General features: G+C 66.3%; 48 protein-coding genes and 1 tRNA gene (1 of these 49 only partly in view). 35 read left to right on the forward strand and 14 right to left on the reverse strand.

Annotated features, from left to right (window positions below; translation table 11 throughout):
- Window positions 1–154: 154 nt before the first annotated feature.
- Window positions 155–703, reverse strand: coding sequence for a Spy/CpxP family protein refolding chaperone (locus AC56LK_RS21880; RefSeq protein ID WP_497186584.1), 549 nt, complete (start codon window positions 701–703; stop codon window positions 155–157).
- Between the two features lie 203 nt (window positions 704–906).
- On the opposite strand from AC56LK_RS21880, the gene AC56LK_RS21885 reads away from it, so the two are divergent.
- The 5 genes from AC56LK_RS21885 (at window position 907) to AC56LK_RS21905 (ending at window position 8437) form a co-directional block, all read left to right on the forward strand.
- A complete protein-coding gene (locus AC56LK_RS21885) occupies window positions 907–1635 on the forward strand; it encodes a response regulator (RefSeq protein WP_497186585.1) in 729 nt (242 codons plus the stop codon).
- Window positions 1632–2993 carry an ATP-binding protein gene (locus tag AC56LK_RS21890; RefSeq protein WP_497186586.1) on the forward strand — a complete coding sequence of 454 codons (1362 nt, stop codon included), beginning with the start codon at window positions 1632–1634 and terminating at the stop codon, window positions 2991–2993. Before AC56LK_RS21885 ends, AC56LK_RS21890 begins: the two co-directional genes overlap by 4 nt.
- A 117-nt stretch (window positions 2994–3110) precedes the next feature.
- Entirely contained in the window at window positions 3111–4301 is a 1191-nt protein-coding gene (locus tag AC56LK_RS21895) for an efflux RND transporter periplasmic adaptor subunit (RefSeq protein WP_497186587.1), read from the forward strand.
- On the forward strand, window positions 4298–7390 hold the full coding sequence (locus AC56LK_RS21900; protein ID WP_497186588.1) for an efflux RND transporter permease subunit: 3093 nt from the start codon (window positions 4298–4300) through the stop codon (window positions 7388–7390). Before AC56LK_RS21895 ends, AC56LK_RS21900 begins: the two co-directional genes overlap by 4 nt.
- 135 nt (window positions 7391–7525) lie before the next feature.
- Window positions 7526–8437, forward strand: coding sequence for a hypothetical protein (locus AC56LK_RS21905; RefSeq protein WP_497186589.1), 912 nt, complete (start codon window positions 7526–7528; stop codon window positions 8435–8437).
- A 1-nt stretch (window position 8438) separates the two neighbouring features.
- On the opposite strand, the gene AC56LK_RS21910 is transcribed toward AC56LK_RS21905, so the two are convergent.
- Both AC56LK_RS21910 and AC56LK_RS21915 read right to left on the reverse strand, forming a co-directional pair.
- A complete protein-coding gene (locus AC56LK_RS21910; protein WP_497186590.1) occupies window positions 8439–9317 on the reverse strand; it encodes an RNA polymerase sigma-70 factor in 879 nt (292 codons plus the stop codon).
- A gap of 20 nt (window positions 9318–9337) precedes the next feature.
- Window positions 9338–9793, reverse strand: a complete 456-nt coding sequence (locus tag AC56LK_RS21915) for a carboxymuconolactone decarboxylase family protein (protein ID WP_497186591.1) — start codon at window positions 9791–9793, stop codon at window positions 9338–9340.
- Window positions 9794–10041: 248 nt separating this feature from the next.
- Between AC56LK_RS21915 and AC56LK_RS21920 the strand changes: the two genes are divergently transcribed.
- On the forward strand, window positions 10042–11745 hold the full coding sequence (locus AC56LK_RS21920) for a tyrosinase family protein (protein WP_497186592.1): 1704 nt from the start codon (window positions 10042–10044) through the stop codon (window positions 11743–11745).
- Between the two features lie 62 nt (window positions 11746–11807).
- On the opposite strand, the gene hemB is transcribed toward AC56LK_RS21920, so the two are convergent.
- Window positions 11808–12821 (reverse strand): porphobilinogen synthase, encoded by a 1014-nt coding sequence (gene hemB, locus AC56LK_RS21925; protein WP_497186593.1) that lies wholly within the window; start codon window positions 12819–12821, stop codon window positions 11808–11810.
- A 26-nt stretch (window positions 12822–12847) separates the two neighbouring features.
- Window positions 12848–13570: a ribosome biogenesis GTP-binding protein YihA/YsxC gene (yihA, locus tag AC56LK_RS21930; RefSeq protein ID WP_497186594.1), complete on the reverse strand. Its 723-nt coding sequence runs from the start codon at window positions 13568–13570 to the stop codon at window positions 12848–12850.
- A gap of 160 nt (window positions 13571–13730) precedes the next feature.
- Between yihA and AC56LK_RS21935 the strand changes: the two genes are divergently transcribed.
- The 6 genes from AC56LK_RS21935 to AC56LK_RS21960 all read left to right on the forward strand — a co-directional run bounded on the left by AC56LK_RS21935 (window position 13731) and on the right by AC56LK_RS21960 (window position 19915).
- On the forward strand, window positions 13731–14390 hold the full coding sequence (locus tag AC56LK_RS21935) for a c-type cytochrome (protein WP_497186595.1): 660 nt from the start codon (window positions 13731–13733) through the stop codon (window positions 14388–14390).
- Window positions 14391–14493: 103 nt separating this feature from the next.
- Window positions 14494–16599, forward strand: a complete 2106-nt coding sequence (locus AC56LK_RS21940) for a cytochrome c biogenesis protein ResB (RefSeq protein WP_497186596.1) — start codon at window positions 14494–14496, stop codon at window positions 16597–16599.
- A 21-nt stretch (window positions 16600–16620) separates the two neighbouring features.
- On the forward strand, window positions 16621–17787 hold the full coding sequence (gene ccsB / locus AC56LK_RS21945; RefSeq protein ID WP_497186597.1) for a c-type cytochrome biogenesis protein CcsB: 1167 nt from the start codon (window positions 16621–16623) through the stop codon (window positions 17785–17787).
- Between the two features lie 77 nt (window positions 17788–17864).
- Window positions 17865–18833 carry a protein-methionine-sulfoxide reductase catalytic subunit MsrP gene (gene msrP / locus AC56LK_RS21950; RefSeq protein ID WP_497186598.1) on the forward strand — a complete coding sequence of 323 codons (969 nt, stop codon included), beginning with the start codon at window positions 17865–17867 and terminating at the stop codon, window positions 18831–18833.
- 2 nt (window positions 18834–18835) lie between these two features.
- Complete coding sequence (msrQ, locus tag AC56LK_RS21955) at window positions 18836–19462, forward strand: protein-methionine-sulfoxide reductase heme-binding subunit MsrQ (RefSeq protein WP_497186599.1); 627 nt, start codon at window positions 18836–18838, stop codon at window positions 19460–19462.
- A gap of 30 nt (window positions 19463–19492) precedes the next feature.
- Window positions 19493–19915: a VOC family protein gene (locus AC56LK_RS21960; RefSeq protein ID WP_497186600.1), complete on the forward strand. Its 423-nt coding sequence runs from the start codon at window positions 19493–19495 to the stop codon at window positions 19913–19915.
- Between the two features lies 1 nt (window position 19916).
- On the opposite strand, the gene lysA is transcribed toward AC56LK_RS21960, so the two are convergent.
- Together lysA and lptM are read right to left on the reverse strand one after the other, a co-directional pair.
- Window positions 19917–21194, reverse strand: coding sequence for a diaminopimelate decarboxylase (gene lysA / locus AC56LK_RS21965; RefSeq protein ID WP_497186601.1), 1278 nt, complete (start codon window positions 21192–21194; stop codon window positions 19917–19919).
- Window positions 21195–21205: 11 nt separating this feature from the next.
- Complete coding sequence (lptM, locus tag AC56LK_RS21970; RefSeq protein WP_497186602.1) at window positions 21206–21409, reverse strand: LPS translocon maturation chaperone LptM; 204 nt, start codon at window positions 21407–21409, stop codon at window positions 21206–21208.
- A gap of 41 nt (window positions 21410–21450) precedes the next feature.
- Between lptM and cyaY the strand changes: the two genes are divergently transcribed.
- The gene (gene cyaY, locus AC56LK_RS21975; RefSeq protein WP_436107884.1) at window positions 21451–21780 is read left to right on the forward strand and encodes an iron donor protein CyaY; all 330 of its coding nucleotides are present in this window, start codon (window positions 21451–21453) and stop codon (window positions 21778–21780) included.
- A gap of 62 nt (window positions 21781–21842) precedes the next feature.
- Here the strand turns inward: cyaY and AC56LK_RS21980 are convergent, their stop codons facing one another.
- Window positions 21843–24176, reverse strand: coding sequence for a penicillin-binding protein 1A (locus AC56LK_RS21980; protein ID WP_497186603.1), 2334 nt, complete (start codon window positions 24174–24176; stop codon window positions 21843–21845).
- 343 nt (window positions 24177–24519) lie between these two features.
- Between AC56LK_RS21980 and AC56LK_RS21985 the strand changes: the two genes are divergently transcribed.
- The 8 genes from AC56LK_RS21985 to AC56LK_RS22020 all read left to right on the forward strand — a co-directional run bounded on the left by AC56LK_RS21985 (window position 24520) and on the right by AC56LK_RS22020 (window position 34628).
- Window positions 24520–25584, forward strand: coding sequence for a pilus assembly protein PilM (locus tag AC56LK_RS21985; protein ID WP_497186604.1), 1065 nt, complete (start codon window positions 24520–24522; stop codon window positions 25582–25584).
- The gene (locus tag AC56LK_RS21990; protein WP_497186605.1) at window positions 25584–26192 is read left to right on the forward strand and encodes a PilN domain-containing protein; all 609 of its coding nucleotides are present in this window, start codon (window positions 25584–25586) and stop codon (window positions 26190–26192) included. The genes AC56LK_RS21985 and AC56LK_RS21990 overlap by 1 nt, the downstream gene beginning before the upstream one ends.
- A complete protein-coding gene (locus AC56LK_RS21995; RefSeq protein WP_497186606.1) occupies window positions 26189–26854 on the forward strand; it encodes a type IV pilus inner membrane component PilO in 666 nt (221 codons plus the stop codon). The genes AC56LK_RS21990 and AC56LK_RS21995 overlap by 4 nt, the downstream gene beginning before the upstream one ends.
- 8 nt (window positions 26855–26862) lie before the next feature.
- Window positions 26863–27399, forward strand: a complete 537-nt coding sequence (locus AC56LK_RS22000; RefSeq protein WP_497186607.1) for a pilus assembly protein PilP — start codon at window positions 26863–26865, stop codon at window positions 27397–27399.
- 8 nt (window positions 27400–27407) lie between these two features.
- Window positions 27408–29588 carry a type IV pilus secretin PilQ gene (locus tag AC56LK_RS22005; protein ID WP_497186608.1) on the forward strand — a complete coding sequence of 727 codons (2181 nt, stop codon included), beginning with the start codon at window positions 27408–27410 and terminating at the stop codon, window positions 29586–29588.
- 40 nt (window positions 29589–29628) lie between these two features.
- Complete coding sequence (locus AC56LK_RS22010; RefSeq protein ID WP_497186609.1) at window positions 29629–31734, forward strand: Ig-like domain-containing protein; 2106 nt, start codon at window positions 29629–29631, stop codon at window positions 31732–31734.
- A gap of 123 nt (window positions 31735–31857) precedes the next feature.
- Complete coding sequence (gene aroKB / locus AC56LK_RS22015) at window positions 31858–33489, forward strand: bifunctional shikimate kinase/3-dehydroquinate synthase AroKB (protein WP_497186648.1); 1632 nt, start codon at window positions 31858–31860, stop codon at window positions 33487–33489.
- A 5-nt stretch (window positions 33490–33494) separates the two neighbouring features.
- Window positions 33495–34628 carry a deoxyguanosinetriphosphate triphosphohydrolase gene (locus AC56LK_RS22020; RefSeq protein WP_497186610.1) on the forward strand — a complete coding sequence of 378 codons (1134 nt, stop codon included), beginning with the start codon at window positions 33495–33497 and terminating at the stop codon, window positions 34626–34628.
- Here AC56LK_RS22020 and mutY read toward each other — a convergent pair whose 3' ends face one another.
- The 3 genes from mutY to mutM are packed head-to-tail and all read right to left on the reverse strand — an operon-like array spanning window position 34629 to window position 38511.
- Complete coding sequence (gene mutY, locus AC56LK_RS22025) at window positions 34629–35732, reverse strand: A/G-specific adenine glycosylase (protein ID WP_497186611.1); 1104 nt, start codon at window positions 35730–35732, stop codon at window positions 34629–34631.
- A complete protein-coding gene (locus AC56LK_RS22030) occupies window positions 35729–37636 on the reverse strand; it encodes a dynamin family protein (RefSeq protein ID WP_497186612.1) in 1908 nt (635 codons plus the stop codon). The genes mutY and AC56LK_RS22030 overlap by 4 nt, the downstream gene beginning before the upstream one ends.
- 41 nt (window positions 37637–37677) lie before the next feature.
- Complete coding sequence (mutM, locus tag AC56LK_RS22035) at window positions 37678–38511, reverse strand: bifunctional DNA-formamidopyrimidine glycosylase/DNA-(apurinic or apyrimidinic site) lyase (protein ID WP_497186613.1); 834 nt, start codon at window positions 38509–38511, stop codon at window positions 37678–37680.
- A gap of 111 nt (window positions 38512–38622) precedes the next feature.
- On the opposite strand from mutM, the gene AC56LK_RS22040 reads away from it, so the two are divergent.
- The 7 genes from AC56LK_RS22040 to pth all read left to right on the forward strand — a co-directional run bounded on the left by AC56LK_RS22040 (window position 38623) and on the right by pth (window position 44773).
- Window positions 38623–40437 (forward strand): tetratricopeptide repeat protein, encoded by a 1815-nt coding sequence (locus AC56LK_RS22040; protein ID WP_497186614.1) that lies wholly within the window; start codon window positions 38623–38625, stop codon window positions 40435–40437.
- A 31-nt stretch (window positions 40438–40468) separates the two neighbouring features.
- On the forward strand, window positions 40469–41074 hold the full coding sequence (locus AC56LK_RS22045; protein WP_497186615.1) for an outer membrane lipoprotein LolB: 606 nt from the start codon (window positions 40469–40471) through the stop codon (window positions 41072–41074).
- 20 nt (window positions 41075–41094) lie between these two features.
- Window positions 41095–41994 carry a 4-(cytidine 5'-diphospho)-2-C-methyl-D-erythritol kinase gene (ispE, locus tag AC56LK_RS22050; protein WP_497186616.1) on the forward strand — a complete coding sequence of 300 codons (900 nt, stop codon included), beginning with the start codon at window positions 41095–41097 and terminating at the stop codon, window positions 41992–41994.
- A gap of 67 nt (window positions 41995–42061) precedes the next feature.
- A tRNA-Gln gene (locus AC56LK_RS22055) sits at window positions 42062–42138 on the forward strand.
- A 142-nt stretch (window positions 42139–42280) separates the two neighbouring features.
- Window positions 42281–43231, forward strand: a complete 951-nt coding sequence (locus AC56LK_RS22060; protein ID WP_497186617.1) for a ribose-phosphate pyrophosphokinase — start codon at window positions 42281–42283, stop codon at window positions 43229–43231.
- 194 nt (window positions 43232–43425) lie between these two features.
- The gene (locus AC56LK_RS22065; protein WP_436107868.1) at window positions 43426–44013 is read left to right on the forward strand and encodes a 50S ribosomal protein L25/general stress protein Ctc; all 588 of its coding nucleotides are present in this window, start codon (window positions 43426–43428) and stop codon (window positions 44011–44013) included.
- A gap of 175 nt (window positions 44014–44188) precedes the next feature.
- The gene (gene pth / locus AC56LK_RS22070) at window positions 44189–44773 is read left to right on the forward strand and encodes an aminoacyl-tRNA hydrolase (RefSeq protein WP_497186618.1); all 585 of its coding nucleotides are present in this window, start codon (window positions 44189–44191) and stop codon (window positions 44771–44773) included.
- Between the two features lie 20 nt (window positions 44774–44793).
- Here the strand turns inward: pth and AC56LK_RS22075 are convergent, their stop codons facing one another.
- Window positions 44794–46635, reverse strand: coding sequence for a DUF3857 domain-containing transglutaminase family protein (locus AC56LK_RS22075; protein ID WP_497186619.1), 1842 nt, complete (start codon window positions 46633–46635; stop codon window positions 44794–44796).
- A 98-nt stretch (window positions 46636–46733) separates the two neighbouring features.
- Between AC56LK_RS22075 and AC56LK_RS22080 the strand changes: the two genes are divergently transcribed.
- Complete coding sequence (locus AC56LK_RS22080) at window positions 46734–47828, forward strand: patatin-like phospholipase family protein (protein ID WP_497186620.1); 1095 nt, start codon at window positions 46734–46736, stop codon at window positions 47826–47828.
- Window positions 47829–47882: 54 nt separating this feature from the next.
- On the opposite strand, the gene AC56LK_RS22085 is transcribed toward AC56LK_RS22080, so the two are convergent.
- Window positions 47883–48554, reverse strand: coding sequence for a PEP-CTERM sorting domain-containing protein (locus tag AC56LK_RS22085; RefSeq protein ID WP_497186621.1), 672 nt, complete (start codon window positions 48552–48554; stop codon window positions 47883–47885).
- A gap of 258 nt (window positions 48555–48812) precedes the next feature.
- Here AC56LK_RS22085 and ychF point away from each other — a divergent pair, with 258 nt between their 5' ends.
- The 4 genes from ychF to AC56LK_RS22105 all read left to right on the forward strand — a co-directional run bounded on the left by ychF (window position 48813) and on the right by AC56LK_RS22105 (window position 53091).
- A complete protein-coding gene (gene ychF, locus AC56LK_RS22090; RefSeq protein WP_436107862.1) occupies window positions 48813–49904 on the forward strand; it encodes a redox-regulated ATPase YchF in 1092 nt (363 codons plus the stop codon).
- A 172-nt stretch (window positions 49905–50076) separates the two neighbouring features.
- On the forward strand, window positions 50077–50982 hold the full coding sequence (gene bla, locus AC56LK_RS22095) for a subclass B3 metallo-beta-lactamase (RefSeq protein WP_497186622.1): 906 nt from the start codon (window positions 50077–50079) through the stop codon (window positions 50980–50982).
- 34 nt (window positions 50983–51016) lie between these two features.
- Window positions 51017–51862 (forward strand): MOSC domain-containing protein, encoded by an 846-nt coding sequence (locus tag AC56LK_RS22100; protein ID WP_497186623.1) that lies wholly within the window; start codon window positions 51017–51019, stop codon window positions 51860–51862.
- A 110-nt stretch (window positions 51863–51972) separates the two neighbouring features.
- Entirely contained in the window at window positions 51973–53091 is a 1119-nt protein-coding gene (locus tag AC56LK_RS22105) for a GGDEF domain-containing protein (protein WP_497186624.1), read from the forward strand.
- A 1-nt stretch (window position 53092) separates the two neighbouring features.
- Here the strand turns inward: AC56LK_RS22105 and AC56LK_RS22110 are convergent, their stop codons facing one another.
- The gene (locus AC56LK_RS22110) at window positions 53093–55072 is read right to left on the reverse strand and encodes a cation:proton antiporter domain-containing protein (protein ID WP_497186625.1); all 1980 of its coding nucleotides are present in this window, start codon (window positions 55070–55072) and stop codon (window positions 53093–53095) included.
- An 88-nt stretch (window positions 55073–55160) separates the two neighbouring features.
- Here AC56LK_RS22110 and AC56LK_RS22115 point away from each other — a divergent pair, with 88 nt between their 5' ends.
- Together AC56LK_RS22115 and AC56LK_RS22120 are read left to right on the forward strand one after the other, a co-directional pair.
- Window positions 55161–56183, forward strand: a complete 1023-nt coding sequence (locus tag AC56LK_RS22115; RefSeq protein WP_497186626.1) for a KpsF/GutQ family sugar-phosphate isomerase — start codon at window positions 55161–55163, stop codon at window positions 56181–56183.
- A protein-coding gene (locus AC56LK_RS22120; RefSeq protein ID WP_497186627.1) for a KdsC family phosphatase crosses the window boundary here: on the forward strand, window positions 56183–56598 show its 5' portion. It continues 127 nt past the right edge of the window; the window shows 416 of its 543 coding nt (coding positions 1–416); the start codon lies at window positions 56183–56185; the stop codon falls past the right edge of the window. The genes AC56LK_RS22115 and AC56LK_RS22120 overlap by 1 nt, the downstream gene beginning before the upstream one ends.

Genomic DNA, 56598 nt, shown 5'->3' on the forward strand with positions numbered 1-56598 from the left:
CCTGCACGAGGAAATGGAGCGCGTCATCAAACATGGTGACGCAGGTTAACAGCCTCAGCTACCGTTTACAACACCCCGAAAGAAAAATGCCGCTCAGTCTTAACTGAACGGCATTACGCCCGCGGGCGTCCGTTGTCGTTCAGGCGTCGAGCGTTCAGCCCTGCATCATGCCGTGGCCACGGTGATGACGGCCGCCGCGGCGCTGCTGCTGCTCGTCGAAGACCTTGCGCTGTTCCGGGCTCAAGGCCGCGTACAGGCTGTTCAGGGCCGACAGGCGGGCTTCCATGCGGGCGGTGCGCTGCTTCTGCATCGCGATGCGGCGCTCCAGGCGCTGCGGCGCGGTCAGGGCGGCGCGCTGCTCCTTGCTCAGGCGCTGGCCGGCATGCTCACCCTTGTGCGGCGGGGTCATGCTGGCAACGAAAGCCTGCCACACCGGCTGCTGGGCCGGGGTCAGCTTCAGCGCTTCCTGCAGCCGGGCCTGGCGGGCGGCGCGGCGCTCGGCCATCTTCGCCTGGCGTTGTTCAGGCGACAGGGCACGGAACTCGGCGTGCTTGGCCTGGCGCTCTTCCTTGGTGATGGCGTGGCCGTGGCGGCCTTCCGGCGCGCCGGTCTGGGCTTGCACGCCGAGCGAGGCGCCGGCGATACCAAAGGCAGCCAGCGCAGTCACGATATTCTTGACGATGTTTTTGCGGACGGTGTTCATTGTGTTTTCCTTGGTGAGAGTCTGGTAGGTGTGCACTTTGCATCCGGACTGCTCGCTGCACGGTTCCCATCATCGACCCAAACTGTAACCGAGGAATTTCCCCTGTCCGATACTTTGTATCAATATGTTTCGGGCCTATCGGCATATACAAGCCGATACAAAACCGCTGTCCATGCTTCGCTTAGATGCGGATAATTGCGGTTATGGACAATCCCTCTACGATCTTGATCGTCGACGACGACCGCGATATCCGCACCCTGCTCGCCGACTACCTGGAATCGAACGGCTACCGCACCATGTCGGCCGCCGATGGCACCGGCATGTGGAAGGCGCTCGACGATGCGCGCCCCGACCTCATCGTGCTCGACCTGAACATGCCGGGCGACGATGGCCTGACCCTGTGCCGCAAGCTGCGTGCCACCTCCAGCCTGCCGGTCATCATGCTGACCGCCCGCAACGAGCCGCTCGACCGCATCCTCGGCCTCGAGATGGGCGCCGACGACTACCTGCCGAAACCCTTCGAGCCGCGCGAACTGCTGGCGCGCATCCGCAGCGTGCTGCGCCGCTCGCACGCGATGCCGTCCAATGCCCCGTCCGAGAACGTGCAGCAGATGCGCTTCTCCGGCTGGACCCTCGACCTCACCGCGCGCCACCTGCTCAATCCCCAGGGCGTGGTCATCATGCTGTCGGGCGCCGAGTTCCGTCTGCTGCGCGTGTTCCTGGAGCACCCGAACCGCGTGCTCAACCGTGACCAGCTGCTCAACCTCACCCAGGGCCGCGACGCCGACCCCTTCGACCGCTCGATCGACATCCAGATCAGCCGCCTGCGCCAGAAGCTGGGCGAAGACGCGCGCATGCCGCAGATCATCAAGACCGTGCGCAACGGCGGCTACGTGCTGGCCGGCCAGGTAACGGTGGAGCCGCCCGCGTGAAAGCCTTCCTCGGATCGATGACGGGGCGCGTATTCATCACACTGTTGCTCGGTATCTTGATCTCGGCAGCCCTGACCCAGCTGGCCGCCGACCTCGAGCGCCAGCGCGTGGTCCAGCAGCAGCGCGACCAGCACGTGCTCGAGCGCGCCGAACAACTGGTGATGGCCACCGAAATCGTGCCGACCTCGGCGCGTTCGGTCTACCTGTCGGTGGCCAACCGCCCCGGTTTGCGCCTGGAAGTCGGGGCGCCCGAACCGCTGGCCGGCGTGCCGACCGGCTTTGCCCGCGCGCTGGCGGCGCGCCTTGGCGACGGCTACAGCATCACCTCTGCGGCCAGCCGCCCGGCCTCGTGCGACATGCCGCACCAGTTGCCGGTGCTGTATGGCCTGCTGAGCGTGCAGTGGCGCGGCGCCTGCGAGATGCTCAACGTGCGCCTGCGTGACGGCGAGGAACTGCGCCTGTCGGTCCTGCCGCCGCGTACCGCCATCACCGGTCCCGAGACCGACTACCGCACCACCATCGCCCTGTTCCTGCTCAGCATTGCCGCGCTCGCCTACGTGGTGGCGCGCATGACCACCCGCCCGCTCAAGGTGCTGGCGCGGGCCGCCCAGGACCTGGGCCAGGACATCAACCGCGCGCCGCTCGCATTGACCGGCGCCAGCGAGATCCGCCAGGCCAGTGCCGCCTTCAATGCGATGCAGGCGCGGATCCGCCAGTACATTTTCCAGCGTACCCAGATGCTGGCGGCGATCACGCATGACCTGCAGACGCCGCTGACCCGCATGCGCCTGCGCCTCGAAAAGGTGCCGGATGCGGAATTGCAGGAACGCCTGATCGGCGACCTGTCGGCCATGCAGGAAATGGTGCGCGAAGGCCTGGTGCTGGCGCGCAGCATGGACACCACCGAGAACATGCAGATGCTCGACCTCGACTCGCTGCTCGAGGCCGTGTGCGCCGATGCCGTCGACGCCGGCCAGCAGGTGGCGCTGAAGGGGCAGGCCGGCATTGCCCTGCTGGGCCGGCCGATGGACCTGCGCCGCTGCCTCGGCAACCTGATCGACAACGCGGTGAAGTACGGCCGCGATGCACGCGTTTGCGTCGAGCGGATCAACGGCGCGGCGCGGGTGCGCATCCGCGACAGCGGCCCCGGCATCCCGGCGGGCGAACTGGTGCGGGTGTTCGACCCGTTCTACCGGGTCGAAACCTCGCGCTCGCGCGAGTCGGGCGGTACCGGCCTCGGCCTGACCATCGCCCGCAACATCGCCGAACAGCATGGCGGCAGCATCGCGCTGGCCAACCACCCGGAAGGCGGCCTGGAAGTGACGCTGGTGCTGCCGGAGTACTACCCGAACAAATAAGCACAGCAAAACTTGGCGGATACACAATCCTGATACATGGCCGTGCGAGAATGCAGCGCGGCGCAGGCCGCTTAACACAAGGGAAAGAGCCGCAGGGAATGGCGGCAAGGGACGAACATGAAAAAGAAGAACGCGGGATTCATCGTGGGTGTCGTGGCGTTGGCCGTCGCCGGCGCCTGGTACCTGAACAAGGGTGACGGCGCCCACGCCGACAATGGCCAGGGCGGCAAAGGCCCGGGCGGCAAGGGCGGCATGCCGCCGACCACCGTCAACGTGATCGCACCCCAGCGCCAGGACGTCGGCGTCGAGCTGTCCGCGAACGGCACCGTGACCCCGGTGCGCACCGTCGACCTGCATCCGCAGACCACCGCCACCATCCGCCAGGTGCACATCCGCGAAGGCCAGTTCGTCAAGGAAGGCCAGCTCATGTTCTCGCTGGACGACCGCGCCGACCGCGCCAACGTCGCCCGTGCCGAAGCGCAAGTGGCGCAGAACCGCGCCACCCTGGCCGACCTCGAGCGCCAGTACAAGCGCAGCCAGGAACTGTCTTCCCAGGGTTTCCTGTCGCAGAGCGCGGTCGACTCCCTCAAGAGCCAGGTCGACGCAGCCCGTGCGCAGGTAGCGAGCAATGCCGCGGCATCGCGCGCCAGCCGGGTCAGCGCCAGCTACACCAGCATCCGCGCCCCGATGTCGGGCCGCGTCGGCGCCATCGACATCCATCCGGGCGCCCTGGTGCAGCCGGCCACGTCGCTCACCACCATCACCCAGCTGGATCCGATCGACGTCTCGTTCAACATGCCGGAATCCGCGCTCGGCGCACTGCTGTCGGCGCAGCGCGCCGGCAAGGTGGCGGTGCAGGCCTCGACCGGCGGCGAGGCCAAGCCGGTCAGCGGCGAGCTGAAGTTCGTCGACAACGCGGTCGACCCTAGCGCCGGCACCATCCGCGTGAAAGCCCAGTTCGCCAATCCGGAGTCCAGCCTGTGGCCGGGCCAGTACGTGACGACCCGCGTCACCGTCCAGACCATCCGCGACGCCGTCGTGATCCCGCAGAACGCGATCATCACCAGCACCCAGGGCACCTTCGTCTACGTGGTGGGCGAGGGCAGCGAAGCAAAACAGGTCAAGGTGGCGCGCCTGCACGGCTTCGGCGAGTATGCTGCCGTGACCGGCCTGCAAGGGACCGAGAAGGTCATTACCGAGGGCAAGCAGAACCTGCGTCCGGGTGGCAAGGTACGTCCGGCCAGCGCCCCGGTTGCCGGTGCCAAACCACAAACCGCGGCGCCCGCCCAGAAGGGTGACAAGGCATGAACCTGTCGGAACTGTGTATCCGCCGTCCCGTGATGGTGGTCCTGCTGTCGATCAGCCTGGTCCTGGTCGGCGTGCTGGCCTACATGCACATCCCGGTCGCGGCGCTGCCGAGCTATAACACGCCGGTCATCAACGTCAACGCCAACCTCGCGGGCGCCAGCCCGGAGAACATGGCCTCGTCGGTCGCGCTGCCGCTGGAAAAGCAGTTCGCGACCATCGCCGGCATCAAGATGATCAGCTCGACCAGCACCCAGGGCAACACCTCGCTGACGCTCGAGTTCGACGAATCGATCGACGTCAACCAGGCCGCCGTCGACGTGCAGGCCGCGCTGCTGCAGGCCCAGCGCCAGCTGCCGCAGGAAATGACCGATTTGCCGTCCTATCGCAAGATCAACCCGGCCGACGCCCCGATCCTGTTCATGCACATGACCTCGCCGTCGATGGACTTGTCGGAGCTGAACGACTACGCGGAAAACCTGGTCTCGCCGGCGATCTCGACCCTGCCCGGCATCGCCCAGGTGACGGTCAACGGCGGCAAGCGCTTCGCGGTGCGGGTGCGCGCCCAGCATGACCTGATGAGCGCACGCAATATCTCGATGTCCGAACTGGCCACCGCGCTGCGCTCGGCCAATTCGATCACCCCGCTCGGCATCCTGGACGGCCCGACCCAGACCCTGACCATCCAGGGCGGCGGCCAGCTGATGCGCGCGGCCGACTTCGCCGGCCTGATCGTCGCCACCCGCGAGGGCCTGCCGGTTCGCCTGCGCGACATCGCCCAGGTCGAGGACAGCTACCAGTCGGTCAAGGCCATGGGCAGCCTGAACGGCGAACGCTCGATCGTGCTGATGGTGCAGCGCCAGCCGAACGCGAACACCGTGCAGGTGGTCGACTCGGTGCGCGAGCTGATGCCGCGCTTCGAGACCCAGCTGCCGCAGTCGATCAAGATCCACCTGGTCAACGACCGCTCGGATTCGATCCGCGAAGCGATCCACGACGTCAACCTGACCCTGGCCGGCACCGTCGTGCTGGTCATCCTGGTGATCTTCCTGTTCCTGCACCGCCTGACCGCGACCTTCATCCCGGCCGTTACCGTGCCGATCTCGCTGCTGGGCGCGCTCTCGCTGCTCTACGCCTTCGGCTACAGCCTCGACAACATTTCCCTGCTCGGCATCACGCTGGCGGTCGGCCTGGTGGTCGACGACGCCATCGTGGTGCTGGAAAACATCGTGCGCCACATGGAGATGGGCAAGAAGCCGATGCAGGCGGCCCTGGTCGGCTCGCGCGAGATGGGCTTCACCATCATCTCGATCTCGATCTCGCTGGTGGCCGTGTTCATCCCGATCTTCTTCATGCCGGGCGTGATCGGCCTGCTGTTCCGCGAATTCGCGGTGATCGTCGGCCTGGCGGTGCTGGTCTCGGCCGTGGTCTCGCTGACCCTGGTGCCGATGCTGTGCTCGCGCCTGATCAAGCATGGCGGCCACGTCGACCCGAAAGAAATGTCCTGGATCGGCCGCCGCTTCGAAGCCATGTTCACCAACGTGCGCGACGGCTACGGCCGCAGCCTGGACATGGCGCTGCGCCACCGCTTCCTGGTGCTGATGCTGGCGCTCGGCACCTTCGTGCTGACCGCCGTGCTCTACATGACCATGCCGAAGGGCTTCTTCCCGGAAGAAGACATCGGCCAGCTGCGCGTGACCGTCGAAGCCTCGGAAGACACCTCCTCGCTGGCACTGCAGAAGCTGCAGGCCCAGGTGGTGGACATCGTGCGCGCCAACCCCCACGTGAAGGACGTGACCTCGTTCACCGGCGGCGGCAATACCGGCCGCATGTTCCTGGTGCTGAAGCCGCGCGGCGAGCGTCCGCCGATGCCGCAGGTGGTCGACGCGTTGCGCAAGGCCACGCGCCAGGTCGCCGGCGTGCAGGTCTTCCTGTCGCCGGTGCAGAACCTGCAGCTGGGCGGCCGCCAGTCCAAGAGCCGCTACCAGTACACGCTGCAGAGCGTGTCGGGCGGCGAGATCGGCGGCTGGGCCGACCAGTTCATGGAACGCATGCGTCTAGATGCGCGCTTCCGCGACGTCACCAGCGACTCGCAGAACAAGGCGCTGCAGGCCACCATCGACATCGACCGCGACAAGGCGGCGCTGCTGGGCGTCGAGATGGCCGATATCCGCACCGTGCTGTACGCCTCCTTCGGCGAGCGCCAGGTCTCGACCATCTACTCGACCGCGGCCAGCTACTACGTGATCCTGGAAGCCGCGGCCAGCGACCGCTACTACGACGAAGCGCTGTCGCGGGTCTCGGTGCGTTCCAAGAACGGCGAGCTGGTGAAACTGTCGAGCTTTGCCACCGTCAAGCGCACGGTCGGCCCGCTGGCGGTCAACCACCAGGGCCAGCTGCAGGCGATCACCCTGTCCTTCAACCTGGCGCCGGGCGTGCCGCTGGGCGACGCCACCACGGCGATCGAACAGATGGGACGCGAGATGAAGCTGCCGGCCTCGATCATCACCAACTACGGCGGCGACGCGGCGGTGTTCAAGGACACCCAGTCGAGCCAGCTCATCCTGATCATCACCGCCATCGGCGTGATCTATGTGCTGCTGGGTGTGTTGTACGAGAGCTATATTCACCCGCTCACCATCCTGGCCGGCCTGCCGTCGGCGGCGGTGGGGGCGCTGCTGACCCTGTGGCTGTTCGACATGGACCTGACCCTGATCGCCATGATCGGTATCCTGATGCTGATCGGTATCGTCAAGAAGAACGCGATCATGATGATCGACTTCGCCCTCGACGCCCAGCGCAACCAGGGCATGAAGCCCCAGGAGGCGATCCGCGAGGCCTGCATCCTGCGCTTCCGCCCGATCCTGATGACGACCCTGGCGGCAATGATGGGCGCGCTGCCGATCGCGCTGGGCATTGGCGCCGGCGCCGAGCTGCGCCAGCCGCTCGGCCTGGCGGTGGTGGGCGGCCTGATCTTCTCGCAGGTCATCACCCTGTACATCACCCCGGTGATCTATCTCTACCTCGACAAGTACAGCGGCACCGGCCCGATGACGGACCGGCAACTGTCCAAGCTCGAGGCGGCACACTGACGGGAAGGGCAGGCGGACTACTCCGCCTGCCGGTTTCCGGCAACGCTAAGCTTCCCCTAAGCTGCGCCACTGCCATAAAACGGTTAGACTGCGGCTCTCGTGCAGCCTTATTGACAGCCAGGAACCCGTTCGACCTTGCGTGACCATTCCCACATCTACGAAGAGCACAGCGACGTGTGCGCCCACTGCGGCCAGCCACTGCCGATGCGGGGCCGCCCGGCGCTCACCTACGGCCGCCAGGGACCGAACCATCCGGCGCTGATCGGCACGGTCCTGCTGCACGTACTGCTGGTCGTGATCTGGTTGTTCCAGCCTGACAAGGATGCGAAGCAGGCCAAGCCGGCCTCGGGCGACGAGGGCAAGGTGGTCTACGTCGCGCCAATGCAACAAAAACCGGCGGAGGCGCCACGCGCGCAGGCGCCCAGGCCCTTGCCGCTGCCGTCCATCCCGGTGCCGCTCCAGGAGCGGATCGAGATTGCACGCTTGCCGGACACCATCACCACGCCGCCGGAAGAGCCGGTCAAGGAAAGCAAACCGCCGCAGAAGTTCGACGAGCAAAAGCCCGTCGACATGCAGGACTTCATCAATGCGCGCCGCCGCCAGCGCGGCGCGGCAACCGGCAGCGAACAGCCGGCGTCTGAGGAAAGCGACGCGGCGAAGGGCATGCGCAATGCGCTGGCCAACGTCGCCGCCATCAACGGCCGCGGCCGCGAAGACCGCAACGAGAGCGGCGGCGTGTTCTCGATCTCGAACAAGACCTTCCACAGCATGGACCTGAAGTTCCGCGGCTGGAACCCGAACTTCCAGCGCCGCTGGCTGACGCAGGTGACGGTGGAGCAGGGCAGCGAGCCGGACGTCGAGATTGCCGTGGTCAAGAAGATGATCGAGCTGATCCGCCGCGAAAAGACCGGCGACTTCGAGTGGGACTCGCACCGGCTCGGGCGCATCGTCAAGCTGAGCGCCAGGCCGCAGGACACGGACGCCCTGATGACTTTCCTGTTCAAGGAAATGTTCCCGGAGTACAAACCGCCGCCGCAATGGCGCTGATTCAGTTCCCCAGGTCCACGGCGCCGAGTTTGTCGGGATTGCGCATCGCGTAGATGGCGACGATGCGCTCGCCATCGGTCACGAAGGCCTGGGCCGATTCGAGCCGGCCGTCGATGTAGCGCAGCAGGCCGGGTTCGCCATTCACCAGTGCCATGCGGTAGGCCAGGCGCGGCGCATTGCGCAGGTAGACCGCCTTGTACAGGTTGGCGATGCGCTGGGCGCCGCGTACGATCTTCATGAACGACGCGACCTTGCCGCCGCCGTCGGCCACGATGGCGACGTCCTCGGCCAGCAAGTCCCTGAGCGCCGCCCCGTCGCCCCGGCTGGCGGCCAGCAGGAAGCGTTCGAGCAGGCTGCGGTGCACGTCCTTGCGCACCTGGAAGCGCGGCGTGTCGCGGCGCACCCGCTCGCTGGCGCGGTGCACCAGCTGCCGGCAGGCGGCCTCGCTCTTGCCGAGCACCGCCGCCAGCTCGCCGTAGTCCTGGTCGAAGGCCTGGCGCAGCAAAAAAGCCGCACGTTCCTCGGGCGCCAGCCGTTCCAGCACCCACATCAGCGCCACCGACAGCTCGCTGGCCAGTTCGGCCGCGTCCTCCGGGGTGCGCTCGTCCACGCCGACCAGCGGTTCGGGCAGCCATTCGCCGATGTAGTGTTCGCGCTGGACCTTGGCCGCACGCAGGCGGTCGATCGACAGGCGGGTCACCACGGACACCAGCCATGCTTCGTCCGAGCGCAGCGGGCCGCGGCCCGGATCGCTCCAGCGCAGCCAGGCGTCCTGGACCACGTCTTCCGCATCGGCGCGGATGCCGAGCATGCGGTAGGCGACCGAGAACAGGCGCGGGCGCAAGGCCGAGAAGCGCTGGACTTCGTCCTGCTGAGCCATCGTCGCTGCTCCGGCCGGGTTCAGGGGAAGGCCGCGCGGGCCACCGGCTGGCGGAATCCGATCGCCATCCGGTTCCAGGCATTCATCAGGGCCGTTGCAAAGCCGAGGTCGGCAATCTCCCGTTCGGAAAACAATTCCTTCAAGGGCAGGAAGACCGCGTCGGGCACCTCGCCGTGTTCCAGGCGGGTCGCCGCTTCGGCCCAGGCCAGGGCGGCGCGCTCGCGCGCGCTGAAGAAATCCGTTTCGCGCCAGGTCGCCAGGCTATTGATGCGCTGGAAGTCTTCGCCCCCCGAGACGAGGTCGCGGGCATGCTTGTCGACGCAGAAGGCGCAGCCGTTGACCTGCGAAACGCGCAGGAAGACCAGGTGCACCAGTGGCTTGCCGAGCGGCGAAGCGTCGAGGGCGGTTCCCGCCGCGCCCAGGGCCTGGTAGACGGTGGGGGAAAGGGAGTAATAGGGGAGGCGGAGCGCGGACATGGTGTTTCCTTTTTCAAAAAGTGGCTTAGTCCCTCTTAGACGAGCCAGCCCGGTGTTCTGTGACAGCTTTGCACCCCGGAAACGCGTTCAATCTGGCGCAATAGCGCGGCACTCAGTACTGTTGTGTTTGCCCATATGACAAGCGAACTGAAGCGCTTAGGCTGGTTTTACGCCTACCGATCCGGCTAGGCCAGCCATGTCCGGGGAAGGCCTCCGGGCATCGTTCACACTCTACCGGAGAGCACGTCATGATCGACAAGCCATACGAGGTGTGCAACCAGTCGCGCCGCGCCACGCTGAAAGCGGCCAGCCTCGCCGTCTGCACCACCATGCTGCCACTGGGTGGCCTGGCCCGTGCCAACGCGCCGGCGCCGCGCTACCGCCGCTACAACGCGTCGGGCCCGCATGGTGCGCGCATGCTGAAAAGCTATGCCAAGGCCGTGCGCGCCATGCTGGCCCTGCCGCCCGAGGATCCGCGCAACTGGTACCGCCAGGCCATCATCCACACGCTGGACTGCCCGCACGGCAACTGGTGGTTCCTGCCCTGGCACCGCGCCTACCTCGGCTGGTTCGAACAGATCTGCCGCGACCTGAGCGGCGATCCGCAATTCGCCCTGCCGTACTGGGACTGGACTGCGGAGCAGAAAGTCCCGAACGGCATGTTCGACGACGTGCTCGACCCCAACCATGCGGCCTACACGGCGACCGCCGGCGATTTCCAGCGCGCCCTGGGCGGCGTGCTCGAAGGCGCCGGCTACTGGTCCTTGCCCGGCGGGAGCTTCAATCCCCGTTCGCAGCTCAGCCAGCTGCTGACGCGCCGCATCCGCTTCGAGCAGGACGTGATGTTCGACATGGTGACCGATCCGCGTGGCCGCATGTTCTTCGACCAGCCGGGCGCGCGCGGCATGCGGCGCGAGCAGCCGGGCTTCTCGCTGGCCACGGCCGACGCCTGCTCCCTGGCCACGATCCAGGCCGCTCTGGCGGCGCCCGACTTCCCCACCTTCGGCAGCCCGAAGACCGCGAATCACAGCACTTCGGCCGGTTTCGGTATCCTGGAAGCCCGGCCCCACAATTCGATCCACCGCTGCGTGGGTTCGCGCAACTGCAATTTCGTCGAGACGCGCGGCTTCATGGCCAGCATGCTGTCGCCGGTGGACCCGATCTTCTTCCTCCACCACGGCAACATCGACCGCCTGTGGGAGGTCTGGACCCGCCGCCAGATGCGCCTCGGCCTGCCGCACCTGCCGGCCGGTGCCGAGCTGCGCACCGACTTGCCCGACGCAGAGAAATCGGCGGCGGAACGCGCGACCGATTACTACCGCTGGGCACGCCAAAACTTCCTGTTCTTCGTCGACAAGGAAGGCAAGCCCGTGACCAAGACCCGGACCGATGACTACGCCGCGATGAGCGCCTTCGACTACGGCTACGAGCAGGGTTCCGGCGACGACGCCGTGCCGGCGGCCGTGGCCGTCCCGCGCGGGAAAGCGATGCGCGGGCAGGTCGTCGAGGGTAGCGTGCTCAGGCGGCGGGTCGACAGGGCGAAACCGGCCAGCGCGCAAGTGCGCCTGCCCGGCACCATGGTCGATGCGGCCAGGACGGGCAGCCAGGTGCTGGTGGCCAACGTCACCCTGAACTTCCCCCAGATGTCGCACGACGCCTACATGGTGATCCTCAACGGGCCGGACGACCTGTCGCACGTGGACGCGTCCAGCCCCCACTACCTGGCAACCATCATGATGTTCGGCCACCGCGGCACCCACGGCGCCCTGACCTATACCTTGCCGCTAAGCGACAAGCTGCGCCAATCGATGCCGGCGGACGGCAGCATCCAGTTGCGCATCGTGCCGATGTGTACGCCGGATTGCCATGAGGACGGCCATGACCATCAGCATCACGATACGGCCCATGGCGAGGCGGTCGAGCTGCTGGCGGTGAACGTCCAGGCTTACTGACGGGGCAACAAAAAACCGCGCTGAGTGTGAACTGAGCGCGGTTCTTCGTGAGAGGCAGATACTCAGCCCTGCGCCTTCAGCTTGCGCGCCACGTCCAGCGCGAAATAGGTCAGCACGCCGTCGGCGCCCGCCCGCTTGAAAGCCATCATCGATTCCATCATGACCTTGTCATGGTCCAGCCAGCCGTTCTGCGCCGCCGCCTTGATCATCGCGTACTCGCCGCTGACCTGGTAGGCGAAGGTCGGCACCTTGAACTCGTCCTTCACGCGGCGCACCACGTCCAGGTAGGGCATGCCCGGCTTGACCATCACCATGTCGGCGCCTTCGGCCAGGTCGAGCGCCACTTCGCGCAGGGCTTCGTCGCTGTTGGCCGGATCCATCTGGTAGGTGTTCTTGTCGGCCTTGCCCAGGTTGGCGGCCGAGCCGACCGCGTCGCGGAACGGCCCATAGAAGCTCGATGCGTACTTGGCCGAGTAGGCCATGATGCGGGTGTGGATGTGGCCGTTCGCTTCCAGGGCGTTGCGGATCGCGCCGATCCGGCCGTCCATCATGTCCGAGGGCGCCACCACGTCGACGCCGGCCTCGGCCTGCGCCAGGGCCTGGCGGATCAGCATCTCGATGGTCTTCTCGTTGACGATGTAGCCGTTCTCGTCCGGCAGGCCGTCCTGGCCGTGGGTCGTGTAGGGATCGAGCGCCACGTCGGTCATGATGCCCAGTTCCGGGAACTGGCGCTTCAGTTCGCGCACGGCGCGCGGCACCAGGCCTTCCGGGTTGGTCGCCTCGATGCCGTCATGGGTCTTGAGCGCCGGATCGCAGACCGGGAACAGGGCCAGCATCGGGATGCCCAGGGCCACGCATTCCTCGGCCACTTTCAGCAGCAGGTCCACCGACACCCGCTCCACGCCCGGCATCGAGGCCACCTGCTGGCGCTGGTTCTCGCCCTCGAGGATAAAGACCGGATAGATCAGGTCCGAGGCGGTCACGACATTCTCGCGCATCAGGGCGCGCGAGAACGGATCGCGGCGCATGCGGCGCATGCGGGCGGCAGGGTAGGTGGCGGGGGTGATGATGGTCATGGTCGTCCAGTGGTGAGTCTGAAGGATTATTCCGAATCAGGAGCGGCAGCCGAATCCTCGTCGGTGCCGCCGGCTTCCGGCGCTTCGCCATCCAGCCCCAGCAGCTCGAGGATCTTGGCGTCCGCCTCCTCGATGCCGATGCGCTTGAGCGCCGAGAACAGCTGCACCGTGAAGGGGAAGCCTTCGCCTTCCTCGTCGACGTAGCTGTCGAGGATTTGGCGCGCCTGGCGCAAGGCGTTGGTCTTTTCGTTCTGGTTGAGCTTGTCCGCCTTGGTCAGGATGCAGTGGATCGGCTTGCCGGTAGGGGCGAACCATTCGAGCATCTGGATGTCGAGGTCGGTGAAGGGACGGCGCGAATCCATGATCAGGACCAGCGCGGCCAGCTGCTCGCGGCGCTGGACGTAGTCGCCCAGCAGCTTCTGCCAGTGCAGCTTGGCATTGCCGGACACTTCGGCGTAGCCGTAGCCCGGCAGGTCGACCAGCAGCGCTTCGATCTCGTCGACCCGGACCGCGTCCTTGCGGTGCTGGCCCACGTGGGCGCCGCCGATCGAGAAGTAATTGATGTGCTGGGTGCGGCCGGGCGTCTTCGACGCGAAGGCCAGGCCCTTCTGGTTGGTGAGGATGTTGATCGCCGTGGATTTGCCCGCATTCGAGCGGCCGGCGAAGGCGATTTCGGGCACTTGCGTGCCAGGGAGATCGCGCACCTGATTAACGGTCGTGAAGAACCGGGCCTGCCAAAGTCTGGACATAAGGGAAGGTGTAAATGACAACGAAATGGCGATGAGGAAACAAAGCTATTGTACAATAAGGGGTTGAACCATGCTCCGCTCCGGGGGAGTACCAAGAAGGCTGCTGCACTGTTTCACTGTAAATCCAAAATTCTGTTTTTGACTTTTTCAGGGTGCTTGAATGAATCGTTTGACGTTTCCGCTTTTGAAGTCCTTGTTGGTTGCAAGCCTGGTCCTGTGCAATAGTGCCTCCGCGGCTACGCCAACCGCCGTCGCCAAGGCCGACCCGGCCAAGGGCGGAACCCTCTACGATGCGGGCGACGCCGCGCGCGGCCTGCCTGCCTGCATGTCCTGCCATGGCGCCGCCGGCAACTCGACCATCGTCGCCAACCCGAAACTCTCGGGCCAGATCGCCGACTACACCCACAAGCAGCTGGTCGACTTCACCACTCCGAACCGCCAGAACCCGGTCATGACGACCTACGCCAAGATGCTGACCGAGGACGAGAAGCGCCATATCGCCGCCTACCTCGCCACCCAGAAGGCCAAGCCGGGCGCCGCCAAGAACAAGGACACCGTCGAACTGGGCCGCAAGATCTACCGCGGCGGCATTGCCGAGAAGGGCGTCGCCGCCTGCGCCAGCTGCCACGGCGCCACCGCTGGCGGCATCCCGGCCCAATACCCGCGCCTGTCGGGCCAGCACCAGGACTACACCTATGCCCAGCTGGACGCCTTCAAGAACGGCACCCGCAAGAACAGCGTCCAGATGACCACGCTCGCGCAGCGCATGTCGCCGGAAGAAATGAAGGCGGTGTCCGACTATATCGCGGGCCTGAAGTAAGCAGCGCCAGGAACGTAAAAACAAAGGGCGGCGGCGCTGAGCTGGCTGCCCTTTTTGCTGTATGCTCGGCCGATTTGCTGGCGCTTTACGGAAGTAGTGGAACATGCGTACCACCGGAATTGAACTGAACACCCGCCGTCGCGGGTTCGCCGAAGCGGTCGAGCTGGTGTCCTCGATGCGCTTCGCCATCAGCCTGCTGACGATCGTCGCCATCGCCTCGGTCATCGGTACCGTCCTCAAGCAGAACGAGCCGATGCCGAACTATGTGAACCAGTTCGGGCCGTTCTGGTTCGAGGTGTTCGCCAGGCTCGGCCTGTACAGCGTGTATTCGAGCTGGTGGTTCCTGCTGATCCTGGTGGTCCTGATCGTGTCCACCGCCCTGTGCGTGGTGCGCAATGCGCCGAAGATGGTGCGCGACATGCGCAGCTGGCGCGAGCACGTGCGCGAGGATTCCCTGCGCAACTTCCACCACAAAGCCGAGTGGACCGCGCCGCTGGTCCGCACCACCCTGGCTGCCCAGACCGCCGAACGCCTGCGCCATGCCGGCTACGCCGTCAAGCTGGTCGAGAAGGACGGCGGCATGCTGGTGGCGGCGAAGAAGGGCGCCGGCAACAAGTTCGGCTACATCTTCGCGCACAGCGCCATCATCGTGATCCTGTTGGGCGGCATGCTCGACTCGGAACTGCCGGTCAAGTTCCAGCAGTGGTTCCTCGGCAAGACGCCCTTCGGCGGCAGCGGCGTGATCGCCGACATCCCGGCCCAGCACCGCCTGGGCACATCGAATCCCAGCTTCCGCGGCAATACCCTGATCGCCGAAGGCCAGACCAGCAACACGGCGCTGCTGCCCCAGGCCGCGGGTGTGCTGGTGCAGGAACTTCCGTTCTCGATCAAGCTGGAAAAGTTCCACATCGATTTCTACTCGACCGGCATGCCCAAGCTGTTTGCCAGCGACGTGCTGGTGCGCGACAGCGAGACCGGCAAGACCTTCCCGGCCACGATCAAGGTCAACCATCCGCTGATCTACAAGGGCATCGCCGTCTACCAGTCGAGCTTCGACGATGGCGGCAGCAAGCTCAAGCTCACCGGCTTCCCGATGAGCGGCACGGCCGACAAGGCCTTCCAGATCGAGGGCACGGTCGGCTCGGCCACCGAGCTGAAGCAGGGCGGCGAGACCTGGTCGGTCGAATGGTCGGGCTTCCGTCCCTTCAATGTCGAGAACATCGCGGCAGGTGCAGGCTCAACTACGGACGCCCGCGCGGTGGCGAAAAACACCTCGTTCAACGAGCAGTTCGCCAGCACCCTGGGCAAGGCCTCCGGCTCGGCGGCGAAAAACGATGGCGCCAAGGACCTCAAGAACGTCGGCCCGAGCGTGCAGTACAAGCTGCGCGACAAGACCGGCCAGGCGCGCGAGTTCATGAACTACATGCAGCCGCTGACCCTCGAGGGCGCCCAGGTCTACCTGGCCGGCGTGCGCAGCAATCCTTCGGAAAACTTCAGCTTCCTGCGCATTCCGGCCGACAGCGAGTACAGCGTGCGCACCTGGATGCGCCTGCGCGCCGCGCTGGCCGACCCGGCACTGCGCAGCGAGGCGGCCAGGCGCTACGCGGCGCGGGCGCTGGGGCCGGAACAGCTTGCGCAGGGCGGGCTGGCTGGCCAGCTGGAAGAATCCGCCGGCCGCACGCTGGCGATCTTCTCCGGCGAGGGCGGCCGCGGCGGCTTCATCGGCGTGTCCCAGTTCCTGGAAAAAATTCCCCAGGCGGAGCAGGAAAAGGCCGCCACCATCTTCATGAAGATGCTCAACGGCGCCCTGTGGGAACTGTGGCAGGCGGCCAATGCGCGCGCCGGCCTGGCGCCGGTCGAGCCGAGCGAGGCCAACGGCCGCTTCCTGCAGCTGGCCACCAATGCCCTGTCCGACAGCGTGTTCTACGGCGCCCCGGTCTACCTGCAGCTGGAAGAGTTTGTCGAGGTCAAGGCCTCCGTGCTGCAGATGACGCGCTCGCCGGGCAAGAGCATCGTCTACTTCGGCTGCCTGCTGCTGGTGGCGGGCGTGTTCGCAATGTTTTATATTCGTGAACGGCGCATCTGGGTGTGGGTGCGCGATACTGAAGATGGCGCCCATGCCCTGATGGCCATGAGCACCCAGCGCAAGACCCTCGACTTCGAGCGCGAATTCGACGATTTGAAAGAAAAACTGCCGCAGCCGGCCTGACGCCGCGGCAAGGAGACCATGATGGAACTGTCGCAAACACAAGCCGGCCAGACCAAGGCCTATGTCCAGCAGCCGGGCTTTTTCCGCAGCCTGAACGCGATCGACTGGCTGTACGGCGCCGGCCTGCTCGCCGCGGCGCTGTTCGCGCTGAACCGCTACGCCCACCACATGGACATCTATGAACAGGTGATCCTGGTGCTCACCGCGCCGACCTTCGCGCTGCTGGGCTGGCACTGGAAGCCGATGCGCTGGCTGCTGCCTCTGGTCGCGGTACTGTCGCTGTGGGCGATTTCGCTGTACGGCGGGGCCATCGATGCCGCCAACCAGAAATTCTTCCTGAAATACATGCTGTCGAGCCAGTCCGCCATCCTGTGGATGAGCGCACTGTTCGTGTTCTCGACCGTGTTCTACTGGCTGGGCCTGGTCAGCCGCTCGGAATTCGGCGGCTCGATCGGCAGCAAGCTGTGCTGGGCGGGCGTGGTGCTGGGCTCCGTCGGCATGATGGTGCGCTGGTACGAGTCCTATTTGCTGGGGCCGGACGTGGGCCACATCCCGGTGTCGAACCTGTATGAAGTCTTCATCCTGTTCGCCCTCATCACGGCGCTGTTCTACCTCTATTATGAGCAGCGCTACGCCACCCGCCAGCTCGGGCCCTTCGTGCTCCTGATCATCGCCGCGGCCGTCGCCTTCCTGCTGTGGTACACGGTGTCGCGCGACGCCGCCCAGATCCAGCCGCTGGTGCCGGCCCTGCAGAGCTGGTGGATGAAGATCCACGTGCCGGCCAACTTCATCGGCTACGGCACCTTCGCCCTGGCCGCGATGGTCGGCACCGCCTACCTGCTGAAATCCCACGGCATCCTGGCCGACCGCCTGCCGGCGCTGGAAGTGCTGGACGACGTGATGTACAAGTCGATCTCGGTCGGCTTCGCCTTCTTCACGGTCGCCACCATCCTGGGCGCGCTGTGGGCGGCCGAAGCCTGGGGCGGCTACTGGTCCTGGGACCCGAAGGAGACCTGGGCCCTGATCGTCTGGCTCAACTACGCGGCCTGGCTGCACATGCGCCTCATGTCGGGCCTGCGCGGCCGCGTGGCGGCCTGGTGGTCGGTGGTGGGCCTCTTGGTGACCACCTTCGCCTTCCTGGGCGTGAACATGTTCCTGTCGGGGCTGCATTCCTACGGCGAACTGTGATCGTCCCGGCGCGTCTAACGCAGCCTTAAGGGAAAGTGGTGTAATGTAAAACCTCACACACTCCGTGAGGTTTTGTCATGCTGATCAAGAAACCCGGCGAGGGCGGGCTCATCCTTCCCTCCGAGATCACGCCGCGCGAGGTCTACGAAGGCCGGCGCCAATTCATCGCCCGCATCGCCGCCACTGCCGCGGTGGGCACGGGCATCTGGGAGATGGCGAATCGCGAAGCCTTCGCGCAAGGCGCGAAGCTCGCCGCCACCCGCAACGCGGCCCTGTCCACGCAAGAACAGCAGACCTCCTTCAAGGACGCCAGCTCCTACAACAATTACTACGAATTCGGCACCGACAAGGGCGACCCGGTCGAGAACGCGCACACCCTGCGTACCCGGCCATGGACGGTGACGATCGAGGGCGAGGTGAAGAAGCCGCTCACGCTCGACATCGACCGCATCACCAGGCTGGCGCCGCTGGAAGAACGCATCTACCGCCTGCGCTGCGTCGAAGGCTGGTCGATGGTGATCCCCTGGGTCGGGTATTCGCTGTCGAACCTGCTGAAGCAGGTCGAGCCCACCGCCAATGCGAAATACGTCGAATTCGTCACCCTGGCCGACAACAAGCAGATGCCGGGCCTGCGCAGCCCGGTGCTCGACTGGCCCTATGTCGAGGGCCTGCGCATGGACGAGGCCATGCATCCGCTCACCCTGCTCACGGTCGGCATGTACGGCCAGGTGCTGCCGAACCAGAACGGTGCGCCGGTGCGTTTGATCGTGCCCTGGAAGTACGGCTTCAAGTCGGCCAAGTCAATTGTCAAAATCCGGCTGGTGAGCCGTCAGCCGCGTACTGCCTGGAACGATTCGGCGCCAAACGAATACGGCTTTTATTCGAACGTGAACCCGAACGTGGACCACCCGCGCTGGTCGCAGGCCAGCGAGCGCCGCATCGGCGAGGACGGCTTTTTCAAGGCCAAGCGCAAGACCCTGATGTTCAACGGCTACGACCAGGTTGCCTCGCTGTACAGCGGCATGGACCTCAAAAAATTCTTTTGACGATGGCTGTGACTCCTACGCCGAAACAGCTCACGGCCATCAAAGTCGCCGTGTTCGTGCTGGCCCTGCTGCCTTTCCTGCGCATGGCCTGGCTGGTGGCGCAGCAGGTTCCGGTCGAGCCGCTCGAGTTCCTCACGCGCGGCACCGGCGACTGGACCCTGTACTTCCTGTGCATCACGCTGGCGGTGACGCCGCTGCGGCGCCTGAGCGGCTGGAACTGGGTGATCAAGCTGCGCAGCATGCTGGGGCTGTTCGCCTTCTTCTACGCGCTGCTGCACTTCACCTGCTTCTTCTGGTTCGACCATTTCTTCGACATCGCCGCGATGCTGAAGGACGTGGTGAAGCGGCCCTTCATCACGGTCGGCTTCATCGCCTTCGTCCTGCTCATCCCACTGGCGGCGACCAGCACCAATGCGATGGTGAGGCGCCTGGGCGGCAAGCGCTGGCAGTGGCTGCACCGGCTGATCTACCTGATCGCGCCGCTGGGCATCCTGCATTTCTGGTGGATGAAGGCGGGGAAGAACGATTTCCAGGAGCCGATCATTGTCGGATTGATCGTGGCGCTGCTGCTGGGATTGCGGGCATACTGGAAGCTTGCAAAAGGGAAGGCGCAGGCCGCACGGGCCTGACGCGACCTGTTTTTTCTGGGAGTGCTTTGCATGAAAGCTCGGATCACGGTCATCACCCTCGGCGTCGCCGACCTTGAGCGCGCGCTGGCCTTCTACCGGGACGGCCTCGGACTGGCAACGGAAGGGATCATCGGCGCCGAATTCGACCATGGCGCCGTCGCCCTCTTCGACCTGCAGGCCGGCCTCAAGCTGGCACTCTGGCCGCGCGCCAGCCTCGCACACGACACCGGCCTGCCGCAAGGGGTGCTCAATCCCACTGACAAGTCGCTCGGCCATAACGTCGTCTCGAAGGAGGAGGTCGACGCCGTCATGGCGCAGGCGCGGCAAGCCGGGGCAAGGATCGTGAAGCCTGCCGCCGACACCTTCTGGGGCGGCTATGCAGGCTATTTCCAGGACCCGGACGGCCACCTGTGGGAGATCGTGTGGAATCCCCAGCTGCTGCCAGCGGTGTGACTTACTTCAGCATCGATTCCAGCCCAAACAGCTCGGCCGGATTCTCGCGCTGGCGGATCACGTGGACCTTGTCGCCGTCGACGACCACCTCGGCCGCGCGGCCGCGGGTGTTGTAGTTCGAGGCCATGGTCATGCCATAGGCGCCGGCCGTCATGATCGCCAGCAGGTCGCCCGGTTCGACCGCCAGCTCGCGTTCGCGCGCCAGCCAGTCGCCCGACTCGCACACCGGACCCACCACGTCGTAGGTCAGCTTGTCGCCTTCGCGCGGCGCCACCGGCTGCACGCCCATCCATGCCTGGTACAGGGTCGGGCGCATCAGGTCGTTCATGGCCGCGTCGACGATGGCGAAGTTCTTTTCCGCGCCCGGCTTGAGGTACTCGATTTTCGTGAGCAGCACGCCGGTATCGGCCACGATCGAGCGGCCCGGCTCGAAGATCACCTTGACCGGCTTGCCCTCGTACTTCTCGGCGCGCCATGCATCGATGCGGGCGAACAGGCGGCCCAGGTAGTCGCCCACCGGCACCGGCGGCTTGTCGCCTTCGGCGCCGTAGTTCACGCCCAGGCCGCCGCCGATGTCGAGGTGGTGCAGCACGATACCCTCGCTCGCCAGGGTGTCGATCAGTTCGATCAGCTTGTCCAGCGCTTCCAGCAGCGGCGCATCGTCCAGCAGCTGTGAACCGATGTGGCAGTCGATGCCGACCACGTCCAGGTTCGGCAGCGCGGCGGCGGTGCGGTAGGTGTCGAGCGCGTCGTCGAAGGCCACGCCGAACTTGTTGGCCTTCAGGCCGGTGGCGATGTAGGGGTGGGTCTTGGCATCCACGTTCGGGTTCACGCGCAGCGACACCGGCGCGCGCTTGCCCATGCTGCCGGCCACCTCGTCGAGGCGGTGCAGCTCGGGGATCGACTCCACGTTGAAGCACAGGATGTTCTTTTCCAGCGCCAGCCGCATCTCGTCGACGGTCTTGCCGACGCCCGAGAAGATGGTCTTGCGCGGGTCGCCGCCGGAGGCGATGACGCGCAGCAGTTCGCCGCCCGAGACGATGTCGAAGCCCGCGCCCTGGCGCGCCAGCAGGTCGAGGATGGCCAGGTTCGAATTGGCCTTCATCGCGTAGCACACCAGTGCGTCGTGGCCGCGGCAGGCGTCGGCGTAGGCGCCGAAGTTTTCCAGCAGCGCGGTTTTCGAATAGACGTAGGTCGGCGTGCCGAATTGTTCGGCGATGGCGGACAGGGCGACGCTGTCGGCGTGCAGGACGCCGTTCTGGTACTGGAAGTGCGACATGAAAGAATGCTTTATTTGGTGGGGGCCGGGGTGGAGGCGTTATTGGAAGGAACGGGCTGTGCGGGCTGCGGATTCGCTGCGGCGGTAGCTGCAGCTGATGGTGCAGATGCCGGCTTGGCAGGCGGATTCGGCATGTAGAGCGGACCCGTCTGGCCACAGCCGGCCAGGGCGGCAAGCACGGCCGCGCTGGAAAGAAGTGCGATGGTGGACTTCACGATTAGAATGGTGGTTTGATTAGCAGACTTTGGAGTGTAGCATGACCGAATCCGAATTTTTGGCGCTGGCCGAAAGCACCCTGGACCGCATCGAGGCCTGCCTCGACAAGCTGAACGACGACGACGTGGTCGACGTCGAGTGCAAGCGCAGCGGCAACGTGCTGGAGGTGGAGTTCCTCGACAACGCGTCGAAGATCATCATCAACAGCCAGGCCCCGCTGCAGGAAATGTGGGTGGCGGCGCGCTCGGGCGGTTTCCACTACAAGCGCGTGGGCGACGAGTGGCGCAATACGCGCGACGATACCGAGCTGTTTGCCTCGCTGTCGCAGTACGTCACGGAGCAGGGCGGGGCGCCGGTGGCGCTGGGCTGATTTGTGCGGCAGGAACAAAAATGGCAGCCCGTGGGCTGCCATTTTTTACGCCTGGTCAATAATCAGAAGAGCTCGTTCCTGACCGCGTCGCGCTGCTTCTGCTCGGCCGGGGCCGGCGGCGGGCCGACGTCCAGCGCCGCCACCCCCGTGCCCGGCGGCGTCTCGGCATAGTAGTACTCGCCGTTGGCCAGCACCAGGCCGGACGGCACTTCGCGCTCGACCATTTCCTCGCCCTTGAGCGCCTTGCCCATGTAGCCGATCCAGATCGGCAGGGCCAGGCCGCCGCCGGTCTCGCGGTTGCCGAGGTTCTTCGGCTGGTCGTAGCCGATCCAGGCGATGCCCACCAGCTTCGGGTGGTAGCCGGCGAACCAGGCGTCGACCGAGTCGTTGGTGGTGCCGGTCTTGCCGGCCAGGTCGCTGCGCTTGAGCGACATCGCCTTGGCCGCGGTACCGTAGCGGACCACGTCCTTCAGCATGCTGTCGACCAGGAAGGCGTTGCGCGCGTCGATCACGCGGTTCGCTTCGACGCCGGCGCGCTCGGGGCGCGCTTCCGACAGGACCTTGCCGTCGCTGTCGGTCACCTTCGAGATGATGTAGGGGCTGATGCGGTAGCCGCCGTTCGCGAACACGGCATAGGCGCCGGCCATCTGCAGCGGCGTGGTCGAGCCGGCGCCCAGCGCCAGGGTCAGGTAGGCCGGGTTGCGGTCCGGGTCGAAGCCGAAGCGGGTCGCGAATTCCTGGCCGTAGCGCGCGCCGATCTTGTTCAGGATGCGGATCGAGACCATGTTCTTCGACTGGGTCAGGCCGCGCCGCATGGTCATCGGGCCTTCGTACTTGTTGTCGTAGTTCTTCGGCTCCCAGGCCTGGCCGCCGGTCTGGCCGGCGTCGAAGGAGATCGGGGCGTCGTTGACCACGGTCGCCGGCGACAGCCCGCGCTCGAGCGAGGCCGAATAGATGAAGGGCTTGAACGAGGAACCCGGCTGGCGCCAGGCCTGGGTGACGTGGTTGAACTTGTTGCGGTTGAAGTCGAAGCCGCCCACCAGCGCGCGGATCGCGCCGTCCTCGGTGCTGGCCGCCACGAAGGCCGATTCCACTTCCGGCATCTGGGTGATGACCCACTTCGATTCGTCGTCCTGCATCACGCGGATCACGGCGCCGCGGCGCAGGCGGCGGTTCGGCGCGGCCTTCTCGGACAGCCAGGCCTTGGCGAAGGACAGGCCCGGACCGGTCATCTCGATGGTCTCGCCCGAGGCGATGGTGGCGCTCACCTTGGCCGGCGAGGCCTGCAGCACGATGGCGGCGACGATGTTGTCGCTGTCCGGATGCTCGGCCAGTTCGGCCTCGATCGCTTCCTCGGCTTCGCCTTTCTCGCGCGGGATCTCGATATAGGATTCCGGGCCGCGGTAGGGATGGCGGCGCTCGTACTCCATCACGCCGCGGCGCACCGCCAGGTAGGCCGCGTCCTGGTCGGCCTTGGTGATGGTGGTGAACACGTTCAGGCCGCGGGTGTAGGTGTCTTCCTTGAACTGCTCGTAGACCAGCTGGCGCGCCATCTCGGCCACGTACTCCGCATGCACGCCGAAGGCGGTGCTGTCGGTCTTGATGGTGAGCCGCTCGTCCTTGGCCTGCGCGTACTGGGCGTCGGTGATGTAGCCGAGCGAATGCATGCGCTGCAGGATGTACTGCTGGCGGGTCTTGGCGCGGGTCGGGTTGACGACTGGATTGTAGGCGGATGGCGCCTTCGGCAGGCCGGCCAGCATCGCGGCTTCGGCCACGCTGATGTCGCGCAGGTCCTTGCCGAAATAGATCTGGGCCGCCGACTGGAAGCCGAAGGCGCGCTGGCCCAGGTAGATCTGGTTCATGTAGAGCTCGAGGATCTGGTCCTTGCTCAGGTTCTTCTCGATCTTCCAGGCCAGCATCGCTTCATAGGCCTTGCGCTTCAGGGTCTGTTCGGACGACAGGAAGAAGTTGCGCGCCACCTGCTGGGTGATGGTCGAGGCGCCCTGGCGGGTGCTGGTGGTGGCGTTGCGGAAGACCGCGCGCAGGATGCCCCAGTAGTCGATCCCGCTGTGCTCGTAGAAGCGGTCGTCCTCGATCGATAGCACCGCCTTCTTCATGACGTCCGGGATGTCCTTGAAACGCACCAGGGTGCGGCGCTCCTCGCCGAACTCGCCGATCAGGACGTTATCGGCGGTGAAGATCCGTAACGGCATCTTGGGCCGGTAGTCGGTGATGGTGTCGAGCGCGGGCAGGTTCGGATAGGCCATCGCGAGCGCGAACACGAGCACCAGTACGCCGATGGCGGCCAGGCCGGTGAGGGCGCCGAGCGCCAGCAGGGCCAGGCGCTTCGGGCTGTACTTCGATGCGCCCGGGTTGGACGATTGTTTCTCTTTCATGCTTGTTTTCACTCCCTTGAACCGCCCCATTATAAGGCACACGTTTCAACCACGACACACGCCCGGCTGAGCTGGAACTTAAGGAAAAACAAGCAGAACAATGGCAAGCAGGAAACGGTCATGGCCGCGGTGATAACACTCTCTGCCAGAGTGTGGCGCGCATGCGCCGGATTGAGGTGTTCCCTCATAGAAATATCTTGTCTGGGTGCATCCTTTTCAGTACGATCTAACGCGGTGCCTCATAAATATGCACCAAGTCAGTGATTTAACAGGACATATCCCCCAGCGGGCGTTCAACACAAGATCCTGCATGAAGCGGGAAGGGCAGCCGAGGAGTACGCTCGTGATCAATCTAGGTTCCTTGTTCGGAAAGTCCAGTCCGCCATTGGCAGGGCTCGACATCAGCACCTCGGGCGTCCGCCTGGTCGAGCTGGAAGACGCCGGCAAGGGTGAACTGCGCCTGGAGCGCTATGCCGCCGAACCGCTGCCGCGTGGCGCGGTCGTGGACGGCAACATCGAAAACATCGAACAGGTGGCCGAGGCCGTGCGCCGCGTCTGGAAAAAGAGCGGCACCAAGGCCAGGCACGTGGCGCTGGGCATGCCGCCGGCCGCGGTCATCACCAAGAAAATCATCCTGCCGGCCGGCCTGTCGGAAGACCAGCTGGAAGTGCAGGTGGAGTCGGAAGCCAGCCAGTACATCCCCTTCGCGCTCGACGAGGTCAGCCTCGACTTCGACGTGATCGGCCAGGCCCCGAATTCGCAGGAAGACATGGAGGTCATGCTGGCCGCCGCGCGCCGCGAGAAGGTCGAGGACCGTGTGGCGATCGCCGAAGCGGCCGGCCTCACCGCCACCGTGATGGACATCGAATCCTATGCCGCGCGCGCCGCGCTGGACCGGGCCGCCGGCGCCAAGCCGGAGCAGATCGTCGCGCTGTTCCAGATCGGCGCCCAGGCCACCCACGTGTCGGTGCTGCAGAACGGCGAGACCATCTACGAGCGCGAGCAGCCTTTCGGCGGCAACCAGCTTACCCAGGACATCGTGCGCGCCTACGGCCTCTCGTTCGAGGAAGCGGAAAACCGCAAGCGCGCCGACGACCTGCCGGAGAACTACCGCGCCGAGCTGCTCACTCCCTTCCTGGAAAGCGCCGCGCTGGAAATCACGCGCGCGATCCAGTTCTTCTTTACGTCCACGCCCTATACCCGGATCGACCAGCTCTTCCTGGCCGGCGGCTGCGCCGCGCTGCCGGGATTGCTCGAGCTGATCGGCGGACGCACCCGCATCCCGAGCAGCATCGTGGCGCCTTTCAACGGCATGTCCTACGGCCCGCTGGTGCGCGAACAGCAGCTGCGCCAGGAAGGTTCGGCCTACCTGGTCGCCTGCGGCCTGGCCCTGCGGAGGTTCGGCTGATGATCCGGATTAACCTGTTACCCCACCGCGAAGCCAGGCGCAAGCAGAAGCAGGCGGCCTTCGTCGCGCTGCTGGCCGCCGGCGGCGTCGCCGGTGCCGCCGTGGTGCTGCTGGTCGGCGCCTGGAACGCCAGCCGCATCTCGGTCCAGAACGAACGCAACCTGGTGCTCAAGCAGGCCAGCGCGGAGCTGGACAAGAAGATCGGCCAGATCAAGACCCTCAAGGAAGAAATCGAAGCCCTGAAGGCGCGCCAGCAGGCCGTCGAGGACCTGCAGAGCGACCGCAACCAGCCGGTCTACGTGCTGGACGAACTGGTGCGCCAGACCCCGGACGGCGTGTTCCTGAAGTCGTTCCGGCAGGACGGCCAGCGCGTGACCCTGAACGGCTATGCCCAGTCGCAGGAGCGGGTCGCCGAACTGCTGCGCAACGTGTCCGGCGCCTCGCCCTGGCTGGAGCGCCCGAACCTGACCGAAGTGAAGGTCGCCACCCTGGGCCAGGGCGCAACCAGCCGCAAGCTCGTCGAGTTCCAGCTGGACGTGGCGATCAAGCGCCCGGGCGAGCAGGATGCGGGCGCTGCCAAGGCGCCGACCGGGACTGTCACACCATGAATATCGATCTCAAAGACCTCGGCGCCCAGCTCGCCGCGCAATTCCAGGACCTGCAGGGCCGCCAGCCCGGCCAGTGGCCGCTGGCCCCGCGCCTGCTGTGCGCGGCCGGCGTGATGGCGGCCGTCATCGGCCTCGGCTACTTCTTCTACTGGGACGGCCAGTTCACCGAACAGGAAGCGGGCGCCGCCCAGGAAGCCCAGCTGCGCGACGAATACCGGATCAAGATGGCCCAGGCCATCAACCTCGACGCCCTGCAGGCCCAGAAGGCCCAGGTCGACCAGTACGTCGTCCGCCTCGAGAAGCAGCTGCCGAGCAAGTCGGAAATGGCGGACCTGCTGTCCGACATCAATCAGGCCGGCGTCGGCCGCGGCCTGGCCTTCGAGCTGTTCAAGCCGGGCCAGGAAGTGATCCGCGACTACTACGCCGAGCTGCCGATCGACATCAAGGTGAGCGGCAAGTACAACGACGTCGGCGCCTTTGCCGCCGACATGGCCAATCTGCCGCGCATCGTCACGCTCAACAACATGGTGCTGAGCGCGAAAGACGGGACACTGCAGCTGGAAGCGGTGGCCAAGACCTTCCGCTACCTCGACGCCGACGAGATCGGCGCCCAGAAGAAGGCGCGCAAGGCGAAGAAGGCCAAGGAAGGGGCGGCGAAATGAAGCGCGACATGATGCGGAAGGCCTGCACGGCCGGCGTGCTGGCGCTGCTCGCGGGCTGCGGCGACGGCGACGTCCAGGAAGTGCGCGACTGGATGAGGCAGGTCGAGCGCGAGACCGTGCCGGCCGTGAAGCCGCTGCCGGAACCGAAGGAATTCGTCCCCTACGCCTACAATCCGGGCGAAGCGGTCGAGCCCTTCAGCGAGGCCAAGCTGCGCAACGACATGGCGCGGACGGGAGGCACCAGGACCAACCCGCTGCAGCCGGACGACACCCGTCCGCGCGAGGTGCTCGAGAATTATCCGCTCGACGTCATGCGCATGGTCGGCACCCTGCAGAAGGGCGGCGTCAGCTACGCGCTGGTGCAGATCGATGCGTCGATCTTCCAGGTCAAGGCCGGCCAGCGCATCGGACAGAATCACGGGTTGGTCACGCGCATCAGCGAAGGCGCGATCGACATCAGGGAAGTAGTGCAGGACGCCACCGGCGACTGGGTCGAGCGCAAGGCGACGATCGAGCTGGCGGGCAGCAAGGAGACCGGGAAATGAGCCCAGGCATGAACACACAACACATTCACACCCTCCGCATCACCGTGCCGGCCTGGCTGGCGCGCTGCGGGGCCGCCGTCCTGCTCGCGCTCGGCGCGGGTGCAGCCGCGGCGCAGGGTAATGCCATCGAATCGATCACGGCCAACCAGCAGGGCGCCAACGTGGTCCTGAACATCGCCATGCGCCAGGCCCCGGCCAAGCCGCCGATCGGCTTCTCGATCACCAACCCGGCACGCATCGCGCTCGACTTCGGCGCCACCAGCAACGCCACCGGCAAGAGCTCCCAGGACGTCAACCTCGGCGACGTGCGCAGCCTGAACCTGGTGCAGGCCGGCGAGCGCACCCGCCTGGTGTTGAACTTGGCGCGCGCACTGAACTACGCCACCGCCATCGACGGCAAGTCGGTGATCGTCACCGTCGAAGGCTCGGGCGGGGTGGCCCAGGCCGTGAACGCGGCCGGCCTGCCGGTGTCCAACGCACCGGCCCCGGCGGCACGTCAAGTGTTGCGCGACCTCGACTTCCGCCGCGGCAGCAACGGCGAAGGCCGCGTCGTGGTCGACCTGCCGAACGGCCAGGTCGGCGTCGACGTGCGCCAGGCCGGCAACCAGGTGATCGTCGACTTCCTGCGCACCGGCCTGCCGGAATCGCTGCGCCGCCGCCTCGACGTGACCGACTTCGGCACTCCGGTGTCGCGGGTCACCACCAGCACCCAGGGCGAGAACGTGCGCATGGTCATCGATGCGAAGGGCGCATGGGAACAGTCGGTCTACCAGAGCGACACCCAGCTGATCGTCGACGTGCGTCCGGTCCGCGAAGACCCGAACCGCCCCGGCGGAACGGCCACCGGCTACCGCGGCGAAAAGCTGTCCTTCAACTTCCAGAGCGTGGAAGTGCGCGCCGCGCTGCAGGCGATCGCCGACATCTCGGGCCTGAACATCATCACCAGCGATTCGGTCACCGGCAACCTGACCCTGCGCCTGCGCGACGTGCCCTGGGACCAGGCCCTCGACGTGGTGCTGCAGGCCAAGGGCCTGGACATGCGCAAGAACGGCAACGTGCTGTGGATCGCACCGAAGGAAGAACTGCTGACCAAGGAAAAACTCGAGCTCGAGCAGCGCGCCCAGATCGCCGACCTCGAGCCGCTGCGCTCCGAGATCTTCCAGCTGAACTACCAGAAGGTCGAGGCCTTCCGTACCGTGTTCGGCCTGGATGCGGGAGGCGGCGCGGCCGCCGACGGCGGCGGCAGGAACCGCGTGCTGTCCAAGCGCGGCAGTGCCATCATCGACCCGCGCACCAACCAGCTGTTCGTGACCGACATCGCGTCCAAGATCGAGGACATCCGCAAGCTGATCCTGAAGACCGACGTCGCCTCGAAGCAGGTGCTGATCGAGGCGCGCCTGGTGGAAGCCAACGACGGCTTCTCGCGCAACCTCGGCGCCAAGCTGGGTTTCAACGACATGCGCGCCCTACGCGGCGGCAACCAGGGTTATGGAATTGGCGGCAATAACCGGATCGCGATCGGTGGCAACCTGACCGGCATCGGCCAGGACACCCTGCAGACCCCGGACAACGGCGACGCCTATACCAACACCACGATGGTGAACCTGCCGGCGGCGGCGATCAACGGCATCAATCCGGCGAGCATCGCGTTCTCGCTGTTCTCGTCGGCCGACAACCGTTTCCTGAACCTGGAACTGTCGGCGCTGGAAGCCGACGGCAAGGGCAAGATCATCTCCAGCCCGCGCGTGGTCACCGAAGACAAGCAGGTCGCCGTGATCGAGCAGGGTATCGAACTGCCGTACCAGGTCGCCACCAGCAGCGGCGCGACCTCGATCACCTTCAAGAAGGCCAACCTGCGCCTGGAAGTGACGCCGCAGATCACCCCCGACGGCAACGTCGTGCTCGACGTCGACGTCAACAAGGACTCGAAGGGCGAGGAAACCCGCGCCGGCCCGGCGATCAACACCCAGCACGTCAAGACCAAGGTGATGGTCGAGAACGGCGGCACGGTGGTGCTGGGCGGGATCTACCAGCAGACCGAGCGCAGCAACGAGCAAAAAGTCCCGCTGCTGGGCGACGTGCCGGTGCTCGGCTACCTGTTCAAGACGACCGGCCGCGAAAGCACCAAGACCGAACTGCTGGTGTTCATCACGCCGAAAATCGTGACCGACGCCGCCGCCGGACGCTGAGACGCGCCGGCCGACCAATAAACACAACAACGAACGCCCCATGAACAAGCATACGACTACCATCCAGGCCGGCATCGCACTGCTGCTGGCGGCAACGCTGGCCGCCTGCGGCGGCGGCGGCGGCAACCCGGGCAGCACCGGCCCGGTCAGCGGCGGCGGCACCGGCGGTACCGGCGGCGGCACGACCACCCCGGTCGCCGGCGAGCCCAAGATCACCCTTGCGCTGACCGACGGCAGCGGCGCCAACGTCAACTCGCTGTCCGGCGGCCAGAGCGCCACGGTCAAGGCGACCGTGCTGACTGCTGCCGGCAAGCCGGCCGCGAACGCCATCGTGCAGTTCACCGCGAGCGCCGGCGCCCTGGTGAGCTTCACCCCCGAGACCGGCTCGGCCCTGACCGATGCGAACGGCGTGGCCGTGGTGTCGGTCAAGCCGGCCGGCGTCACCTCGGCCGGCGCCACCGCGATCACCGCGACCTCGGTGGTGGAAGGCAAGACCGCCACCGCCAGCAACAACATCTCGGTCGGCGCCGCTCCGCTGACGGTCGGCACGCTGGCCTTCGCGCCGGCCCCGGCCAGCCCCCTGCCTGCCTTCAGCACCGTGTCGCTGAACATCCCGGTCACCAGCGGCGGCCAGCCGGCCACCTCGGTGTCGGGCCTGAACATGGGCTCGCTGTGCGTGGGCGACGGCACCGCCACCCTGGTGCCGGGCGCCTTCGCCAACGGCATCCAGACCGCCACCTACACCAATAACGGCTGCCTGCGCGGCCGCGACACCATCAGCGTTTCGATCGGCAACTCGACCCAGACCATCAGCCTGGACGTGGGCGCCGCCAACATCGGCGCGATCCAGTTCTCGGGCAGCAGCGTGTCCGGCAGCTCGATCGTGCTGAAGGGCTCGGGCGGCCAGGGCCGCACCGAAGCGGCGCAGATCAGCTTCCGCGTGGTCGACCAGCACGGCAACGGCTTGCCGGGCGTGGACGTCAACTTCAGCGCCACCACCAATACCGGCGGCCTCACCGTGTCCCCAAGCCGCGCCACCACCGACTCGACCGGCCAGGTCATGACCATGGTCTCGTCGGGCACGGTGCCGACCCCGGTGCGCGTGGTCGCCGAAGCCACCCGCAACGGCGTGAAGATCAGCGGCCTGTCGGACACCCTGACCATCTCGACCGGCCTGCCGATGCAGCGCTTCATGTCGATGAGCGCCGAGAAGTACAACATCGAAGGCCTCAATTACGACAACGAGACCACCAACATCACGGTGCTGCTGGCCGACCAGTACGGCAACCCGGTGTCGGACAACACCGCCGTCAATTTCGTCACCGAAGGCGGTGCGGTCGGCAGCGCGGCCCAGGGCGCCTGCGTGACCAAGGGCGGCGGCTGCACGGTCGCGCTGCGCAGCCAGGCCTTCCGGCCGGAGAACGGCCGCGTCACCGTGCTGGCCTACCTGCAGGGCATCGAAGACTTCACCGACAGCAACGGCGACGGCCAGTATTCCTGCACCGGCTACACCGGCAGCACGCCTTACCGTCCGCTGGTCGACACCTGCCCGTCGGGCGGCGAACCCTACGTCGACCTGGCCGACCCCTTCCTCGACACCGGCAGCCACGCCATCGTGAGCGGCCAGCCGGCGACCAAGAACAGCCTGGACGGCAGCTACGAGGCGCCCAAGGGCGACCTGCCCTTCCCGTTCAACCGCAGCAGCTACAGCGCCACCGGCGACGCCAAGTGGGGCCTGAACTACATCCGCCGCTCCATCGAGGTGTCGTTCAGCGGTTCCCAGGCCAACCTGGTGCGCCAGGTCTGCACCGGCGACGGCTGCCGCGACTGGACCAGCGCCGATGGCGATCCGGCCGTGATCCAGGGCGTGGCCGGCGCCAACTGCGTGGCGCAGACCCTGTCGTTCCGCCTGTACGACGTCCTGAACAACCCGCTGCCGGCCGGTACCGCGGTGACGGGCGCGGATGCCACCAAGCTCTCGCTGTCGGTGGTCCTGCCGGAAGCGGTCGCCTCGACCAATACCATCGGCGGCACCATCCACCACGTCACGGTCAAGCCGGACACCGCCTGCGCTTCGGGCAGTTTCATGCTGCGCGTGGCGACGCCGAAGGGCAACGTGACCGGCTTTAACTTCCGCTCGAACTGACACCGCTGGCGCTTTTGTTGGCGTAACCGAAGGCGGCCAGTCTATACTGGCCGTCTTTTTTTTATTTCTGCGGACCTGGCAGTGCCTCATCCCAAGAACAACAATATCTTCCTGGTCGGCCTGATGGGGGCCGGGAAGACCACCATCGGGCGCCAGCTCGCGCGCAAGCTCGACATGCGCTTCGTCGATTCGGACCACGAGATCGAAGCCCGCACCGGCGCCACGATCCCCTGGATCTTCGAGATCGAGGGCGAAGCCAGCTTCCGGCGGCGCGAAGCGGACATGATCCGCGAGCTGAGCGCGCAGGAGGGCCTGGTGCTGGCCACCGGCGGCGGCGCGGTGCTGAACCCGGCCAGCCGCGCGCTGCTGGCCGAACGCGGCACCGTGATCTACCTGCGCGCGACCATCGGCAGCATCCTGCAGCGCACCTCGCACGACAAGAACCGCCCGCTGCTGCAGACCGCCGACCCGCGCGCCAAGCTCGAGGAACTGCTGGCCCTGCGCGACCCGCTGTACCGCGAGATTGCGGACCTCGTCATCGACACCGGCCGACCTAACGTACAATCGATGGTACAGACCATTTTGGACCAGCTCGACGCGCTCGCCTCCTCGCGTGCGCAGCAGCTGGCAAGCGACCCGATGAACGCGATGAACCAACCGGCACCAACCACCCTCAACGTCGAACTGGGCGAGCGCAGCTACCCCATCACGATCGGCCCCAAGCTGCTGGCCGACGCCGCGCTGCTCGAGCGCTACATCGACGGCGGCAAGGCCGCCATCGTCACCAATACCACCGTCGCGCCGCTGTACCTGGCGCGGGTCGCCGGCGCCCTGCGCGCGGCTGGCCGCGAGGTGGTCGAGATCATCCTGCCGGACGGCGAGGAACACAAGAACTGGCAGTCGCTGAACCTGGTGTACGACGCCCTGCTGGCCGCAAAATGCGACCGCAAGACCACCATCGTGGCGCTGGGCGGCGGCGTGATCGGCGACCTGGCCGGCTTCGCCGCCTCCAGCTACATGCGCGGCGTGCCCTTCGTGCAGGTGCCGACCACGCTGCTGTCGCAGGTCGATTCCTCGGTGGGCGGCAAGACCGGCATCAACCACCCGCTCGGCAAGAACATGATCGGCGCCTTCTACCAGCCGCGCGCCGTGATCACCGACACCGCCACCCTCGACACCCTGCCGCCGCGCGAGCTGGCGGCCGGCCTGGCCGAGGTGATCAAGCACGGCGCCATCCTCGATGCCGCCTACTTCGACTGGATCGAGGCCAACATCGCGAAGCTGGTGGCGCGCGAGCCGGAAGCGATGGCCTACGCCATCGCGCGCTCCTGCGAGATCAAGGCCGAGGTGGTGCGCAAGGACGAGCGCGAAGGCGGCCTGCGCGCCGTGCTCAACTTCGGCCACACCTTCGGTCACGCGATCGAGGCCGGCCTGGGCTTCGGCACCTGGCTGCACGGCGAAGCCGTCGGCTGCGGCATGGTGATGGCGGCCGACCTGTCGGCCCGCCTCGGCCTGATCGATGCGGCGACGGTGAAGCGCGTGCGCAGCCTGGTGAGGGCGGCCGGCCTGCCGGTGGTGGCGCCCAACCTGGGCGCGGAACGCTGGATCGAGCTGATGGCGGTGGACAAGAAGAACGAGGGCGGGGAGATCAAGTTCATCCTGCTCAAGCCGCTGGGCAGCCCGTCGATCACGACGGTGCCGCCGGAGGTCCTGAAGGCCACGCTGGCCGCCTGTGTGACCGCCCCGGAGGAATGAACGCCATGGACTTCGACGCACGCCTTGCCCCCTATGCAGCCCATTCGTCGAAGTCGCGCGGCCGGCAACATCCGGAACCGCCGGCAGGCTCGCGCAGCGAGTTCCAGCGCGACCGCGACCGCATCATCCACTCGACCGCCTTCCGCCGGCTCGAGTACAAGACCCAGGTCTTCCTGAACCACGAAGGCGACCTGTTCCGCACCCGGCTCACCCACAGCATCGAGGTGGCGCAGATCGGCCGCACGCTGGCGCGCAGCCTCCAGCTCAACGAAGACCTGGTCGAGGCCACCGCGCTGGCCCACGACCTCGGGCACACGCCCTTCGGCCACGTGGGCCAGGACGTGCTCAACGAGTGCATGAAGGACTACGGCGGCTTCGAGCACAACCTGCAGAGCCTGCGCGTGGTCGACAAGCTGGAAGAACACTACGGCGCCTTCGACGGCCTCAACCTCACCTTCGAGACGCGCGAGGGCATCCTCAAGCACTGCTCATTAACGAACGCGCGCCAGCTGGGCGAGCTGGGGCAGCGCTTCATCGACCGCAGCCAGCCCAGCCTGGAAGCCCAGCTGACCAACCTGGCCGACGAGATCGCGTACAACAACCACGACATCGACGACGGCCTGCGTTCCGGCCTGCTCACGATGGCGCAGATGGACGAGGTCCCCTTGTTCGCGCGCCACCGGCACGCGGTGGAGGCGCAGTATCCGGGCCTGCCGGGCCGGCGCGCGCTGTACGAGACGATCCGCCTGATGATCACGGCGATGACGGCCGACCTGGTCGACACCTCGGCCGCCTTGCTGAAGGAAGCCGCACCGCAGAGCATCGACGATGTGCGCAGCGCGCCGCCCCTGATCCGCTTCTCGGCGCAGATGCGGGCCGAGACCACGGCGCTCAAGCGCTTCCTGTACGCGAACCTGTACCGGCATTTCCAGGTGAACCGCATGCGGGTGAAGGCCAGCCGCATCGTGCGTGAGCTGTTCGACGCCTTCATGACCGACCCGGTGCTGCTGCCGAACGATTACCAGGTGGAGGGGGATCCGATGGGGCAGGCGAGGAAGATTGCGGATTACATTGCCGGGATGACGGACCGGTATGCGATCCGCGAGCATCGCAGGATCTTCTCGCTCGATCACTTCTGATCAGCCAAACAGGCCCGGCGTCCCCAACTCCACCAGCAGCTTCTTGACCGGCGCCGGTAATGGCGCCTCCGCGATCGTGTGCAGGTCCCACCACAAATGCCTGCCGGTCGCACCCCCGCGCGCCGACAGCCGCAGCTGCCAGGGTGCGATGTGCAGCTTGTAGTGGGTGAACACGTGCACCAGCGGCCTGAGCGCCTGTACCTCGTCCACCGTCCCGAACTGCGCCGCCGCGGCCGCCACCTCGGCCGAGGATACGGCGGTGACGTCCATCCCCAGGTGCCCGTCCACCTCCGGCAGCGACAGCAGCCCGCCCCAGATCCCGGTGCCCGGGCGCTGCTCCAGCAGTACCTGGCCGCGGTCGATCACCACCATCAGCGCGGCGCGCTTTTCCGGCGTGGCTTTCTTCGGCTTGCGCACCGGGAGCTCGGCCGTGCGGCCGCTGGCGTAGGCCACGCAGCGCGCCTGCAGCGGGCAGCGCTGGCAATCCGGCCGGCTGCGGGTGCACAGGGTCGCGCCTAGGTCCATCAGGCCCTGGGTATAGGATTCGATCCCTCGCTCCGGCAGCAGCGCGTCGGCACGGCGCCACAGCGCGTCCTCGACCCGCTTCTCGCCCGGATACTGGTCGATGCCGAACACCCGCGCGAACACGCGCTTGACGTTCCCGTCCAGGATCGCGGCGCGCGCCCCGACGGAGAACGCCGCGATCGCGGCGGCGGTCGAGCGGCCGATGCCGGGCAGCTCGGCCAGCAGCGCCGGGTCGCCCGGGAATACGCCGCCGTATTCCTGCACCACGCGCTTGGCGCAGGCGTGCAGGTTGCGCGCCCGGGTGTAGTAGCCCAGGCCGCTCCAGTGCGCCATCACGTCCTCGCCCGGCGCCTCGGCCAGGGCCTGGACGGTCGGGAAGCGTTCCAGGAAGCGCGCGTAATAGCCCAGCACCGCGGCGACCTGGGTCTGCTGCAGCATGATCTCGGACAGCCAGATGCGGTAGGCATCAAGCGTGTTCTGCCACGGCAGGCTATGGCGGCCGTGGCTGCGCTGCCAGTCGATCACCGCCTGCGAGAAGGTCGGGTCGGCCAGCTGGTCGAATTCGGTGAGGCGCTTCATGCCGCTTGCGCCTCCAGGGTGGCCAGTACCTGGTCGGCCATGCCGGCCAGCCGGGTGCGCGTGCCGTCCAGCTCCCCCTGGCTGGCCTCGAACGCGGCGATCTTCTGCTCCAGGCTGTCGGTGGCCTCGAAGATGCGCTGGATCGAGGCCTGGCGGTGGCGCAGCTGGTCGCGGTGCTGGCGGATCGCCATCTCGAGCGGCGCCATGATCACCTTCAGCCAGGCTTCGGCATCGGTATTGGCGGCGCGGAAGACGTGGCGCACGCGCGAGGCGATCGAATCGAAGAAGCGTTCGAGCAGGGTGGCGCGGCTGGTCATGAGCAGGGTGGCGGTGCCGAACTGCTTCAGGAACAGCTCCTCGACCTCATCGAGTTCGCGCCGGTAGCGCTCGAGCGACAGCGGCATCGGGCTGCCGAGGGACAGGCCGTGCTCGGCCGAGAACTTGCGAATCATGCTGTCCATCATGGCGCCGATCTCGGCCACCTTGCCGGACGAGGCGTCGAGATTCGCGCGCATCGCCTCGAAATAGCTGCGTACCGGGCCGCGCATGCCGGTCGCGAAGCGCGCGGCCTGCATGGCGGCGCGCACCGCATCGGTCTGTTCCTGGACGGTGTCCATGCCCAGCGTCGAGTACAGCTCGGTCGACAGGCGCGCGAACACCGCGCGCGTGCCCTGCAGCTTGAACAGGCTGGCGTCGAATTCCTTTTTCTCGGCCTCGACGCGGCGCATCATGTGCGCGATCACACCCTGGTTCTTGCCGCGCAGGCTTTTCAGCTCCTGCAGCTGCTCGACCAGGTCGCGCATGCGCGCCATCCCCAGGGCCTGCTGGCCGGCGGCGAGCAGGTCGAGGTCGGCGCGCAGCTGGCGCTGGACGATCTCGCGGCGCGCCGGAATCAGGTCGCGGAACAGCGCCGCTTCGAGCGCGCCCAGGCGGCTCTTTTCGAACAGGGCCATGTCGCCGTTGATCTTGCCGACCAGGGCCTTCTGTGCCGACACCGGGTAGACGCGCGTGCTGTCCAGGCCCAGCAACTGGGACGCGTGCTGCTGCTGGCGCATGATCTCGGCCTCGTTTTCCTGCGGCGTGCGCAGCTCGTCCCACATGGCGTCGATCTTGTTCAGCACCGCCAGGCGCCCCGGTCCGGCGCCGATGTGGGTGCGCCAGACGTCGATGTCGCTCTTGGTCACCCCGGTCTCGGCGGCCAGGATGAACAGCACCGCGTGCGCGTTCGGGATCAGCTTGAGGGTCAGCTCGGGCTCGGTGCCGATCGCGTTCAGGCCCGGCGTATCGAGGATCACCAGGCCCTGCTTCAGCAAGGGGTGGGGCAGGTTGATGATGGCGTGGCGCCACTGCGGGATCTCGACCATGCCGTCCGGCCCCAGGCTGGTGACGGTGTCCGGGTCTTCCGGGTCCCACAGTCCGTACTGCTGGGCTTCGCCGGCGGGCACGCGGCGGGTCTGGCTCACCTGGCGCAGGGCGTCGCTCATGCGTTCCGGCGCGGCGAGGTCGAGCGGCAGCACGGTCCAGGCGGTGGCGTCTTCCCGGTAATCGCTGGTGGACAGGTGCTGGCTGCGGGTCTCGATCGGCAGCAGGCGGATGCAGGGCGGCAGCGCCGGCTCGTACAGCAGCTCGGTCGGGCACATGGTGGTGCGTCCGGCGCTGGACGGCAGGATGCGCTGGCCGTAGTCGGCGAAGAAGATCGCGTTGATCAGCTCGGTTTTCCCGCGCGAGAACTCGGCAACGAAGGCCACCGACAGGCGGTCGTCGCGCAGGCGCGCCAGGGCCCGCGCGAGTTGCTGCTCGCCGGCGCCGTCGATCAGGGCCGTCTCGCGCAGCGCGGCGCCGTAGCTGTCCAGTGCTTCCGCGACGGCGGCGCGCCAGGCGCCATACTGTTGAAAATCCTGCATGTTTCTATGCCCGTGTTCGGCCTGGGTGATCCGCGCGGCCTTTAGCGCTGGCACTGCACGCAGTAGAAGGTCGACCGCTGGCCCTGCTTGATCTGGCGGACCGGCGACCCACAGTTGCGGCAGGGCACTCCTGCACGATCATAGACGAAATATGTCTGCTGGAAATACCCTGATTGTCCGTTTACTGCAATAAAGTCCCTTAAGGTGCTGCCGCCCTGCGCGATCGCGGCGGCAAGGATGTCCTTGATGGCCTCCGCCAGCCGGTCGTAGCGGACGCGGCTGATGCGCGCGGCCGGCGTCTTCGGGTTGATCCCGGCGCGGAACAGGCTTTCGCAGGCGTAGATGTTGCCGACCCCGACGACGATGTCGCCGGCCAGCAGCACCTGCTTGATCGGGGCGTTGCGCTTGCGGGTCTCGCGCCACAGGAGTTCGCCGGAAAAGCCTTCGCCCAGCGGTTCCACGCCGAGGCCGCGCAGCAGCAGGTGCTCGTCGAGTTCGCCTTCGTCCTTGCCGTGCCAGAGCACGGCGCCGAATCGGCGTGGGTCGTGCAGGCGCAGCACCTGTTTGCCTTCAGGACCGTTCACCACCAGGTCGAAGTGGTCGTGCTTGCGCGCTTCGATCCCCGGCGGCAGCACGCGCAGGTGGCCGGACATGCCGAGGTGGACGATCAGGGTGCCGTGCTCGAATGCGATCAAGAGGTATTTGCCGCGGCGGCCGGTCGCCAGGATGCGGCGGCCGGCCAGCAGTTCGGACAAACCGGGCGGGAAGGGCCAGCGTAGGCCTTCGCGGCGGCATACCACCCCCTCGACGACGCGGCCTTCGATATGGGGCGCGACACCGCGCCGGGTGACTTCTACTTCTGGCAGTTCAGGCATGGGGGGAGAGTCGTGTAAAGTCTTAGGCAGCCATTAAGTAAACGCGCTGCAGTGCACGCGGGCGCATGCTTGAGCGTAGAATCAGACAACATCTCAGAACCCGGACTTGCCTTGAAAAACGCTTTCGTCATTGTAACCCTCTCCAGCATCCTGGCGGCGTGCGCTGTCGCGCCGGGACAGCAAACTGCGCAGCAGACTACGCAGCAGCAGTCCGTGGCCGTCCCCGCGCAGGAAACCGTGGCGGAAGCGCCGAGCGAGGAAGAGCTGGAAGCCAAGGTCCGGGCCGAAGTCGAGGCGCGGCTGCCGAAGGTCGAACTGACCAGCAGCATGCTGAACCAGCTACTTAAGGCCGAGTTTGCATTCCGCAAGGGCGATTGGCAGGGCCCCTATCTGACCATGCTGTCGCTGGCCAAGCAGACGCGCGACCCGCGCCTGGCACGCCGCGCGGCCGAGATGGCGGTGGCCGCGCGCCAGGGCGACGACACCCTGGCCGCCGTGCGCCTGTGGCGCGAGCTCGATCCGGAATCGGACGAGGCGACCCAGTACTTCGTCGGGATGGTGGTCACGTCCGAGAACATCGCCGACGTCGAACCGATCTTCGTGGAGCGCCTGCGCAAGGCGCCGGCCGACGCGCGCGGCATGCTGCTGTTCCAGATCCAGCAGCTGCTGGGCCGCGCCAAGGACAAGGAGGCCGCCGGCGCCATGCTCGAGCGCGTCATCGCGCCTTACAACGGCACGTTCGAGGCGCATATCGTGCGCGCCCATGCGGCACTGGCGCGCGGCGAGCGCGAGGCGGCCCGCGTTGCGGCGCAGGCCGCCATCGCGGCCAAGCCGGATTCCGAAATCGCAGTGCTGATGATGGCCCAGGTGCTCGAGGACGACGCCAAGGTCGCCCCGCTGCTGGAAACCTTCCTCAAAACCCACCCGGAAGCGCGCGAAGTGCGTGCCGCCCATGCCCGGGTGCTGGTCAACCAGAAGCAGTACCCGCAGGCGCGCGCCCAGTTCGAAGCCCTGCTCAAGGGACGCCCCGAGGATGCGAGCAACCTGTACGCGCTGGGCGTGCTGGCGACCCAGATGAACGACGTCAAGGCGGCGGAAGGCTATTTCATCCGCTTCGTCGAGGTGCTCGGCCGCAACCCTGAAGACGAGCGCGACCCGACCCGCGCGCTCTTGATCCTGGCGCAGATCGCGGAAGAACGCGGCGATTATCCGGGCGCCCAGGCCTGGCTCGAGAAGGTGCCCGCGGGGACCGAGCCCCAGCTCATGCTCAGCGCCCAGCTGCGCCGCGCCCAGCTGCTGGGCCGCCAGGGCGACCTGGCGGGCGGACGCAAGCTGCTGGCCGGCCTGAAACCGACCGAGCCGGCGCAGCAGGTGCAGGTGGCGGTGGCCGAATCGCAGCTGCTGCGCGACGCCGGCCGCACGCTCGAAGCCTTCACGCTGATGGAAGCGGCCGCCAAGCGCTTCCCGAAGAATCCCGACCTGCTGTACGACTTCGCCCTGCTGGCCGAGAAGATCGGCCGCGTCGAGACCATGGAAAAGGCGCTGCGCGAGGTGATGACGCTGGCGCCGGACAACCACCACGCCTACAACGCCCTCGGCTATTCGCTGGCCGAACGCAACATCCGCCTGCAGGAAGCCCACACCCTGGTCGCCAAGGCCCTCGAGATGGCGCCGGGCGACCCCTTCATCATGGACAGCATGGGCTGGGTCCAGTACCGCCTGGGCAACCTGGACGAAGCCGAGAAGCAGCTGCGCAACGCGTATGCGCTGCGGCGCGACCCGGAAATCGCCGTGCACCTTGGCGAGGTGCTGTTCCAGAAGGGACAGCTGGCTGCCGCCCAGGAGCTGTGGCGCGAGGCGCGCGCCAAGGACCCGCAGAACGATACCCTGCGCAACACGCTGGCGCGCCTGCGCCAGAGCTTGTGAAATAATCCAGCTTTTGATTCCGCTGAAGCCGATGCCGATTTCCCGACGCCTGACCCGCCTTGCCTGCGCTGCCGCTTTCCTTACCCTGGCCGGTTGCGCCACCACCAGCACCAATGTCGCGACCGTCGCCGGCTACCGCGACAGCATCGACCTGAGCGGCCGCCTGTCCGTCAACTACCAGAAGGACGGCAAGCAGGAATCCCTGACCGGCAATTACGACTGGACCCAGCGCCCGGGCCGCGTGGACCTCACGCTGGCCAATCCGCTGGGCCAGACCATCGCCACCATCGAGGTCACGCCGCAGTCCGCCACCCTGACCCAGGCCGGCCGCGCGCCGCTGAGCGAAGCCGATATCGACACGCTGACCCAGCGCACGCTCGGCTGGCCGCTGCCGGTGGCCGGCCTGCGCGACTGGCTGCAGGGCTATGCCGTGGACGCGCAGGGGCAGCGCTTCGCCGCCTCGCCGGCCAACAATACCGTGACCACGCGCGACGGCTGGCGCCTGCGCTTCGTCGAGTGGCAAGACCCGAACGCCGCCCAGCCGGCGCCGCGCGTGATCCACGCCGAGCGCGCCGCGGCAGGGGAAATTCAGGAGCTGGCGATTCGCATCGTCATCAATCCGGCAGGGCAGGGCTGAGGGATAGGACTGAGATTCGCATGCGTTCGCTGCACCATTGCCCGGCTCCGGCCAAGCTCAATCTGTTCCTGCACGTGACCGGCCGGCGTGCCGACGGCTACCACCTGCTGCAAAGCGTTTTCCAGCTGATCGACCACGGCGACACCCTGCATTTCGACCTGCGCGACGATGACCAGATCGTGCGCAGCACGGATGTGCCCGGCGTACCGCAAGACCAGGACCTGATCGTACGCGCGCTGCGCCTGCTGCAGGCGGCGTATGCGCGCCGCCATGGCCGCCTGCCGCCGGGCATCGAGGTCGCGATCGAGAAGATCCTGCCCATGGGCGGCGGACTGGGCGGCGGCTCCTCGGACGCCGCCACCGCGCTGATGGCGGCCAACCACCTGTGGCAGGCCGGTTTGACCCAGCAGGAACTGATGGACCTCGGCTTGCCGCTCGGCGCCGACATCCCCTTCTTCCTGTTCGGCGAGACCGCGTTTGCCGAGGGCGTGGGCGAGGGCCTGCAGGCCGTGCCCGGTCCGGATTGCTGGTATGTGGTGGTCGAGCCGGGCGTGGCAGTACCGACCCCGGCAATTTTTTCGGCATCCGATTTGACGCGGGACACCAAGCCCGTTACAATAGCGGACTTTTCCAGCAGCCTCGCTGTTTCAGGCAAGCAGTTGAGTTTCGGGAAAAATGATTTGCAGGACGTGGCTGAACGCCTGTTCCCGCCGGTAGCAGAGGCGGTTGAATGGTTGGGCAAGCACGGCGATGCCAGGATGACTGGCTCGGGGGCATGTGTGTTCTGTGCCTTCTCCGGCGAGCGTGAAGCGGACCAGGTCCTGGCACAGGTGCCAAGCTACTGGAAAGCATGGAAAGCGCATTCGCTGATGAGTCACCCGATGAAATGGCTCTTGCAAAATCAAGCAGTTATGGAATAAAATTTTGCCTGTCGCGACGTTAGGCGTTAAAATACGCAGAATGTAACGGCAAGCAGTTCAGTCGTGTAGGGGAATCGCCAAGCTGGTTAAGGCACCGGATTTTGATTCCGGCATACCAAGGTTCGAATCCTTGTTCCCCTGCCAAAGTTTTCCCGGCCGTCGAAGCGGATGCTTCCGGCGGGATAAACAGCGGTGTAGCGTTCCGCCTGCATCCACAAGCTAATCAGCCGGTACATCCGGCTGATTGTTTTTCCAGAGTCAACTTCATATTCTTGGGACTTCCTCCATGGCTTACGAAAACCTGATGGTTTTTACCGGCAACGCCAATCCGGCACTGGCAGAGGGGGTCGCTAAGAACCTCGGCATTCCACTCGGCAAAGCAGTCGTTTCGAAATTCTCGGACGGCGAAGTCATGGTCGAGATCAACGAGAACGTGCGCGGCAAGGATGTCTTCGTCCTGCAGTCGACCTGCGCACCGACCAATGACAACCTGATGGAAATCATCCTGATGGTTGACGCGCTCAAGCGCGCATCGGCCGGCCGCATCACCGCCGCCATCCCATACTTCGGCTACGCCCGCCAGGACCGCCGCCCGCGCTCGGCGCGTGTCGCGATCTCGGCCAAGGTCGTCGCCAACATGCTGGAAGAAGCCGGCGTCGAGCGCGTCCTGATCATGGACCTGCACGCCGACCAGATCCAGGGCTTCTTCGACATCCCGGTCGACAACATCTACGCATCGCCGATCCTGCTGGGCGACCTGCAGAAGCGCAACTACGACGACCTGCTGGTCGTGTCGCCTGACGTCGGCGGCGTGGTGCGCGCCCGTGCGCTGGCCAAGCGCCTCGGCTGCGACCTGGCGATCATCGACAAGCGCCGCCCGAAGGCGAACGTGTCGGAAGTCATGAACATCATCGGTGAAGTCGAAGGCCGCAACTGCGTGATCATGGACGACATGGTCGACACCGCCGGCACGCTGTGCAAGGCCGCCGAAGTGCTGAAAGAGCGCGGCGCCAAGAAAGTTGTCGCCTACTGCACGCACCCGGTCCTGTCGGGTCCGGCCATCGACCGTATCCAGAATTCGCCGCTCGACGAGCTGGTCGTCACCGACACCATCCCGCTGAGCCCGGCCGGCGCCGCCTGCAGCAAGATCCGCCAGCTGACCAGCGCACCGCTGCTGGCCGAGACCTTCAAGCGGATCGTGAAGGGCGACTCGGTCATCTCGCTGTTCGCTGAATAAGCAACAATACACCGTTTTTCGCGGCGCGCCGGCTGACATAGCCGGCGCGCCGTTGTAACATCTTGGGTTTCCCGCATTCTTGAGCGCGCAGTAAGGCGCTTGTTCACGACTGCCCTGGTCGCGGGGCGGTCATCACTGGGTTACCGGGCTGGAGCATCTCCGGCATTCGGACCCATTTATTTTTGGAGTATCACATGAAAGTAGTCGCATTCAACCGCACTCAGCAGGGGACCGGAGCGAGCCGCCGCCTGCGCAAGGCTGGCCAGACCCCAGGCATCATCTACGGTGGCGCAGCTACCCCGGAACTGATCGCCCTGGACGGCAACGCCCTGTACCACGCGCTCAAGAAAGAAGCTTTCCATGGTTCGGTCCTGGATCTCGAAATCGAAGGCAAGACCCAGCAAGTCCTGCTGCGCGACTTCCAGATGCACGCATACAAGCAACTGGTCCTGCACGCTGACTTCCAGCGCGTCGATGCATCGAAGCCGATCCACACCAAGGTCACCCTGCACTTCATCAACGCCGAGATCTCGCCAGCCGTCAAGCTGAGCAGCGCTGTCATCTCGCACGTTGCCAACGAACTGGAAGTGGCTTGCCTGCCGGGTAAACTGCCGGAGTTCATCGAAGTCGACCTGAGCAAGCTGGAAGCCGGCCAGTCGATCCACGTGAACGACCTGACCCTGCCGGAAGGCGTGACCGCGCTGACCCACGGCCAGAACCTGACCATCGTCACCTCGTCGATCCCGCGCGGCGCAGCGTCGGCTGAAGCAGCTGCTGAGTAATAGCCTTCTTCGCTAGCCGTGCAAGCGGCTAGCAGGAAACAGAACCCGCCGTGGCTTGCCCGGCGGGTTTTTTGTTGGCGAACGCTGCCCGGCGGCGCCCGTGCGCATCATCGGCACGGTGGGCTCCGGTTTTCAGCGATAATCCTGTTTTTCCCAGAATCAAAGTAGACAGAGCATGTCCATCCGTCTGATCGTCGGCCTCGGCAACCCGGGCCCGGAGTACGAACAAACCCGCCACAACGCCGGCTTCTGGCTGGTCGACAACCTGGCGAATTCGCTGCCCGGCTGCCGCCTGCAGCGCGAATCGCGCTTCAACGCCATGGTGGCGAAGACCCGGATCGCAGGTAATGAAGTCTGGCTGCTGGAGCCGCTGACCTATATGAACCGCTCCGGACAGTCGGTCGGCGCGCTGGCACGCTTCTACAAGGTCAATCCGGACGAGGTGCTGGTCGTGCATGACGAGCTCGACATGCTGCCGGGCGTGGCCAAGCTCAAGAAGGGCGGCTCTTCGGGCGGGCACAACGGACTGAAGGACATCACTTCGGCGCTCGGCACCCAGGACTACTGGCGCCTGCGCCTCGGCATCGGCCACCCGCGCAGCCTCAACCTGCAGCAGGGCGTGGCCGACTTCGTGCTGCACCGCCCGCGCCGCGAAGAGCAGACCCTGATCGAGGAATCGATCGACAAGGCCTTGCGCATCATTCCGCTCGCTTGCGAAGGCAAGATGGATGTGGCAATGATGCAGTTGCACAGCGCCTGAGACGAAAAGACAGCGGCGCGCTAGCGCCCCTGCACGACCACCTGCCCACGCAGGTCGCCCATCATGCGCTCCAGCGCCGGCCGCATCTGGCGGTAATCCTCCGGCGTGCAGGTGGCCGCCGTATGCCGGAACTGCAGGCGCCGCTTCACGACCACAGCATCTCCCTGCCGCGCATACTGCGAGCGGTAGAAGAAGCTGCCGTCATCCACCACCAGCCCCTTGGGCAAGGCCAGCACGCGGGTACGCGGCGGCAGTGCATAGCGCAGCTCATCCTCGGCATCGATGGCGGGGCAGACGAATTCCTGGCGCCGCTCCGGCTCGCGCCCGAGCTCGAATACCGCATCGCCCAGCCCGCCCCAGAAATTGTAGGTCGTCGCCAGGGCGACCGGTCCCGGCAGCCGCACGAAGCCGTCGGTCGCGCCCGAGAAAGCCAGCGTGTAGTCGTCGGTTAGTGCGTCGCCCGGCTCGAGCAGCCCATCACCCGTTTGCCCGAGTCCGGCCAGCATGCGCCGCACAAAGCCGTCGCGCTCGGCCTGCGGCGTGGCGCGGATGACCTGGCGGGCGGGTTCGGCCATGGCGCCGCCGTTGCTGCGCCTGACGTGGAAGCGGCTGCTGCCGTCGCGGGCAATGTCGAAGCGGGTCGCGGTGCGGCTGTGTGCCGCTTGAAAGGCGGGCGTCACTGCGAACCGTCCCGACTCGGCCAGCACCACCGGTTTTCCGAGCAGGGCAGGGGGAAGGAAGCCGCCCGCGACCGTTCCGGCGGTCGGGTCGAGGAAAAGTTGCAGCTGCGGCAGGTAGACGATCACGTGGTTCAGCACGCCCAGCGTCGGCACCGCCGGCAGGCGGTAGGCATCGTCGCCGTTCACCAGCGCCGCGCTGGATGGAATGCCGGCCGCCGCCAGCAGGGCCTGCAGCAGCACGGCATGGTCCTTGCAGTCGCCATAGCGGTTCGCCAGCACCGAGGCAGCAGGATGCGGCACCACGCCGCCCGGTCCGAGGTAGACCGCGACATAGCGGATGTTGCGCCTTACCCAGTCCGACAGCGCGATCGCCCGTGCACGCGGGTCGTCCAGTCCCTGCGTGAGCCGGGCGGCGAGCCTGGCAATGGCATCGTCGGGCACTGCCGCCGCGGCCGAGCGCGCGTGATAGGCACGGGCGAAGGCCGCATAGTCGGGGAAGGTCGAGACCGCCAGCCGCCGCCCGTAGTCGAGATAGCTCACCGAGCCCTGTTCGATGCGTTCATTGTCGCCGTCCACGTAGCGCCAGCTATGACGGCGGCGGCCGGGCGGACTCTCGCCGGCCACCGGCACGAAGCCGGCAGCGTCCGCATGCAGCGTCATCGAGGCGGGCAGGTCGTAGATCAGCTGGAAGTCCTTGTGGCGGACGAAGCCGGGCACCGTGAAGTCTTCGAACTGGCCCGGGAACAGCGGCGTGTGGCGCCGCACGGTATAGCGCAGGCTGAGCGTATCGCCCACGGCGACGTCGGGAAAGATGACGACCTTCAGGCGCGTGTCCTGGAACATCGGCGCATCGAGGGAGGCGGATTCGTGCTGGTCGCGGATCTGCTGCGGCGCGACCGGCACGCGCCGTCCGTCCGGCTTGGTGGTCCAGGCCGCGATGGCCACGACCTGGTCGAGCGAGCCGTTGAAGCTGATGGCCTGCTCGGCCTGCCGTGCGACCGCGGCGGCGCCGGCGATGCGTTTCACCAGTTCGACCTCGAGCGTATAGGCGCCGTCGGCATCGACCGTGAAATGCTGCCGGTGGCGCTCGACCACCACCGAATGGTCGGTGCCGCTGTCGGCTGCGGCGAGCCGGCCGCAGGCGAGCAGCAGCAACAGACACAGTGCAAGTCGGAAGGACATGGGCAAGCTCCGCGAAAGCGATCGGCCCATGTTACGCAGCACCCCGGAGCCACCCTTGAGCCAGCACAAGCGCGTTCTTCCTGCGATAATTTCGCGCCATGAAGGCACTCACATTCCACGCCGGGCCGCTGGCCCTGGCCCAGATCGGCGCGCAGGGCTTGCGCGCCAAGGACATCGCCATCGTGCCGGCCGCGGCCGGCGGCCCCAAGGGATTGATCTTCCAGGCGCTCGACCAGTGGACCTTCGGCGAATGGCTCCCCGGCGCGCCGCGCGAGCGCATGCTCATCGGTTCCTCGATCGGCGCCTGGCGCATGGCCGCGGCCTGCCAGCGCGATCCGGCCAAGGCCTTCGCGCGCCTGGGCGAACTGTATGCGGGCCAGCGCTACACCAGCCGCAAGCCGTCCCAGCACGAGATCGACAAGGTCGTACAGGGCCTACTGGGTGAATTCGTGCGCGGCCACGAGGACGACATCGTGAGCCATCCGCACCACCGCCTGCACCTGCTGGCCGTCCGCGGCAAGGGCGGCCTTGCCGCACCGGGGCACCCGCGCGCCGAGCTGCGCGGTTTTGCGGCGGCGGCACTCCATAACGCCTGCTCGCGCGCCTGGCTCGGCCGCTGCATGGAACGGGTCGTGATCGGCGATGCGCGTGCCCAGGCGCCGTGGCTGCGCGAGCGCTTCGATGCCTTCACCACGCACTTCTCCACGCTCACCCGCAAGAACCTGGCGGCCGGCCTGCTGGCCTCGGGCACGCTGCCGCTCATCATGAAGCCGGTGACGGGCATCGAGCACCTGCCGCCCGGCAGCTACTGGGATGGCGGCCTCATCGATTACCACCTGGCCCTGCCGTATGCGCGGGCGGCCGGGGAGGCAAAAGGCAACCTGGTGCTCTACCCGCATTTCACCCAGCACATCGTGCCGGGCTGGCTCGACAAGGGTTTCCCGTGGCGCCGCGCGGCGCGCGCCCACCGCGGCTGGCTCGACAACGTGCTGATCGTCTCACCCTCCGATGACTTCCTGCGCACCCTGCCGCGCGCCAAGTTGCCGGACCGGGCGGACTTCAAGTTCTACGGCCTTGATCATGACGAGCGCATCCGCAACTGGCAGCGCGCGATCGGGGAAGGGCAGCGCCTGCGCGACGAGTTGGCGGCCTTCGTGGAAAAGCCGGACCTGTCGCTGATCAAGCCGATCTGATCCAGGCGAAAAAAAACCGCTGCCTCGGCAGCGGTTGTCCTTGTGCCCGAGGAGTCAGGCCTGTTTGCGGCGGCGCGCGGCAAAGCCCAGTGCGCCCAGGCCCATCAGCAGGACGCTGGCCGGCTCCGGGATCTGCGCCGGCGTGCCGAAGAATTCCAGTTCGGCCAGCTGGTGCATGCTGTCCGAGACCACGCGCGTCGACTGGTAGCGGAAGATGCTGTAGGACGCCGGCAGGCTGTAATCGGTACCAACGAAGAACTGGGCGGTCTGGTGGCGATCGGTCCAGACCGACTGTGGCTTGTCGTAGCTGAAGATGGTGGTGTAGTTGATGCCGTCGTTCGAACCAAGAATCTTCCATTGGTTCGAGTCGCGGCCCGGGACGTCGTTGGCCGACGATGCCGTGAAGCTGGTCAGGGTGTAGCGCTTGCTGCCGAAATTGGCCTCGACCCAGACGTTGGTGTCGCAGCACCACTTGTCGTTGCCGCCGCCGACCCGGTTGTCGAACACGTTGAACGCATATTCGCCGCCGCCGAAACCTTGCTCGACCGAGGAGCGGAAAGTCGCGTTATAGCCGACGTCGGCTTCCGGGTTGCCATTGTTTTCCGGGTCGGTCAGGTCGCCCCCGACCAGGCCGGCATTCGCGTAGCCGGTGCGGATGGTGACTGCGTTCGCGCTTGCCGCGAACAGGCTTGCCGCGATGGCCAGTGCAAAGATGAATTTGGTCATGATGTTAGAAAATAAGGTAAGTTGATTGTTACTTAGCAATTCTCGTTCCATCTCGGCAAGTCATTGATTGCAAAAGGTATATTTACAGGACGCGAAGCAGGGTAGGCGTGACTGTAAAGATTCTCGACAGTAATTTTGATGTGTAAGGCTAGTTTCCTGAGCCGTTTTTTTCAGCAACCCATAGCGTCCCCGGTTACAATGTGGGGTTTTGGAGCCGGGCTTCTTCCGCTCCGCATCTACACGAGAGAAAGTATTCCCATGAGTCTCCAATGCGGCATCGTCGGCCTGCCGAACGTCGGCAAGTCCACCCTGTTCAACGCCCTGACCAAGGCCGGCATCCCGGCCGAGAACTACCCGTTCTGCACCATCGAGCCGAACGTCGGCGTGGTCGAGGTGCCGGATCCGCGCATGCAGGCGCTGGCAGAGATCGTCAAGCCTGAGCGCATCGTGCCGGCAATCGTCGAATTCGTCGACATCGCGGGTCTGGTGGCCGGCGCGTCGAAGGGCGAGGGCCTGGGCAACCAGTTCCTGTCGCACATCCGCGAGACCGACGCCATCGTCAACGTGGTGCGCTGCTTCGAAGACGACAACGTCGTGCACGTCTCCGGCAAGGTCAGCCCGATTGACGACATCGAAGTGATCCAGACCGAACTGGCGCTGGCCGACCTGGGCGCCGTCGAGAAGGCGATCCACCGCGAGAACAAGAAAGCGCGTTCGGGCGACAAGGACGCGGCCAAGCTGGTCGCGCTCTGCGAGCGCATGCTGCCGCACCTGAACGAAGGCCAGCCGGTGCGCACCATGGGCCTGGACGCCGACGAGCGGGCCATGATCCGCGAACTGCACCTGATTACCGCGAAGCCGGCGATGTACGTGGCCAACGTGTCCGACACCGGTTTCACCAACAACCCGCTGCTGGACCAGTTGACCGAGTTCGCCAAGAAGCAGAACGCGCCGATCGTGGCGATTTCCGCCGCCATCGAATCGGAAATCGCCGAGATGGACGATGCCGACAAGAAAGACTTCCTGGCCGACATGGGCATGGAAGAGCCGGGCCTGGACCGCCTGATCCGCGCCGCCTACAATCTGCTCGGCCTGCAGACCTATTTCACCGCCGGCGTGAAGGAAGTGCGTGCCTGGACCGTCAAGGTCGGCGCCACCGCCCCGCAGGCGGCCGGCGTGATCCACACCGACTTCGAACGCGGCTTCATCCGCGCCCAGACCATTGCATACGACGACTATATCGCCTACAAGGGCGAAGCCGGCGCCAAGGAAGCGGGCAAGATGCGTGCTGAGGGCAAGGAGTACATCGTCAAGGATGGGGATGTGCTGAACTTCCTGTTCAACGTCTAAGCTGCCAAGCGCCCGACCGAAAAGCCCCGCCATCGAGCGGGGCTTTTCGTTATGGGTTCCAGTTCGTCCCGCATCGGCGCCAGTTCGTCCCACAATACTTTTCCGGTCGCCCTTCGCATGCTTAACTAGCTCGAGCAAGCCTTTCCCCAACATCCCTACAAGCGAGCGAGTCATGAAAACAAGCCTGGTCACTGCCGCCCTCCTGCTGGCCGCGAACGGCGCGCCGGCGCAGGACGCGATCAACTGCGGTTCCTGCGCCGAGTGGAACCAGCCGGTGGCGCCCTTCAACGTCCATGGCAACACGTACTACGTCGGCACCGCCGGCCTGTCGGCCATCCTGGTCACCGGCCCCCAGGGCCACGTCCTGCTCGACGGCGCACTGCCGCAGTCCGCCCCGCTAATCCGGAAGAACATCGAGTCCCTCGGCTTCAAGATGCAGGACGTGAAGCTGATCCTGAATTCGCACGCCCATTTCGACCATGCCGGCGGCATCGCCGCGCTGCAGAAGGCCAGCGGCGCCACTGTCGCCCACAGCCCGCACGGCGCCCAGGTGCTGCGCGACGGCACGCCGGGCACGGACGATCCGCAATACGACCCGAAGGAGCGTGCCCATATGCCCAAGGTCGCGCAGGTAAACGAAGTCGCGGACGGCGAAACCCTGGCGGTCGGTCCGCTGCGCTTCACCGTCCACTACACGCCCGGCCACACGCCCGGCGGTACCACCTGGACCTGGCAGTCCTGCGAAGCCGGCAAGTGCCTCGACATGGTCTATGCCGACAGCCTGACCCCGGTGTCCACCGACGGCTTCCACTACACCGGCGGCCCCGGCTACCCGGACCGCTCGGCCAGCTTCCGCCAGACGATCGCCAGGATCGCCGGCCTGAAGTGCGACATCGTGATCGCCGCCCATCCCTCCGCCACGGACGCCTTCGGCAAGGCGGCGCGCAAGTCCGCACAATCAAACCCTTTCATCGATCCGGACGGCTGCCGCAAGCTGGCCGCGGGCGCGGGCAAGAACCTCGAGGCGCGCCTGCAGCGCGAGCGCGAGGAGAAGGCCAAGGCGGCTGCCGGCGGCTGACAGGGTAGGACAATTCCTGCCATACTGTCGGCCCATGGCCACCGTTACCGAACTCCTCATCTACCCGATCAAGTCCTGCGCCGGCATCTCGGTGCCCGAGGCGCAGTTCCACGTCTCGGGCCTGGTGGCCGAGGGCGTGCACGACCGCGAGTGGATGCTGGTCACCCACGACGGCCAGTTCCTGACCCAGCGCGAGTACCCGCGCATGGCGCTGCTCACCCCGCGCATCGATGGCGACGCCGTCGAGGTGGCGGCCCCCGGCATGCCGCCGCTGCGCCTGCCGCTCGCGCACGACACCGCCGCGCGCAGCATGGCGGTCCAGATCTGGGACCACAGCGTGGACGCCGCCGATTGCGGTGACGCAGCGGCAGCCTGGTTCGCCGACGCCATCCAAGGGCCTTGCCGCCTGGTGCGCTTCCGTCCGGACGTGCAGCGCCCGACCAGCACCAAGTGGACCGGCGGCGCGCCCGCCGAAACCCGTTTCGCGGACGGTTACCCGATCCTGGTCATCGGCCAATCCTCGCTCGACGATCTCAACGCAAGACTGCAAGCAGCCGGCCGCGCGCCGCTGCCGATGAACCGCTTCCGCCCGAACCTGGTGGTCGACGGGCTCGAAGCGTTTGAGGAGGACTACGTCGAATCCTTCGCCGCCGACGGCCTGGCGCTGCGTCCAGTAAAACCCTGCGCACGCTGCCCGATCCCGGCCATCGACCAGGCCACCGGCATTCCCGGCCCGAATCCGCTCGACATCCTGCAGTCCTACCGCGCTAACCCGCGCATGGAAGGCGCCGTCTGCATGGGTATGAATTGCATCGTCACGACGGGCGCGGGACGCTCCCTGTATGTCGGCCAAGAACTGGAAACCGCCATCGCCTTCTGAGCGTCGTTATGCTGGCTGAGTGTCGTTAAATCGCCCACCCCGGGCGATTTTTCGTTTGCAAGGCTGGGAAGATGGCGTAATGTTACGGTTATTGCTGAAAGGAATCTTCAATGCACGAGCCGGATGCGCAGACGCGAGAACTGATGCTGGAGAACGAAACCCTGCGTTCCCGCATGGCGTACCTGCTCGAGCAGGCCGAGCGCAACCACTCGATCATGACCCGCCACCAGACCTTCGACCTGCAGATCGTGGGCGCCGGCTCGTTCCAGGAACTTGTGTCGACCATCTTCGGCACGCTGCCGCTCATCTCCGAGCTGGACACCGTGACCCTGGCGCTGGTGGACCCGGAGGCCGACATCTATACCGTCATGCACAAGCTGGGCGTCGACTACGAAGAGCTGCCCAACCTGCTGTTTTGCGAGCAGGCGGACGAACTCGGGTTCAAGGTGGCGGAGGGACGCCCTCCGCGTGCGGTGCTGGGGCCGTATGCACCGTCGCGCCATGGCGCGATGTTCCCGCATCCGCCCAAGGGCCTGCAGAGCGTGGCCCTGGTGCCGCTGCTGCGCAATACCCGCCTGATCGGCAGCCTGAACCTGGGCAGCTCCGACCCGAACCGTTTCACCCCGGCCCTCGGCACCGATTTCATCGAGCACATGGGATCGATCGTCGCGATCTGCCTCGAGAACGTCATCAGCAACGAGATGCTCAAGTTTATCGGGCTGACCGATTCGCTCACCGGCGTCTACAACCGCCGCTACATCGACCGCCGCCTGGTGGAAGAGATCGCGCGGGCGCGCCGCCAGGGCTACCGCATCTCCTGCATGTACATCGATATCGACCACTTCAAGCAGGTCAACGACAGCGTCGGCCACCAAGGCGGCGACGACGTGCTGCGCGAGGTGGCGCAACGCATCAAGGCCGAACTGCGCATCTCGGACGCGCTGGGACGTTTCGGCGGCGAGGAATTCGTGGTGCTGCTGATCGACGCCGACCTGGAAAGCGCCAGCATGGTGGCGCAGCGCATCCGTGCCAGCGTCGCCCTGAATCCGGTCGACCTGAGCACGGGCGAGCAGGTCGGGGTGACGGTCTCGATCGGGGTCGCGACGCTCGACGACTTCGAGCGCGATCATGCAATCGAGGGCGTGGCCCAGGATCTGGTGGCGCAGGCGGATACGGCGCTGTATCAGGCCAAGGCCAACGGCCGCAATCGCGTCGTGTCGCTGTCGTAAATCAGAGCAGCCGGCCTTCGGCGTGGCTGACCGCTTCGCCTTCTCCCCGCAGCACCAGCACGTCCCCCGCCAGCAGGGTCGTCTCCGGATCGAAGCCCAGGCTCTGTCCATTGCGCCGGACGGTCGTCACCTCGGCGCCCACTTCCTCCAGCGCCAGCTCCCCGATGCGCTTGCCGATGCCGATGGCGCCGCTGTGCAGCGTCACCGAATGCAGGCGTACGTAGGTGTGTTCCAGGTCGTCCGAGACGTCGCTGGCGCCGTGGAAGTAGCCGCGCAGCGAGGCGTAGCGCTCGTCGCGCGCCGCCTGCACGCGGTGCACCACGCGGCGCAGCGGCACGCCCATCGTCACCAGCGCGTGCGAGGCCAGCATCAGGCTGCTCTCCAGCGCTTCCGGCACCACCTCGGTGGCGCCGGCTTTCTTGAGCACGTCGAGGTCGCTGTCGTCGTGGCTGCGCACGATGACGGCCAGGTTCGGCGCCAGCTCGTGCACCAGGTGCAGTACCTTGAGCGCCAGGCGGGTGTCGGCGAAGGTGATCACCAGGGCGCTGGCGCGGTTGATGCCGGCCGCGATCAGGCTTTCGCGCCGCGCCGCATCGCCGTAGGACACGCTGGCGCCGGCCGACTGCGCTTCCTGCACCCGCTCCGGATCCAGGTCGAGCGCGTACCAGGGCAGCTTCTCTTCGGTCAGCAGCGTCGCCAGGCTCTGGCCGCTGCGTCCGAAACCGGCGATGATCACGTGCTTCTGGGTCTTCATGGCGCGGCTGGCGATCTGGGTCAGCTGCAGCGACTGCATCATCCATTCGTTGGACGAGACTTTCATGACGATGCGGTCCATGTTGTCGATGACGAAGGGTGCGACCAGCATCGACAGCACCATCGAGGCCAGCACCAGCTGCAGCAGGAAAGGGTCGACCAGCTTCGAGCCCATGGCCAGGTTCAGCAGCACGAAGCCGAATTCGCCGGCCTGGGCCAGCGCCAGGCCGGTGCGCATCGCCACGCCGTCGCTGGAACCGAAGGCCTTGGCGAGAGCCGCGATGATCGCGAACTTGAGCAGCACCGGGAAGATCACCAGCGCCAGCACCAGCCACCAGTGCTCCAGCACCAGTCCGAGGTTGAGCAGCATGCCGACCGTGATGAAGAACAGCCCGAGCAGCACGTCGCGGAAGGGCTTGATGTCTTCTTCCACCTGGTGCTTGTACTGGGTCTCGGAGATCAGCATGCCGGCCACGAAGGCCCCCAGCGCCAGCGACAGGCCGGCCTGCTCGGTGACCCAGGCCAGGCCGAGCGTCACCAGGAGCAGGTTGAGCATGAACAGCTCCTGCGAGCGGCGCTTGGCGACGATGGTGAACCAGTTGCGCATCAGCTTCTGGCCGAACTTCAGGAGCAGGGCCAGCACGAAAGCGGCCTTCAGCGCCGCCCAGCCGAGCGTGACCACCAGTTCCTCGGCCGGCCGCGCCAGCGAGGGGATCAGGATCAGGAGCGGCACCACCGCCAGATCCTGGAACAGCAGGATGCCGATGATGCGCCGTCCGTGTTCGCTTTCCAGTTCCAGGCGCTCGGTCAGCATCTTGACCACGATCGCGGTCGACGACATCGCCAGCGCCCCGCCCAGGGCGAAGGCGGCCTGCCAGCTCACGTGCAGGGCAGGGGCCCACCAGGAAATGAACAGGCCGAAGACCATGGCGGCCACGATTGTCAATACCACTTGCGCCATACCCAGCCCGAAGACGATGCGCCGCATCGATTTGAGCTGGGCCAGGGAGAATTCGAGTCCGATGGAAAACATCAGGAACACAATGCCGAACTCGGCCAGCGCATGGGTGGCCGGGCTTTCGTTGGCAAGGGCCAGCGCATGGGGGCCGATCAAGACGCCGGCGGCCAGATAGCCGAGCATCGGCGGGAGGTGAAGCATCCGGAAGGCGACCACGCCGAGCACGGCGCAGCCCAGCAGGAGCAGGGTCAGTTCAAGTCCGGAATGCATTGGCCCCAGTTGTTTTTTTCGTTATCGTTGTAGTGGTTTGTTACGACTGGCAAGTTTTTTGCTTACCCAATTCGTTTATACTGCCAACATGAGTGTAACCCATGAAAAAATAATGCTGAAAAGTTTTGACGCGGACCAGGCCCGCCGTGCGCTGGAGCTGGGCCGCGAGACCCTGGCCATCGAAGCCGATGCCATCCGCGCCCTGCATGCGCGCCTCGGCGACGACGACAATTTCGTGCGCGCGGTCCAGCTGCTGTACGGCTGCACCGGCCGCGTGGTGGTCTCGGGCATGGGCAAATCCGGCCACATCGCCCGCAAGATTGCCGCCACCCTGGCCTCGACCGGCACCCCGGCCATGTTCGTGCACCCGGGCGAAGCCGCCCACGGCGACCTCGGCATGGTGACCTCGCACGACGTCTTCATCGCCATCTCGAATTCCGGCGAATCGTCCGAGCTGCTGGAAATCCTGCCGGCCATCAGGCGCATGGGCACGCACGTCATCTCGATGACCGGCAAGCCGCACTCGCGCCTGGCCAAGCTGTCCGAAATCCACCTCGACATCTCGGTGGCCAAGGAAGCCTGCACCCTGAACCTGGCGCCGACCACCAGCACCACCGTCACCCTGGCCATGGGCGACGCCCTGGCCGTGGCCTTGCTGGATGCGCGCGGCTTCCGCGAGGAAGACTTCGCGATGTCGCACCCGGGCGGGGCCCTGGGCCGGCGCCTGCTGACCCACGTGCGCGACGTCATGCGCAGCGGCGACGCCATCCCGGCCGTCTCGCCGGACACCCCGCTGACCCGCGCCCTGCTGGAAATCAGCCAGAAGGGCATGGGCATGACCGCCATCGTCGACGCCGAACGCCGCCCGGTCGGCGTGTTCACCGACGGCGACCTGCGCCGCCTGATCGAGCGCGTGCAGGACTTCTCGAACATCAGCATTCGCGACGTGATGCACGCGAACCCGCGCCGCATCCATCCGGAACAGCTGGCGGTCGACGCCGTCGCCGTCATGGAAGAGTTCCGCATCAACCAGATGCTGGTCGTCGATCATGATGAGCGCCTGGTCGGCGCACTCCACATCCACGACCTGACCCGCGCCAAGGTGATCTGATGAATGGTTTGATCACTGCGACGGAATACATGCAGCGCGCGGCGCGCGTGAAGGTGATGATCTTCGACGTCGACGGCGTGCTCACCGACGGCAGCCTGACCTACGGCCCGGACGGCGAGGTCACCAAGACCTTCAACGTGCTCGACGGCCTCGGCATCCAGCTGCTGAACAAGACCGGCATCAAGACCGCCATCATCAGCGCGCGCAAGTCGCCGATCGTGGTCAAGAGAGCTAGCGACCTCGGCATTTCCCATGTCTACCAGGGCATCCACGACAAGCGCGTCGGCTTTACGGAACTCCTGGCGGCGACCGGGGTCACTCCCGAGGAATGCGGCTACATCGGCGACGACGTGATCGACCTGCCGCTGTTCACCCGCGTCGGCTTCGCCGTCACCGTGCCCTCGGGCCACCCGGA

Source organism: Telluria sp. ZB4P36 (genome assembly GCF_059685865.1).

Excerpts from the sequence above, each read along its gene's own strand:
- aroKB (WP_497186648.1), top strand. The coding sequence starts at position 31,858 with ATGGGGGCCGGGAAGACCACCATCGGGCGCCAGCTCGCGCGCAAGCTC.
- AC56LK_RS22075 (WP_497186619.1), bottom strand. The coding sequence starts at position 46,635 with ATGTCCTTCCGACTTGCACTGTGTCTGTTGCTGCTGCTCGCCTGCGGC.
- AC56LK_RS21935 (WP_497186595.1), top strand. The coding sequence starts at position 13,731 with ATGAATCGTTTGACGTTTCCGCTTTTGAAGTCCTTGTTGGTTGCAAGC.
- pth (WP_497186618.1), top strand. The coding sequence starts at position 44,189 with ATGTCCATCCGTCTGATCGTCGGCCTCGGCAACCCGGGCCCGGAGTAC.
- AC56LK_RS22115 (WP_497186626.1), top strand. The coding sequence starts at position 55,161 with ATGAGTGTAACCCATGAAAAAATAATGCTGAAAAGTTTTGACGCGGAC.
- AC56LK_RS21940 (WP_497186596.1), top strand. The coding sequence starts at position 14,494 with ATGCGTACCACCGGAATTGAACTGAACACCCGCCGTCGCGGGTTCGCC.
- msrP (WP_497186598.1), top strand. The coding sequence starts at position 17,865 with ATGCTGATCAAGAAACCCGGCGAGGGCGGGCTCATCCTTCCCTCCGAG.
- AC56LK_RS21990 (WP_497186605.1), top strand. The coding sequence starts at position 25,584 with ATGATCCGGATTAACCTGTTACCCCACCGCGAAGCCAGGCGCAAGCAG.
- AC56LK_RS22065 (WP_436107868.1), top strand. The coding sequence starts at position 43,426 with ATGAAAGTAGTCGCATTCAACCGCACTCAGCAGGGGACCGGAGCGAGC.
- AC56LK_RS21895 (WP_497186587.1), top strand. The coding sequence starts at position 3,111 with ATGAAAAAGAAGAACGCGGGATTCATCGTGGGTGTCGTGGCGTTGGCC.
- AC56LK_RS21910 (WP_497186590.1), bottom strand. The coding sequence starts at position 9,317 with ATGGCTCAGCAGGACGAAGTCCAGCGCTTCTCGGCCTTGCGCCCGCGC.
- AC56LK_RS21980 (WP_497186603.1), bottom strand. The coding sequence starts at position 24,176 with ATGAAAGAGAAACAATCGTCCAACCCGGGCGCATCGAAGTACAGCCCG.
- AC56LK_RS21920 (WP_497186592.1), top strand. The coding sequence starts at position 10,042 with ATGATCGACAAGCCATACGAGGTGTGCAACCAGTCGCGCCGCGCCACG.
- ccsB (WP_497186597.1), top strand. The coding sequence starts at position 16,621 with ATGGAACTGTCGCAAACACAAGCCGGCCAGACCAAGGCCTATGTCCAG.
- AC56LK_RS22085 (WP_497186621.1), bottom strand. The coding sequence starts at position 48,554 with ATGACCAAATTCATCTTTGCACTGGCCATCGCGGCAAGCCTGTTCGCG.
- AC56LK_RS22010 (WP_497186609.1), top strand. The coding sequence starts at position 29,629 with ATGAACAAGCATACGACTACCATCCAGGCCGGCATCGCACTGCTGCTG.
- hemB (WP_497186593.1), bottom strand. The coding sequence starts at position 12,821 with ATGACCATCATCACCCCCGCCACCTACCCTGCCGCCCGCATGCGCCGC.
- AC56LK_RS22060 (WP_497186617.1), top strand. The coding sequence starts at position 42,281 with ATGGCTTACGAAAACCTGATGGTTTTTACCGGCAACGCCAATCCGGCA.
- AC56LK_RS21960 (WP_497186600.1), top strand. The coding sequence starts at position 19,493 with ATGAAAGCTCGGATCACGGTCATCACCCTCGGCGTCGCCGACCTTGAG.
- mutY (WP_497186611.1), bottom strand. The coding sequence starts at position 35,732 with ATGAAGCGCCTCACCGAATTCGACCAGCTGGCCGACCCGACCTTCTCG.
- AC56LK_RS22105 (WP_497186624.1), top strand. The coding sequence starts at position 51,973 with ATGCACGAGCCGGATGCGCAGACGCGAGAACTGATGCTGGAGAACGAA.
- bla (WP_497186622.1), top strand. The coding sequence starts at position 50,077 with ATGAAAACAAGCCTGGTCACTGCCGCCCTCCTGCTGGCCGCGAACGGC.
- AC56LK_RS21995 (WP_497186606.1), top strand. The coding sequence starts at position 26,189 with ATGAATATCGATCTCAAAGACCTCGGCGCCCAGCTCGCCGCGCAATTC.
- yihA (WP_497186594.1), bottom strand. The coding sequence starts at position 13,570 with ATGTCCAGACTTTGGCAGGCCCGGTTCTTCACGACCGTTAATCAGGTG.
- AC56LK_RS21880 (WP_497186584.1), bottom strand. The coding sequence starts at position 703 with ATGAACACCGTCCGCAAAAACATCGTCAAGAATATCGTGACTGCGCTG.
- mutM (WP_497186613.1), bottom strand. The coding sequence starts at position 38,511 with ATGCCTGAACTGCCAGAAGTAGAAGTCACCCGGCGCGGTGTCGCGCCC.
- lysA (WP_497186601.1), bottom strand. The coding sequence starts at position 21,194 with ATGTCGCACTTCCAGTACCAGAACGGCGTCCTGCACGCCGACAGCGTC.
- msrQ (WP_497186599.1), top strand. The coding sequence starts at position 18,836 with ATGGCTGTGACTCCTACGCCGAAACAGCTCACGGCCATCAAAGTCGCC.
- ychF (WP_436107862.1), top strand. The coding sequence starts at position 48,813 with ATGAGTCTCCAATGCGGCATCGTCGGCCTGCCGAACGTCGGCAAGTCC.
- AC56LK_RS22100 (WP_497186623.1), top strand. The coding sequence starts at position 51,017 with ATGGCCACCGTTACCGAACTCCTCATCTACCCGATCAAGTCCTGCGCC.
- AC56LK_RS22045 (WP_497186615.1), top strand. The coding sequence starts at position 40,469 with ATGCCGATTTCCCGACGCCTGACCCGCCTTGCCTGCGCTGCCGCTTTC.
- AC56LK_RS22020 (WP_497186610.1), top strand. The coding sequence starts at position 33,495 with ATGGACTTCGACGCACGCCTTGCCCCCTATGCAGCCCATTCGTCGAAG.
- ispE (WP_497186616.1), top strand. The coding sequence starts at position 41,095 with ATGCGTTCGCTGCACCATTGCCCGGCTCCGGCCAAGCTCAATCTGTTC.
- AC56LK_RS22110 (WP_497186625.1), bottom strand. The coding sequence starts at position 55,072 with ATGCATTCCGGACTTGAACTGACCCTGCTCCTGCTGGGCTGCGCCGTG.
- AC56LK_RS22080 (WP_497186620.1), top strand. The coding sequence starts at position 46,734 with ATGAAGGCACTCACATTCCACGCCGGGCCGCTGGCCCTGGCCCAGATC.
- cyaY (WP_436107884.1), top strand. The coding sequence starts at position 21,451 with ATGACCGAATCCGAATTTTTGGCGCTGGCCGAAAGCACCCTGGACCGC.
- AC56LK_RS21885 (WP_497186585.1), top strand. The coding sequence starts at position 907 with ATGGACAATCCCTCTACGATCTTGATCGTCGACGACGACCGCGATATC.
- AC56LK_RS22030 (WP_497186612.1), bottom strand. The coding sequence starts at position 37,636 with ATGCAGGATTTTCAACAGTATGGCGCCTGGCGCGCCGCCGTCGCGGAA.
- AC56LK_RS22005 (WP_497186608.1), top strand. The coding sequence starts at position 27,408 with ATGAACACACAACACATTCACACCCTCCGCATCACCGTGCCGGCCTGG.
- AC56LK_RS21915 (WP_497186591.1), bottom strand. The coding sequence starts at position 9,793 with ATGTCCGCGCTCCGCCTCCCCTATTACTCCCTTTCCCCCACCGTCTAC.
- AC56LK_RS21900 (WP_497186588.1), top strand. The coding sequence starts at position 4,298 with ATGAACCTGTCGGAACTGTGTATCCGCCGTCCCGTGATGGTGGTCCTG.
- AC56LK_RS22000 (WP_497186607.1), top strand. The coding sequence starts at position 26,863 with ATGATGCGGAAGGCCTGCACGGCCGGCGTGCTGGCGCTGCTCGCGGGC.